Raw genomic sequence first — 53,246 nt, forward strand, 5'->3', positions numbered from 1 at the left:
TTTTCCGGGCGCCGCTGCAGCCAGCGCGCTTGCGCCACCGCACTGGCCAGCAGCTGTGGCGCAGGCGGTTCGGCATTGCGCAGCAGCCACCGGCACCAGCTGACCAGTCGCAGGCTGAGCGCATAGGGTTCCCAGCCGGGCGATGAGCCCGGCGGGTTGCTGTGTATCCAGTGCGCAATCAGATCCCGCTGTACGCGGGGTTCCAGGTCACCGCCGTCCAGATATTGGAAGTAGTGGAGGTTGTAGCCCCAGAGCCTGGGCACACCGGGCGGACGCCAATCGAGCTCACCGGCCGCGAAGGACACGTCACGGTTCAGGAAACGGAACGACACCGGGTGGGCAAACGGCTGCGCCTCGGCCGGCTGCGCAGCCCAGCGATCCAAGCGCTCCTGCACCGCGCGGCGCAACACCCATACCGCGAGCTGACTGGGCCGCAGGTGACGCAGCGTGGAAAACAGCAATCGGGCGCGGGCGAGCACGCTCAGCGTCCGATCTCCTCGGCGGCGCGGATGCATACCTCGGCCACCTCGAAGAGTTCGGTGGGCGGTATCAACCCGGTCGCATCGCCGCTGGTGATGGCCTGCACGAAGGCCGCGGCGCAGGCGCGCTGTCCCTTGTCCTGCCTCCACGCCCGGCTGGAGGCCAACCCCGGCCAACCCACGCTTTCGAGCCTGCGGAAGTTGTCGATGCGCGCGATACCTCCCTCGCAAAAGACCTCGAGCCGCTCCTTGGGAAAACGCCGGTTGCCGTTCGCAAAGTAGTGCACCGTGCCCACACTGCCGTTGGCGAACCCGAGTTGCAGCGACCAGGTGTCGCGCGGTCCCTGCCCCGCCATCGCCACAACAGCGTGTCGCGAAATGGGCGAGCCCGCCAGGTAGCGCAACAAGTCCACGAAGTGGCAGCCCTCACCGATGAGCCGCCCACCGCCCACCTGCGGGTCTTGCGTCCAGTGCGAAGCGGGGATGGCGCCCGAATTGACCGTCATGACCATCGATACCGATGCCTGCCGCCCGGACAGCGCACGCTTGAGCGCCTGCACCTGCGGCGCGTAGCGGCGGTTGAAGCCCACCATCAGGATTGGTGCTTCCTTGCCCAGCCCCGCGTGGCAACTGCGCACCTGATCGAGTTGTTCCAGTGTAATGGCCAGGGGCTTCTCGACGAACACGTGCTTGCCACTGCCCAAGGCGTCCACCACCCACCGCGCGTGGCTGTCATGGCGAGTAGTAACCACCACGGCGTGGACCGAGTCGTCGGTTAGCAGCGCGGCCGCGTCGGTGGTGGCCTGCTCCACCCCGTGCTTGCGCCCGACGTGGACCGCACTGAGCCCGGTAGCAGACGCAATGGCGCGCAGTCGTGCCGGTGTGCGCGCAAACGCCGGCACCAGCACGGCCGACGCGTAGTTGCCGGCGCCCACGAACGCCAACGACACGCTGCCCGTGCCCGGTCGGTTGGGCGGCGGCAGGTCCACGGTGCGCTGCATCAATGCCACCGGGTCACCGCCGGGGTATTTCAGCAGCACACCCAGCGGGTTGCCTGTGGCAATGAGGTCATAGGCCTGGGGCGCATCCTCGAACGCAAAGCGGTGGCTGATGAGCGGCCGCACATCCAGGCGCCCGTCGGCCATCATGTCCAGCACCGCCTCGAAATTACGCTGCTCCGTCCAGCGCACGTAGCCGATGGGGTAGTCGTGACCCTTTTCCTCGTATTCCGGGTCATAGCGGCCCGGACCATAGGAACACGAGACCTGGAAGCTGAGTTCCTTCTCGTAGAAGTCGGCGCGCGACATCTCCATGCCCACCACGCCCACCAGCACGATGCGCCCGCGCTTGCGGCACATGGTGGCGGCTTGGTGGATGGGCTCGTTGCTCTTGGTGGATGCAGTGATCAGCACCGCGTCCACGCCGCGCCCCCGGGAGAAGCGCTGCGCCGCCGCCAGCGGATCCTGCCCGCGTGACAGGCGTACCACCTCTGCGCCGAACCGCTCGGCCAGATCGAGCTTCGCCTCATCGAAATCCAGGCCCAGCACGCGGCAGCCGTGCGCGCGCAGCAATTGCACGGCAATGAGGCCTATCAGCCCCAGGCCAGTGACCACGACAGATTCACCCAGCGTGGGCTGTATGAGGCGTATGCCCTGCAGCGCGATGGAGGCGATCACGCCAAAGGCGGCGCATTCGTCATCCACCGCGTCGGGGACCCTGGCGCAGAGGTTCTTGGGGACGCAAACGATCTCGGCGTGCTTGCCGTTGGACAGGACACGATCGCCGACCGAAAAGCCCTGCACGCCCTGCCCAACGGACTCGACCACACCAACATTGCAGTAGCCCAGCGCCAATGGTGTATCGAGTTTGTTCCGGACGGACTCGAGCGTCTGGATGAGGCCGTCGCTTCTTACCTTATCGAGGACTTGGCGGACTTTGTCGGGTTGTTGGAGGGCCTTTTGGATAAGGTTTCCGCGACCAAAATCCACAAGCATTCTTTCGGTACCAATGGACACCAAGGTAACCGACGCACGCACCCACACCGCCCCATGCTCAACGGACAGGGACGGCAACTCCGTTAGGACTATCGCTCCCTTATTGAGATCCTGAGTAAGTTGCCGCATCCAGAAACCCACCTTTCGCGCAGCGTCAAAATTGCGCCTGAACCAGCAACTGCAACGACATGCAGCTTACCGGAGACGCCTACTTTTCAAATTTAATCTCGAACCTTAATTAACCTTGCCGGCACACCGCCCACGACCGAATAAGGAGCCACGTCCCGCGTGACCACTGCGCCACCAGCAATAACCGCCCCTTCGCCAATTGTCACCCCCGCCATAATTAAACAATTTGCCCCTACCCAAACGTCGTCACCAATGGTGATCGGCTTTCTTTCATGGCCCCCACCGTGAATCCGAGCGCGACCGGCCGGGATATTGTGATTTGACGAATTAATCTGGGTCCGATAGCCAATTAGAACTCTCGACCCTATCCGAACACCACCACTGCAAACGACGATGACATCCAGAGCAAAATCAACATCATCACCGACAATCAGACCACGCGGCGGCGCAATCCACACACCAGGATAATAAATTGTGCGCCTCCCAACTTGGGCCCCTAAAAGCCGAAGAAAGCCGCTTTTAAGCGCATTGAGAACGGCAAACCGGGGCAACAAAAATAGAATACGCTGAACCATTTCGTAGGTGACGACGAGAAAGCTCCTCACGCCCCCTCCCGCCTTACCAAGTTGAGTATTCCAACAAACTTCTCTTCCAGAAGCGGAAGCGCTCGCAACCGCGCAGCCCCTTCAATGATCATCGACTCCTGCAGGGCCCTATCTCGGATCACTCTTATCATCGCGCTAGCCGACGCCACTGGATCATGCGGCTCAACATATACTGCCGAGGCACCACAGATATGCACAGCAAAATCACGCCTACTACATATCAACGGCAGACCGGCCTTCCAAGCCTCTATATAATTGTTGGAGAAACTTTCCAAGTCGCTGATGTTCACCAGAAAATCGGAATCATCATAGACCTCTTGAATTCTATCCGGTGGAATCGAACCGACGAACCTGAATCGACGATCAAGAACTGCAGCAGAATCACGAACAGCAGGGTACGCAGTCTCAAAGGTTCCCCGATCCACAGAAACGACAAACGTGAAAGCGTCAAAACCCAACGCCTCCATTTCCAACGCCATACTAGGCAGTCGCCACAAGTTCTTGTGCGGATCAAGGCCGCTTAAGACGAGCAGTCGAACCCCTTGGTCACCAGTACCACGAGTTCGCTCTACAGGCCGCACGAACGCAGACGGTACCGGTGGCGATACGACCACATTGTCGCGTGCGATTTTCAAAACCGACGCAAGCCTATTCGCCATAACATCTGTTTCGGCGACAACAACACTTGCCCTGCGTATGCGCCGAATGCGCAAATAGTTTACTACGCGAGTACGAAGCCTTCGCCGCCTCGGAATGAATCCCCAGTACGAACTGTCCGCGTAGCAAATTATTGGATAAGCAACACAAACCACCGAAAACACGTTCTTACCCACCGGCAAGCCCGCGCCAAAGAACGTAAAGACCGCCCGAATGTCATGCTTTCTTATAAAGCAGCGCAAGAAAAACAACTCAAACCACTTTCGCCCAAAATATCCGTCTGGGCACTCAATTACAGCTTCGTCACATTCAAAGTTACCACGCGACGCAAGAATCCCTCCTTTCGGCACCAAGAAGAATACTTTACCTATGTGAGACGGGTATTTCCTGAAGAAATTAATGAAATTAAGAGCGAGTTGCACCCCACCACCGACCTTAATTGCACCGCAGTCCACCAGCAACGAGATCTTCTCCCTACCAACTGAGCCATCGTCTGAGCTTATATCCATGGGAAAGGTAGCCTCATCAACCAACACGTCCAAACACCTTCAAAATGCGCACCGCCACAACAGCGTTACCTAAAAACTGCCGTTTGACTGCCATGGCTGGATACCGCCGCCATTAGTTTTTCTACATATGCCGTCGGCGTCGAAATCCCTAATTGACAGTAACACCGGCAGGCGGAGCTGGCCCATTCAACACCCTCAGCAATTTCACGGTAGCGAGCGGATACCACCCGTCGCAAGTCTTACCTTCAATCGCTATAGGTAACTTTCTGTCATTCGCACCACTTAGAAGTAACCCCACCTCCAGCGAATAAGTCTCGCCCTCCATCAATTCCGGCACACTGGGAATCACGAAGGAAACCCTCATCGACTTCGCACCGGGCAGGAGCCCCTTAACGCTGCTAGTCGTCTCTACCGCGTACGCCGTCACATCGGAACGCCGCAGCCTGAATCCGACGCGATAATCTCGGTAAGGTGGAGCAACCCCCACATTCTCCCAATCCAAGCTCACGAGATTCGCGGACCCAATTCGGAGCCGCGCAGGGAAGTAGGCCCTTCTCAGAATCAATCTGAATCCAAGCTTCAGGAGCGCCGCCTCAAATGCTTCGCGCTGTGCCACTGGGATAGTCCATGCCTGCGTGTGATACACGGACGCATGCCACGACAGGGCATCCGCCAGAACAGCGGACGCCGGCTCCTTCCACGTAGATGGATCCAAGCAGGCTTCCAATGCCACTGGGGCCCTAGTCCACGCATCCCGAAGCGCCAAATTATTCGCAGAAGGCGTATAGCTGTAGTCGTGGTGGTTGTACTGGTCAGCTGGATCTGAATCGCCCCAGCAATCACCTCTCCAAGCGGTCCTACCGAGGTTTGCGGCATAGATCGCAAATGGCTTTTCGCGACCACCAACCAACATCACCAATGGTGTCTTCTTGAAGCTCGAATAATACAGGTCGATAACCTGCTTCTGGATGTCCCACGAAGGAAAGTGCGCAGGATCGGGATCATTGTATTGATGCCATTCTCCCCACGCACCAATCGAGCGAATGTCTATTGAACTTATATCAGGATGACCGTCATATCGTGCGGCGAAGTCGAGAATGAAATCCCGGTGGTTGGCCAGAAGGTCTGCTGAAGCCCAGTCAATGCCGCCGCTTGGCCAGACTACTAAGCCTTTGTCCCTCATCCACTGTGGCGTCCACCTGGCATCCCGATCATCATTGAGCATGATCGGACCAATATCCATTGTCCGCCCTTGCATCCGTACTTCCGCGAGAGACTTATCGATCAACGCCCAATTGTATTCACCTTTGCGCGGCTCGAGTTGAGCCCAGGTATATCTGAAATACGCAGCCCCACTCGGATACCCTTCCGCAGCGGCCAAACTGGTCGTGTTGAAGGTCTGCCGTCCTACACCCGGCGTCTGTATGAGCCCCTGGAGTTCCACCGGCCTAACCTCGACGAATTCAGCTGGAAGCACCGGCCAACTCATTGAGATCAAGAGAAGACAGGCTATAGAAGTTCGAATGGGACAATAAAGACACGGCCGCGAGCCAGCTACTTGGCCCGCACCACCCCAACTCGGACGACTTGCGCTCATCGTCCACCTCCAGCCTTAGCAGCCAATGCAGCCTCGTAGAGCGATACATACCGCTGAGCAACCCTGACAATATCGAATTGGTTCCGATAGGAAGATGCCGCGGTTGCAGCCGCGCGCCGGACTGCCGAACTATTTAATACGTATTTTTTAAGACAATCCGACAAGGCCGCGGGGCTCTCAGCTTGAAAGAACATCGTGCCGGGACCACCAAACTGTCGGAATGCGGGGATGTCTGGAAGGATCAGGGGAATACCTGCACACGCCGCCTCAATGCACGCAATGGAAAGGCCCTCGAACCTTGACGCCATAACCAGCGCTTCACAGCCCGTCAGAAACGGCGCGACGTTTTCTACGTGACCCTTGAACTCGACTTGCCCATGAATTCCAAGTCCCTCAGACCGCCCAACAATCCGATCCAACTCGCTTCCGGCCCCGAGGAATCGGACATGCACCCGCGGATCACGTAGAAGAGCAATGGCGTCCACTAGGATGTCCTGACCCTTTTGGAGAACGCCGTTTCTAAGGGCAAATGCGCCAACAGAAATTAAATCGAACCGCCCTGGTTGACGCGACTCGCATTGCGTGTCACGACTGGCTTGCAAGGCAGCATCCAGTGCGACGATATCAACACCATTGTCAATGCGGCATATCCTTGAACCACCATACGGATAGGCATCCTGCACTACACCGCCACACGCGACGGAGCAGTCTATCCGCTCCGCAAGCCATTTATGGGCCGGCAAAGGGATTCGGGATGATGCGTAAACGTTGTGCAGGGTCCTTACGTGGACGGGAATCGAAGAGCGCCCCAAAAGTGCCAGCGCGACAAACAAATCCGACTGCTCGAGATGTGAATGAACCACATCCGGCCGAATTCCATCCAGCTTTGCGCGCAGCCAAATGGGAACCGACCACTTCAGCAGGTTTCTTCTTAGATCCAGCGTAATTACATTGATACTGGATTTCCCAAGGCTTCGCCGAAGAGCATTCCCCTTCCCATCCAGAACACCTGCGTAACAAAGCAGCGTGACATCGTGACCCGCTAACTTTTGCGCGCACGAAAGAGACGCAACGAACTGCTCCGCCCCACCTGCGGATAGAGAATTTACGGCGTGCACAATTTTCATACACGACGCCCAGACTGGCTCCGCGACCCAGCCACGAACTTGCGCGCGGCAGCCTGGCGCGGATTGAGAGGCTCCTGCCTAACCCACGCGGTGAGCACCATCCCGAAAAGAAGCGCAGCGAGTGATAGATATGCAGCGTACGACAGAGGAACAGATGCGATCGCCGTCGCGCCACGGACAACCATATAGGAATGCCAGATGTAGAACGGAAAAGTCAGCGCAGCAAGCAGTCGATTCGCCCGCAATGCGAGCGCCCAACCTGCAAAGACAACCGCCCAGAACGCCCCCATGAAGACGCCAGCAAAACCCCATGCTATGTAAGCATCGCTCCAGACAAGTGTCGGATAGTGGAAGTACACGGGCCACCCGCGAGGCACGCCATCGAGTAATTGAGCAATTCTAACTGGCGGATCGACTATTCCAGGCTTTGCCACACCAGTAAGCTTGAGAAGCGGACTGACATAGTTGTATCCATATAAAAATAGCGCGTCGGCGCCAAGCCGAACCCGCTCCCTATCGACCATCGCCATTGCCTGCACTACGCCATAGGGCATTCCCGCATCCGGAAGGCTTATCCGCCCACTAACCGTGTACTTAACAAGCGAACTTGTCGCCATTAACAATAGCCCGGCAGCCACCGCGACAAGCGCGACACGCATGCGGCCAATGACCTGACGCGCCCGCAACGCGCTCCTCATCACAACGACAAATGCAAAAGGGACTAGTGACAATAATGCAAATGACCGCACCTGAAACTGGAAGGCAAATAGCAGGAAGGGCAGCACGCAAGCACCGGCGAGGATGTACCTGCCCGCTATTGACAGAAACACTATCAATGGTGCGGAAGCCCAGAGAAACACGAGCGGCCAGTTAGACTGCCCTTCCACATAGTCGCGGTAGCCTAGCCCCCTTGAGGACTGGTAATACATGACCACACCGAACACCCAGTAGACGGCCAGAATAATTAACGTTACTTGTGGTACCCGGCCATGCGACGGCAAGACCCAGTCCACCTCCGAGCGCTTCGCAACCAACCTAGACAGGAGAATATCGATCACACCGAAGAGCACATTGAATCCAGCAGCGAATAGCAACGTATTCAAGATGTCGCCATAACCGGCCCGGTAGCGCACACCAGTAAAGCCTTGCACCCACGAAACTTCACCGTTGTATGCAGGGAGAACAAATAGCCAACTGAAGTAGCTCATCAACAGCAGCGGTATCGCTACCAGACGCCTAGCACTAATCGCCATGACCAGGAACACGGTCGTCAGCGCGGCATTTGAAAGCGCAATCGTGAGAAGCACCTAGAGGCACTCCGGAATTAGCCCCAGGGATCTATATACCTGCAGATGTAGCCGGGATACCGCGCTCCACGAGTAGCGCTCCATCAGAATTTCGCGAGATCTCCTACCCATCTCCGCAGCGGTCGCGCCATGAACACAGACGTCCAGAATTGCTTCCGCAAGAGACGCCGGATCGCCCGGAGGCACGATGCGACCGGTGATTCGATCGGAAACAAACTCCGAAATAGCACCGACATTCGTGACAACTGCCGGTACGCCGAATGCCGCGGCTAGTGGAACCACACCCGTTTGTGTGGCCGTGGTGTACGGCAGGACGACGCAAGTGGCGAGGGAGAACAACGCGCTGATTTCTGAATCGCGGATGAATCTGTTAACGAGTATCACGCGCCCTTGACTGATTTCATCGATTTCCGGCACTGACCCAGCACCAGCGACCACCAAAACGGCGTTCGGAAACTCCTGCGCAACCCGACCAAATGCCGAGAAGAGAAGCGCTAGCCCTTTGTATGGCTCAATCCGTCCAAAGAACAGAACCACCTTGGTGCCGGGGGTGAGTTGGCTCAATTCGGGCGGCACCAACTTCCCGCGCAGAACCTCTGGTGTCGCACCAACCCCATGCTGAACAACATAGATCTTCTTGCGCTGAAGATGCCTGTAACGGCGCAACAATAGTTCTGCGTGGGCTTCGCTATGTACATGTACCGCATCGCAGAGCGCAAGCGCGCACGGTGTGAGAACAGCATATTCAATGGATGTCATGGCGCGCCCCCACGAGGTTAGAGTTTCGTCGTGGGGCATGGGATCGTGCACCGTTACTACCGTTCGAATGCCACTTCTTCTTAGCCGCGAAGTGAAGGGCAACAGCCCAATTGACCTTGAACATACGTGCACCACATGCGGGCGCATTTCTCGAATTACTTCGTCGGCGATCTGGAAGTAGTAGAAGGGATTGTATTTTTTTCGCAGGGCGCCCAGCCGTACCTTTAAATTAGGAAATAACCCTGATCGATTTGACTCGGAAATCTCGCTTGGGCGCCAAACGCAAGCACTGGTATGCATGCGAGTCGCAGACGCCAAGCTCTCTGCATAGTGATGCATGCCGCCTGAGCCGACGAAGTCGATATAGACGACTCCCTTACGCGGCAATTGGCTAGACCTCATACACCGATCGCTTTCTCAGATTGAATGCATGGGCAATTGCAATGGAACAGATACCTAGCGCGACAATATTTACAGAACCAACCTCGGACACGATTGCAATAATGAGAGGGAAACTGAGCAAGATCGCCCCGCCGGCTTCGCCTACTGTTCGCCGAAGGAGAATCTTTAAGTCACAGCCGGATATCTTGATCAGCCAGGTAATTTTTAGCGCGAAATAACAGCTGCCAACGCAGGAAAGCGTTGCAACCGTGAGACGAGCGTCATGCTCCAAGCCTGCAGCAAGGGCGGCAAGAACTGCCGCCACAAGATATACAAGCTGTAGGACAAGCTCGTTCTTCTGCTCGCCCAGCACAGAAACGATCATTGAAACCGGCATTGAAACAAATGCCGTAGCCACCCATGGCATGAAGTATTGAGCGTAAACACCTGCCTCACGCCATTCTTTTCCGAAGGCCAGCGAGAAGAGTTCTGGCGCGATGAGTCCCAACGGTATGAATGTGTACAGTGCGAGAGAGCTTGTCGCCAGAAGGAGCCTTTCGGCTGCCGCAGGGAGTCGATTGGCACTGCGCTCTTGCGCCGCAGTGGAGTAGAAAACCTGTGCAATCGACTGGCCGACCAACCGCGCCGGCAATTGCAGCACGCGGTAACCCATTCCAAATAACCCGGCCACGTGTGCGTCGAACTGAGCGGCGAGCATTAACACTGGCATGTTCGCGCCAAATGCGTTGACTGCGCTTGATGGCGCTGAATAGATCAGAAAGTTCTTGTTCTCGATTGCCGACTTAATGACATTTCCCCATTGGCCATTAGAAGTCTTGAGGCGTGGAAGCGCTGGGCAGTTCCGGGCCAGAGTCAGCATCCCCAGGAGTTGCCCAGTCAACTGCCCCAACAGCAGTCCTGGCGCACCCAGCCCCGCAAGGCCCGCCCCAATCTGCACTGAGGATTGCGTAGTCGCGGCCGTCAGTTTTGATCCCGCATTCGCGACATGGCGCTCGTGGCGAATCGCCCACATCAATATCGCGCCCGATAATCCTGTAAACAGAATTGATACTGGAACATATAGAAGGAGATTTGTCACGCCCTCCGTATCTGGACCCTCAAGCAAATGCCATGACCCGAGATAGACTACGAGCGCCGCGATCGATGCGACGAGCAAAGTCGATATGCAAGCGAGTCGAAATGCGTCTTCGGCTTGCTGGGCGCCTTTAGCTATTGGAACAGCTAGCTCGAAATGAAGAGCACTTATGGGTGAAACCAGGGCAGCCATTGCCGTCAGCGTCGCAAGCACTCCAAGTTCCGCTGGCGTGTAGATTCTGGTAAGCACGGGAGCCGATACCAGCAGAACAGCTTGCGAAGCTAACGCGCCCATCGAGACGACAATGGCTGACAGGGTGGAGGAACGCTTCATGAACTTTCCGCTGCACTCCGCAGGCCAGCGCCGACCGCTGATCCAATGTTTCTTTGTTTGGCAACATCGGCTCGTCTTGAGCCGGATTCCCTCGTGGGCTCAATCGCTAGGATTTTTCGCCGGATAATATTCAAGTTCGGCAACGCCAATCTCATAAATGTTGAATAATCGGAAGCCAGTTCTTCTACCACGGATCCACCGCAATGCAGTGCCCGCCAACGCCCGGCCCCGGATTCAGGGTGTTCACGCGCGGATGCCGGTTCGCCAGGGAAATCACCTCCCAGGTATTCACCCCCTCCGCATCCGCGATCATCGAGATCTCGTTGGCGAACGCGATGTTCACGTCCCGGTAGGAGTTCTCGGTGAGTTTCACCAGTTCCGCGGTCTTCGCGGTGGTCGAGAGCACCTCGCCGCGCACGAAGCTTTCGTAGAACGCCACCGCCTTCTGCGTCGATGCCTCGTTGATGCCGCCCACCACGCGATCGTTCTCGATCAGTTCGATCAATATGCGGCCTGGTAGCACGCGTTCGGGGCAGTGCGCCACGAAGATGTCTTCGGTGGTGTTGTGGCCTGCGGCGCCGAGTTCGGCGGCCACGATCTCTTCGGTGGTGCCGGGCGGGTTGGTCGACTCCAGGATCACCAGATCGCCCTTTTTCACGTGCGGGGCGATGGCTCGGGTGGCGGCGGCCACGTAGGAAAGATCCGGCTTCTTGCCTTCCTTGAACGGCGTGGGCACGGCAATGATGAACACATCGGCTGGTACCGGGCTGAGGCTCGCCGTCAGGTTGCCGGAGTTCACGGCGGACTTGACCAGGATGTCCAGGTCCGGCTCCACGATGTGGATGCGGCCCTCGTTGATGGTGTCCACCACCTTCGGCGAGACGTCCACGCCGGTGACTTTGTAGCCCTTGGTCGCGAGGATCGAGGCGGTCGGGAGGCCGATGTAGCCCAGCCCCATCACGCAGATGTGTTCGATCTTGTCAGACATTTACGGCTTCCTGCGGCACGGGGTGGGAGACGAATTCATCCACGTGGGTGTCACCGAAGAAGTGCTGCTCGAGCGCATGCACGATGCGCTGCGACGCCTGGCCGTCGCCGTACGGATTGATCGCGCGGGCCATCGCATCGTAGGCGCAACGGTCGGTGATCAGCACCAGCTTGCGCTTCGGTTCGCTCACGCGCGCGTGCAGCGCCGGACCCAGCAGGTCCCGCCAGCGCACGCCATCGGCGGCGTTGACCCGTTCGCGGACCCACAGCAGCGCATCGATCACCGTGTTGCCGGTCACCACGATTGAGGCGCGTGCCCGATGCTCCTCCAGCAGGTTGCTGCCCGTGGGGGCGAAGCTCAGCGCGCACAGCGGGGCCACTTCGATGGCCTCGGGGCGGTGCCAAACACCGCCAGAATCCTCTTTTCAGTTCGTCCGTGGTACTCATGCATCCTGTCTTGACATACCCGCCCTAAAACCCCACCACTTCCCGAATATCCACCCCCGTCACCTGCTTCAGCAGATGGCGGGCCTTCTCGAGTTCCTCGACGTTCTCGCGTTCGCGATCCAGTCCACCGATGCGCCGGCCCTTGATCACCTCGAGCGCCAGGTCCACCTCGATGCGCTCCACCTCTGCCGCGTAGCCATGCACCAGCGCCTGGTCGCAGAGCGTATTCACCAGGCGCGGGATGCCGCCGGTGTAGTAGAAGATCGCGACGATCGCGAAGGTGTCGAACAGGAACTCGTTGCCACCGGCCACGCGCAGGCGGTGGCGCACGTACTCGATGGTGTCACTGCAGTTCATCGCATCCAGGTGGTACTCGGCACTCACACGCTGCGCGAACTGGCGCAGTGACGGGCGCCTGAGCACCTCCAGCAGTTCGGGCTGGCCCACCAGCAGAATCTGCAGCAGATGGTCCTTGTCGGTGTTGATGTTCGAGAGCAGCCGCAGGTCTTCCAGTGCCTTCGCGTCGATGTTCTGCGCTTCGTCCAGGATCAGCGCCACGCGCTTGCCGGCTGCGTAGCGGCTGATCACGAAGTGCATGAAGTCATTGATCATGCGCACGCGGCTGCGCCCTTCGAACGGCAGCCCGAACGAGGCGGTGATCCACTGCAGCATGTCTTCGAAGGAACCGTGCGCGGAGGTGACCACGCCCACGGTGAACTCGTCGTAGTCGATGCGCCGCAACAGGTGGCGGATCAGCGTGGTCTTGCCCGAGCCCACGGCGCCGGTCACCACGGTAATGCCGCTCTGCTCGCACAGGCCGTATTCGAGCATCGCGAAGGCGGCCTTGTGCCGCTTCGAGAAGAAGAGGTAGGCGGGGTCGGGCAGCAGGCTGAACGGCTTCTCGCTCAGTCCGAAATGCTTCCGGTACATCAGAAAGCCCTAGCTGCGCGCCTTGTTGAGGATGGTGCCGATCAGGTTGCTCCCTTCCAGCAGTTGCAGCGAGCGCTGCACGTCGTCTTCGGTGGTGACGCCGTCTTCCACCACCATCAGCGTGGCGTCCACGGTGGGGGTGAACATCAGTGCGTCGTCGTTGCGCAGCAGCGGCGGCAGGTCGAACACGATGATGCGGTCTGCGTAGCGCCCGCGCATGTCCTGCACCAGGCTCTGCATCTGCGGCGATGAGAGCATCTCCGATGAGTACTTGCCGAGCGCGCGCCCCGGCAGCAGCACCAGGCGCGGGAAACCGGGGTTCAGCAACACCTGTTCGAGCGTGGCGTCGGCGTTGAGGTAGTCGACGAGGCCCTTTTCCACCTGCACGTCGAACATCTGGTGCAGCGACGGGCGGCGCAGGTCCAGGTCCACCAGCATCACGGTATGGTTCGCCTCGCGCGAGAGCGCGATCGCGAGGTTGGCGGCCGTGAGGCTCTTGCCGGCGTTCTCGCCGGGGCTGGTGATCGCAAGCGTGTTCCAGCCCTTGTCCTTCAGGATCTTCAGCACCTGGGTGCGCAGTTGGCGGTACGCCTCCACGCGCTCGTCGTAGTCCAGCCCCGCGATGACGCGGTTTTCCTTCAGCCTGGATTCGTCCACGTCCACGTGGCGTGTGTGCGTGTAGCGGATGGCGCTGGGCGGCGGCGCGGGTGGCGCCTCGGTGCCGGTATCGGCGAAATAGGCGTGGATCAGGCTGTCCGCACGGGCATCCGGGTTGATGCGCGCCTCGGTGGCCGCACGCTCGGTGCTCACCGGTACGGGTGCGAGCCCGGAAGCTGCAGGCGCAGGCGTTCGCACGGGTTCCGGTGCCGCGATTTCCTCGGGGTCCGGCGCGTCGCCGGGGTGCGAGGGAAGCTTCCCGATCCTGCCCGTGCGCTGCTGGCGCGCGCGCGCGATCGCTTCCTGGAGACGGTCCATCAGCCTGCTCCCAACTTGCCCAGGATCACGAACCAGAGCACATCCAGTGGCTTGAAGAAGAAGTGCACGTACAGCACCAGCACCACGGTGGTGACCACGGCTCCTACCAGCAGACGCCGGCGCAGCAGTTCGCGGCGGCGGATATCGCTGCTGTTGTTGAGGTACGGAATCACCACGAACGGCGGCGTGCCGGTAACCCGCGCGAGCGCCTTGGCGCCGCGGATGCTCTTGTCCATGCCCTCGGCGAGCACCGCGTTGCCCAGTCCGGCGGCGCCGGCCAGCACGAAGCCGATCACGATCAGCGCCAGGCGGTTCGGGCTCACCGGTATGAGCGGCAGATCGGGTGGTTCGATCAGCGTGAAGCGCTGGCCCTTGCGCTCCTGCTCCAGGTTCTTCGAGACGTCTGCCTCGCGCTGCTTGGCGCGCAGCTCCTGGTACTTCGCGTTCGCGGTGGCGTACTCGCGCTGCAGCCCCTGGTAGTCCGCTTCCACGGCCGGCGCCTTCTTCAGCAGTGCCTCGTACTCGGCCAGCTTGTTGCGCGCCACGGTGCGCTGCTCGGCCAGGCTGCGCAGTTCGGCGTCGGCGGCGGAAATCTGCGTCTGCAGCAGCACGTAGGCGGGGTTGTCTGCGTGCAGACGTTCGGCCGCGTTGCTGCGCCCGGCGCCTTTCAGTGACTGTTCGAGCGATGCCACCTCGCGTTCGGCGGCCGTCACCTGCGGGTGATCGGCGGTGTAGCGTTCGCGCAACTGCGCGAGCCGATCACGCGCGGTGGCCAGTTGCTGGCGCAGCAGTTCGGGGTCATCGCCCACGCCGAGCGTGGCCTGCAGCGCTTCGATCTCGCGCTTCAGGCGGAGCACATCGGGGTGTGAGTCGTGATAGACGGCGGCCTTCTTGCGGTATTCGGACTGCAGCGCCTTCAGGCGGTCCACGTCGGAGAGCACGGTCTCGCCGGTGGGCAGCACCACGGGGGCCGAGGGGCTGAGCTGCGTCATTTGCGCGGCGAGCTGGATCTTGCGTTTCTCCAGCTCCTGCATACGGATCGCGATGTCGGAAATCTCGCGTTCGGTACGCTCCACCACCGAGAGGTTGAACTGGTGGAACTCGGGCAGCGCGCCCTTGTTCTCTTCCTTGAACGCGGCGAGCTTCGCTTCGAGCGTCTTCAGTTCGCTGTCCAGCGTTTCGGCCTCGGCGGCCAGGAACTCCGAGGCGCCGGCAGCCTTCACAGTGCGCGAGCGCAGGTTCTCGTTCAGGTACAGCGTGACCAGCTCATTGGTGACCTTCTGCGCGGTGGCGCCGCTCGCGTCGTCGTAGGCGAGCGTGAACGCGATGGTCGCCTGCATCGCGCGGCCACTGCGCGGGTCCAGCACGTCGGCGCTGACCAGGTCGAGCTTCACCTTGTTGCGGAACTCCTCGGCAACGGTGGTGCGCGGCAGCTTCGACTCGGCGCTCTTCTGGCCGTAGAGGTCGAACTTGTCGACGATCTGCAGGATGTTCTCCACCGTCATCACGCGCTGGGTGATCACCTGCACCTGCTCGGCCGCGTAGCTCGAGATGGTGGAGCGCACCAGATCCTGCGGAATTTCCTGCTCCTCGATCAGGATGGTGGCGGTGGAGCGGTACGTGGCCGGCAGCCCGAGCGCGAGCAGCACCGCGAGCAGGGCCACCACGGCCGCCGGCACCGCGATGTGCCAGCGCCGGCGCTTCAGCACCGCGAGGTAATCCCCGATCGAGAGTTCGTTTTCGATGGGCTCGAACTCGCCCGTCGTGCGCATGTCCATTGCGTTCACCTCGACCAGCGCTTCGGCACGGGTTCGTAGCGGATGCCGAAGAAGACCGCGTTGCCGGAGGCATCACCCGGCGCATTGTCGTAGTCCTGGAAGCGGTAGCGGTAGCGCGCGTTCAGGTACAGGCTCTGCGTGATGCGCCAGTCGATGCCGGCGTCGGCGTCGGCGTAGTCACGGTCGATGCGAAAGCGCCTCTCCACGGATTCGTTCTGGCCGTACAGCGCGCCCAGGCGCAGCGTCAGCAGTTCGCTCAGGCGGTAGCTCCACGCGGCCCGCGCGAAGCGGCGCTGCTGGATGAGTCCGTCTGCGCTGGGGTAGGTCTGGCTTGCCACGTTGAACGACAGCGACCAGCGCGGCTGCGTGTAGTCGAGCCTGGCGTCGACGACGGTGACGTTCTCGTTGCTGCGGCGGGAAAACGGCACGCTGGGCGGCAGGTCGCGGCGCGTCTCGACCTTTGCCGCTCCCGCGAGCGCGGAAAGCTTCAGGTTCTCGGTCAGCGCGAAGTCGGCACCGGCCATCACGCCCGCGGTATCCGAGCGCGTGTCGAGCGCGTCACCCACGTCGAAGCGGTTCAGGTAACCCTGCAGCTTCAGCGTGGTGCGCGGCGAGAGGATGTGCAGCCAGGTGAGGTCGACGCCGGCGGTGGTGTAGTCGGTGTAGGTGCGGCTGCCGTACGACACATCGTGGAACGAGGCACCGAAGCGCAGTGCGTTGCGCTCACTGAGGTAGGTGAGCCACGACGGTGCGAGCCAGTAGTCCTCGCGGCGCACCGCCCGGCGGCTGACGCGGCCGGTGTCTTCGAGTTCGCTGGTGCGGGTGGAGTCGCGCACGCCGCCCGCCTGCAGCCCGAGTTCGTTGCGCGGCGTCTGCTTCGCCACATCGAGGATCATGCGCTGGTCGCTGCTGTCGTAGTCGCGCTCGTCGAAGCGCGCGAAGTTCAGTTGCGTATCCAGCGAAACCGTGAGGTCCGGCGTCCGGTACCCGAGCCGCAGCGCCGGCGCCAGCGAAACGCCCGAGATCGCGTTCTCGCCGCGTTCGACCAGCGCGACGTTGTCGTCGTGTTCGCCGTTGATGCCGATGCGCCCGGCCGCGGTGTACTCCGCCGCGTGCAGCGGCGACGCCGCAACGGCGGTGGCGATGAGCCAGCGTGCGGCGCGCGACATCAGGGCACCACCACGGTGTCACCGCCGTGCAGCACGATGTTGCTGTCCAGGCTCTGGCCCTGCTTCACCGCGGCGTAACGAAACGGGATGGATTGCTGCGCGCCGCCGTCGCGGCGCAGCACCACGATGCTGTTCTCGGCCGCGAAGCTGTTCAGGCCGCCGGCGAGCGCGAGCGCCTGTACCACGTCGATGCGCCGGTTCACGATGTACTCGCCCGGGCGCTGCACGTTGCCGAGCACGTAGATCTTGTTGCCGTCGATGCGCAGCAGCGACACGGTCACGACCGGCGGATCCTTGAGATATTTCCCAAGCCCCTCGACGATGCGCTGCTCGACCTCATCCGCCGTGCTGCCACCGGCCTTCACGCGCCCGACCATCGGGAAGCGCAGGTCACCGTCGGGCTGCACCAGCACCTCGCGCGAGAGGCCTTCCTCGTTCCACACGAAAACCTGCAGCACATCGCCCGGGTTGATGCGGTACGGCTCGTCGGCGGCGGCCCAAACGGGGCAAAGCGCGAGCAGTGCGATGAACAGCAATCGGTACATCGTTCGGTTTCCTGGCGTGCTCGCGGTCAACGCGAAAGAAAGGTTCTCATATAGCCGCGAAGCCGGCCCAATGCAACACGGCCGCGGTCCTGACGGGCCGCGGCCGTGGTATCCGATGCACGCTGTGCGTACGACAACACTATCCCGGCGTTTTCCTCATGCTGGCAGCGCGCGCGTGGGTTCGCGCCACCGCTCATGCCACCTGCGCACCATCGGCACGCCGACGACGCCCCACGACCGCCAGCCCGAACAGCGCACCGCCGAACAGGATTGCAGCGGGCGGAAGCGGAACGGCGGTGAGGGAGACGTTGTCGAGACCCATGCCGAACCGGTCGCTCGTGCCTACGGCAGCGAAGCGCAGCGGGACCTTTGCTCCGGTACCCGTCACAGTGAACGAGTATTCATCCCACACATTGCCTGTGTTGCCGACACCCGTTTTTTTCAGGGTGTCAAGCAGAGCGCCATTCCAGAACACTTTCAGCTGGTTGCTCGCTGGTGCCACGCCCTCGCGAGGCGAAGCGTAGAACGTCAACTCGTACTCCTGATCCTTGATTGTGTTGACCCTCTGGCTTATCCACGCGTTCCGGGTTGTATCGAGCTCGATGAAGTTGTTCCCGTCGTGCGCTTCGCCCACCACGTCGTTCCGCACTTCGACTCCGTAGCTACCAAAGGTCCACCCCGCGATGGAACCTACACGCCGATTGTTATCTGCGGCGCTGTAACCGAGGGCACCTATGCCGTTGTAAACGGTAATCCACTCTCCAGATGCCGGCGCTATATCAGTAAGGCCATTCTTCACGTCCTCGAAGGAACCGTTCACGATCAGGTTCGCTGACGCACCCGCACTTCCCAGCATCGCTGCCAGAGCCAGCGCGCCTGCTGCAACGGCCGGATTCATCGTCTTTGCGCTCATGGCTTATGTACTCCCATCAGGCCGTAGCGGCGGCCGCTCTGCGTTTGCGTGCAACCAATGCCAGACTGCCCAGCACGCTGCCGAACAGGATCGCGGCGGGCGGAAGCGGAACGGCGGTGAGGGAGACGTTGTCCAGGCCGCCACCGTACGAGTCAGAAGTGCCGACTGCCGCGAACTTGAGTGCCGTGGTCGATCCAGCCGCTCCCGATACCGTGAACGTATGCGTCGCCCAGACATTGCCGGTATTGCCGGCTCCCGAGCCTGTCAGTGTTCCCAGCGAGGTGTCATTCCAGAACACCTCGATGCCGTTGGTATCGGCAGCCACGTTCTCCCGCGGCGAATACCAGAATGTGAGCTGGTACAGGCTGTTTTCGATCGTGTCGACCGTTTGCGAAATCCAACTGTTGCCGTACGCGTCCAGTTCGATGAAATTGCTGCCGTCCTGAGCCTCGCCAACCGTGTTGTTACGCACTTCGACGCCGCCCCGATCCGCGTCTGCGTCTGGCTTAACTGTCCAGCCACTCATGGAAGTGTGGAAACCCCAAGAGCCAGAGCTCTGAGTCGGCTCCTCGAAGGAGCCGTTCACGATCAGGTTCGGAGGAGCGTACACCGCTGACGCACCCGCGCTTCCCAGCATCGCTGCCAGAGCCAGCGCGCCTGCGGCGACGATCGAACGCATTTTTGTATTCTTGGGTGTTTGCATGACCCATGCTCCTTTTCTGAACGGCGAAATGATCGTCCATCCCGTGCCCGCTTGTCAGCAGCCTGTGCCTCGGCGCTGCGGACACGGATGGACAGTTGGGCACATGATCTACGACGTCAAGCGTGCGTGTCATGACCCAAATGGATCACAAAGCCGAAATTCCCGAAATTTTCCCTGCTTGTTTTTGCAGCCGAACTGACAAAAAACGACAGCTTTTGTCGCAACGTCTACCCTGAATGCGCCGTGGCGGCTCGTGGCCGGATATACCCCCATGCGCTGGTCCACACCCTGCTGCGGGCAAACAGCGCCTCGGCAGCGTCTATATATAGCTGTGTCTGCATCCATATGGGTCATGACAGGCCGTGCGCAATGGATCTACGATCGCTCACTCAAAGGAATGTCACCGGCTCGTCATGCCATCTGACCGGACGGGAGAAGAACAGCGATGAACAGCGCTCATCTCGAGCAGGGACTGCACATCACCCGACTGCTGCTCGAGGCGGTCGATGATCCGGAACGCCTGCGCACGGCGCTGCACGCGATGACCCTGCTCGCCGATGCCGACGCGGGCCTGCTGGCGAGCGCCCGGCGCGGCGAGAACGCCGTGCACGGCTTCGTGGTGACCACGGCGCGCGACGACTGGAGCGGCGCTCGCGAGCAGGTGGCGTTCCCGGATCTGGCGCTGTACCGGCGCCTCGAGGCGCACGCGGTACCCGAGCGTCTGCACGACGTACGCTCACTCGCCGACGAGCACGGCAGCACCCCTGCGCTGCCGGAAGGCACCGAGTGCCTGATCGCACACCTCGAGGCGGACGGTGGCATGGTCACGTATGTGGGTTTCGTACGCCGCGCGCCCGCTGGCTCCCGCATCGAGGCGACACGCCGGGCGCTGCTGGAAGGGCTGCTGTCGCACCTGGGGCGCACGCTCGCGATCACGCGCCGGCTGGAGCCGGTGCGTGCGATCGGCGTGGCGGCGATGCACCGATTCGACCGCTACGCGATCGGCGTGGCGATCGTCGACGAACACGGCGTGCTGCAGTACAGCAACGACGCGGCACGTGCGCTGTTCGCTGCGGCCGACGCGCTGCACATCGACGGCGAGGGGCGTATCGGCGCGCACGACGAAGACAGCGGCACGGCGCTGCTGCACGCGATCCGCACGCATATCTCGAGCGATCTGTCGGACGGTGACGTGGCGCGCGAGCTGCTGCACATCGGGCGCGGCGCGGGCCGCGAGCCGCTGGCGGTGGCAATCAGCCCGTATCGCAGCAGCGTCGGCACTTCGCTGCACGGGCCGCTCGCGGGGCTGGCCGTGGTGTTCATCCACAACGCGGAGCAACCGCTGGCGCGCGTCACGGACGTGATCGGCAAGGTGTACGGCCTGAGCGACCAGGAAGCGGAACTGGTGGAGGCGATCGCTGCAGGCGACTCCCCCGAGGACATCGCGCGCGCTGCGGGCCGCTCGATCATCGCGGTGCGCTCACAACTGAAGCGCGTGTTCCGCAAGACCGGCACCACGAAGCAGGCCGAGCTGATGAAGCTGGTACTGAGCGGGCCGATCGCCATGGTGCGCTGAGGCGTGGATGCGGAGCAGGCGTCGGGATCGCTGCCGCAAGTGCAGGACGTTTGCGCGCTGCTCCACGATCTGTACGCGAGCGCGGCAGACGACATCGGGTTCGGGCGCTTCCTTGCACGTACCTGCTCGATGCTCGACGCCAGCCTGGCGTCGATTTCGTTGTCGGACCGGGAAACCGGTGGCTGGCACCAGGTGGACCAGTTCCCCGCGGATGCGGAAATGGTGGCCTACGAGACGTATTATTCCAACGACGATCCGATCAAGGCCGAGCTGCTGCGCCGTGCACCACACCGCTTTTACACGGTGCTGGATCTGGCGACGGTGCTGGCGCCCGATGCCCGTGCACGCTGGCACCGCTGGTTCAGCGGCATCGGCTATTGCGATGGAGCTACGGCACATTTCCCCATCGACGAACACTACAGCTGCGTGTTCGCGGTGGTGCGCGGGAGCACGGCGCCGGCGTTCACGCAGGCAGACACGGCGCTGCTCGATCTGCTGCTGCCGCACATCGCACAAACCCTGTCGATCCATGCCGACATCGGGCGCCTGCGCATCATGGCGGATATTGCGCAGGAACAGTTCGCCCAACTGGTTGCCGGCTGCATCACGCTGAACGAAGACCGACGCATTAACTTCATCAATTCGGTAGCGCGCGAGGTGCTGCGCGCAGCAAACGGTCTGCTCCTGCACGACGGCACGCTCCGCCTGAGCAATGCCGATGCCGACGTGCGTTTCCAGCAGTTGCTGAAGACGTGCATCACCACCTCGCGCCTGCCGACCGTGATGAGCGGCAACGTACTGGCAGCACCACGCCCCGGAAGCTTGCCGCTGAACCTCGTCGTGGTGCCGTATCGAAGCAACACCCGCTCGCACACCGCGATCATGCAGCCAAGCCATGTGATCGTGGTGATCTTCGATCCGGAGCGCCCACGCGTGACGCCAACCTCGGTGCTGCGTGAGCTCTACGCATTGAGTGAGTCCGAAGCGACGGTGTGCTGGCGGATCGCCAATGGCGAATCGATCGACGAGATCGCCGCGGCCGAGCAGCTCAGCAAGGAAACCGTGCGTTCGCAGCTCAAGCGGGTCTTTGCGAAGACCGGCACCAAGCGCCAGGCGGAGTTGATGCGGCTGGTGCTGATCGGGCCGGCTGCCATCGGTGGCGTGCCGGCGGATCACTCATCTGCACCGCAGGCGCTGGCCCATGTTTTGACCCGATTGGGTCAATTGTAAGGAAAACGTTTTCCAACCCATCGTGCATGCCACACCGCCCCACATAAGCTTCGCCACGGGGCGCCATCAAACGGGACGGTTGACGGGGTACGCAAGGTGTTGCGGTTGGACGAGGACGAAGCGCGCTTGGGCATGGGCGACTCCGGAACACTGGACTCGCTGATCGAAGATATCTATTGCGCCGCGCTCGACATCAGTGACCCGCCCGCGACGTTCGAGCACGCCGCTCGTTGCCTGGGCTACTCCGCCGTGGCCGTGGTGGTCACACGCAGCAGGTACTCCGAGCCCGAATGCGTGAGCGGCTGGAATGTGGACATTGCGCGCTGGACGCGCGCCGAGCGCGAATTCGCCATCCTGGAGAATCTGGGCCGCGACCTTGGGCGTCCAATGCAGGCGGGCGAATTTGCCTTTCGCGATGAGCTGATGCCCACCGAACGCCTGCGTGAGCAGCCGTGGTTCGCATTGGGGCAGGACCAGCCCGGAATACACGACGGCTTGCAGTTTTGCGTGGAAAGCTCTGCGGAACGCCACGTCTTCCTCGTGTTCCGCCAGCCGATCCCATGGCCCGAAGCACCCGAGGACCGTGCACTGCGCCGGCGGCTCGCCGCACGTACGGCACCACACTGGGTGCGCGCCAACCAGATCCGCTTCCAGACGAACGCGCTCGAGATGCTGCGCCACGCCTACGCCGAAACCGCCAATATGCTGCCGTTCGCGATGGTGGTGTTCGATAATGCCGGGCGAGTACTCCTGAGCAACGGCAAGGCGCAGCGCCTGATCACCGGCGACGGGCTGAGCCTGCATCCGCGCCAGCTGCAGGCGCTGGACGCAACCGAACACCAGCGTTTGCAGGAGTCGATCACGAAGGCGCTCGAGGCCTCACTGCAAAAGCGCCCGCTGAGCGGGCTCCGGTACACGACCGTTTCGCGGCCATCGGGCAAACGACCGTACCAGATAACCGTGAAGCCACTGTCTCCGGGGCTTGGGCACTACGCGCGCCGACCGGCCGCGGCGGCAGTGATCATCGACCCCGACGAGGAGTTCCCCGTGACGCTGGAGCGGTGTCAGGGGGTTTTCGGCTTCACACGGGCCGAAGCGCAGGTCGCCGTGGGCATCATGCAGGGCCGATCGGTGGAACAGATCGCCACGGCGCAAGGCAATTCGATCACGACCGTGCGCAACCTCCTGAAGCGTGCGTTCCAGAAGGCCGGGGTGACGCGCCAGAACGAGCTGACCCGCCTGCTGATCAATTCACCGCTGTTGTTCGACCTCGACAGCATGCCGCCGCCGTAGGTCGGATTTCAATCCGACATCGTCGGCATGAATGCCGACCTACGACGCCGACCTACGTAATTCGTCGGCATGAATGCCGACCTACGACGCCGACCTGCATCACTCGTCGGCATGAATGCCGACCTACGTAGGTCGGATTTCAATCCGACATCGTCGGCATGAATGCCGACCTACAGGCCGAGGACGTCGTGCATGGAGTAGAGGCCGGGGGCCCGGCCCGGGAGCCACGCGCTGGCGCGTACCGCGCCGCGCGCGAACGACATGCGACTGGACGCCTTGTGCGTGATCTCGATGCGCTCGCCGTCCGCTGCGAACAGCACGGTGTGATCACCAACGACATCGCCAGCGCGCACGGTCGCAAAACCGATCGTCTCGCGCGCACGCGCCCCGGTATGCCCTTCGCGCCCGTAGACCGCCACCTGCTCCAGGTCGCGCCCGAGCGCCTTCGCCACCACCTGCCCCATGCTGAGCGCGGTACCCGAGGGCGCATCGACCTTGTGGCGGTGGTGCGCTTCGATGATCTCGATGTCGACCGTATCGCCCAGCGCCCGCGCGGCGATGTCGAGCAGGCGCAAACAGAGATTCACGCCGGTGCTGAAATTCGACGACATGCACAGCGGCACCGCACGTGCTGCCGCGTGTACCGCCTCGAGCTGCGTTGCGTCGAACCCCGTGGTGCCGACGACCAGCGCGCGCCCGCTGGCTGCACACAGGCGCGCGTTGAGCACGCTCGCTGCCGGGGCGCTGAAGTCGATCAGCACGTCGAAGGCGTCGATCACTTCGTCGAGCGACGCGACCACGCGCACACCGTTACGCCCCAAACCGGCCAGCTCACCGGAGTCAGCGCCGAGCAGCGTGCTGTCGGGGCGCTCGATCGCGGCGGTGAGCGTGGTGTCGGGGTTCTGCGCGACGGCCTCGATCAGGGTCTTGCCCATGCGCCCTGCGGCACCGTTCACGGCGATTCGCGTCATCGGGGGTCTCCGTCGAAGCCGGTGCGTCAGGGTTTCATTTCGTCGAAGAACGCCTTCACGCCTTCGAACCAGGAACTGCGCCGCGGCGAGTGCTTGTGACTCGATTCGCTGAGGGACACCTGCAGCTCGTGCAGCAATTCTTTCTGCCGCTTGTTCAGGTTGACCGGGGTCTCCACGGCAACGCGGCACATCAGGTCACCGACGGTACCGCCGCGCACCGGTTTCACACCCTTGCCGCGCAGGCGGAACATCTTGCCGGTCTGTGTTTCGGCCGGAATGCGCAGCTTGACGCGCCCCTCCAGAGTCGGTACCTCGATCTCGCCGCCCAGCGCGGCGTCGGCGAAGCTGATCGGGACCTCGCAGTACAGGTTCTTGCCGTCGCGTTCGAAGATCGAGTGCGAGCGCACCGAAACCTGTACGTAGAGATCGCCGGGTGGGCCGCCCTCGGGGCCTGCCTCGCCTTCGCCTGCAAGACGAATGCGGTCTCCGGTATCCACGCCGGCAGGGATCTTGACCGACAGCGTCTTCTGGCGTTCGACGCGTCCACGACCATGGCAGCCCGGGCAGGGATCCTTGATCGACTTGCCCTTGCCGCGACACTGCGGGCAGGTCTGCTGCACCGAAAAGAAGCCCTGCTGCATGCGGATCTGGCCAGCGCCGCCGCAGGTCGTGCAGGTCGTGGGTGAGCTGCCGCGACGGGCACCACTGCCCTTGCACTCGTCGCAGTTCTCGAGCGCGGGCACGCGGATCTTGATCGTGGCGCCCTGGACGGCGTCTTCGAGGTCGATTTCGAGGTTGTAGCGCAGGTCGGCGCCGCGCTGGGGGCCGCTGCGTGCACGTCCACCGCCGCTGCCACCGAAAATATCACCGAACACGTCGCCAAAGATGTCGGCAAAGCTGGCGCCACCACCCGCGCCGAAGCCGCCGAAACCACCGGGGCCACCCTGGCCGTCGACCGCTGCGTGCCCGAACTGGTCGTACGCGGTCTTCTTCTCCGGATCGGACAGCACCGAGTAGGCTTCGTTGGCTTCCTTGAATTTCTCTTCGGCAGCCTTGTCATCCGGATTGCGGTCCGGGTGATGTTTCATCGCGATGCGTCGGTAGGCCTTCTTGATTTCGGCCTCGTCGGCACCGCGATCGACGCCCAGCACCTCGTAGTAGTCTCGTTTCGCCATCGTCGGGTTCCAGAAGAAAATGTCGGCATGAATGCCGACCTACATTGCACCATCGGCAGGCACCGATTGTCGGCATGAATGCCGACCTACATTGCACCATCGGCATGCACCGATTGTCGGCATGAATGCCGACCTACAACGACACATCGTCGGCATGAATGCCGACCTACGGCGGATGTAGGTCGGGTTTCAACCCGACGAATGCGGGTCGGGATTCAACCCGACGGGTGCCGATCCAAATCCCCGCCGGCAGGAATGCCGACCTACGTGGGTCGGATTTCAATCCGACATTCCTGTCGGCATGAATGCCGACCTACTTGTCCTTGACCTCCTCGAACTCGGCGTCGACGACGTCGTCACGCTTGGGCTGCTCGGCCTGCTCCGCGCCTGCGGACTGGGCACCGCCGCCAGCGGCGCTCTGCGCCTGCTCGGAATACAGCCGCTCGGCGAGCGCCGCGGAGGCGTCGGTGAGCGCCTCGCACTTCTTCTCGATCAGCTCGACGTCGTCTGACTTCAGCGCCTCCTCGACTTCCTTGATCGCTGCCTCGATGCGCGACTTCTCGTCCGCCTGCACCTTGTCGGCGGCGTCCTTCAGCGTCTTGTTGACCGCATGCACCATACCGTCGGCCTTGTTGCGCGCTGCAACCAGCTCCTCGAACTTCTTGTCCTCGGCCGCGTGTGCTTCGGCGTCACGCACCATCTTGTCGATCTCGGACTCGGACAGGCCACTGGAGGCCTTGATCACGATCGACTGCTCCTTGCCGGTCGCCTTGTCCTTCGCCGAGACGTGCAGGATGCCGTTGGCGTCGATGTCGAACGTGACCTCGATCTGCGGCACGCCGCGCGGCGACGGCGGGATATCGGCAAGGTCGAAGCGACCCAGCGACTTGTTGTCGCTCGCCTTCTTGCGCTCGCCCTGCACCACGTGGATGGTCACCGCAGTCTGGCCGTCGTCCGCGGTCGAGAACACCTGCGACTTGCGGGTCGGGATGGTGGTGTTCTTCTCGATCAGCGGGGTAGCCACGCCACCCAGCGTTTCGATGCCGAGCGTGAGCGGGGTCACGTCGAGCAGCAGCACGTCCTTCACGCCGCCCGAAAGCACGGCGCCCTGGATCGCGGCACCGACGGCGACCGCCTCGTCCGGGTTCACGTCCTTGCGCGGCTCCTTGCCGAAGAAGGCCTTGACCTTCTCCTGCACCAGCGGCATGCGCGTCTGGCCACCGACGAGGATCACGTCCTGGATCTGCGCGGCACTCTTGCCGGCGTCCTTCAGTGCGATGCGCACCGGTTCAAGCGTGCGCTCGACGAGGTCCTCGACCAGCGATTCGAGCTTGGCACGCGAGAGCTTCACGACGAGGTGCTTCGGCCCGGTGGCGTCCGCCGTGATGTACGGCAGGTTGACTTCGGTCTGCTGGCTCGACGACAGCTCGATCTTCGCCTTCTCGGCCGCCTCCTTCAGGCGCTGCATCGCCAGCGGATCGCCTTTCAGCGAGATGCCGTTCTCCTTGCGGAACTCCTCCGCGAGGTACTCGATCAGGCGCATGTCGAAGTCTTCGCCGCCGAGGAAGGTGTCACCGTTCGTGGACAGCACCTCGAACTGCTTCTCGCCGTCGACGTCGGCGATCTCGATGATCGAGATATCGAACGTTCCGCCACCCAGGTCGTAGACCGCAATCAGGTGATCACCCGGGCCCCTGTCCATGCCGAAGGCGAGCGCCGCCGCGGTCGGCTCGTTGATGATGCGCTTGACCTCGAGGCCCGCGATGCGCCCGGCGTCCTTGGTGGCCTGGCGCTGCGAGTCGTTGAAGTAGGCAGGCACCGTGATGACCGCCTCGGTCACCGGCTCGCCGAGGTAGTCCTCGGCCGTCTTCTTCATCTTCTTCAGCACCTGCGCCGAAATCTGCGGCGGCGCCATCTTCTGGCCCTTCGCCTCGAGCCAGGCGTCACCGTTGTCGGCCTTCACGATCGCATAAGGCACCATCTTGATGTCTTTCTGCACGACGTCGTCGCTGAAGCGACGCCCTACCAGGCGCTTGATCGCATACAGCGTGTTCTTCGGGTTGGTGACCGCCTGGCGCTTCGCGGACTGTCCGACCAGCACCTCACCGTCATCCGTGTACGCGACGACCGACGGCGTGGTGCGCGTCCCTTCGGCGTTCTCGATGACCTTCGGCTTGCCGCCCTCCATGATCGCTACGCAGGAGTTCGTGGTGCCGAGGTCGATTCCGATAATTTTGCCCATCTTGGTTCTCCGTTTGCCCGTCGCGCGGGGCGGCTACAGTAGCCGAACCGCCCGAATTAATCTAACAGCCGACTCTTAATATTGGCGCGCCCGGCGCCGTTTCAAGCCCTCAGGCGGTGGTATCCACATGCGCCGTGGGCGGCCGGGCGACCACGACCATCGCCGCGCGCACCAGGCGGCCGTTCAGCGTGTAGCCCTTCTGCATCACCGCCACCACGCTGTTCGGCGCGGCACCCGGTGATTCGATCATCGACATCGCCTCGTGCAGCTCGGGGTTGAACGGCTGCCCGACGGGGTCGACCACCGCAACGTCGAACTTCTGCAGCACGTCGAGAAACGAGCGGTGCGTGAGCTCCACGCCATCGAACAGCGAACGCGTCGCCTCGTCGGCACCGTTCATCGCAGCCAGCGCACGCTCGAGGTTGTCGATCACCGGCAACAGGGCGCCGGTGAAACGTTCGAGCGCGAACTTGCGTGCGTTCTCCACGTCGCGCTCGGCACGGCGGATCATGTTCTGCGCCTCGGCCTGCACGCGCAGCATGCGGTCCTCGGTGGCCAGCAACTGTTCGCGCATGCCGGCCAGTTCGGCGTCCGTATCCGGTGCGTCCGTCGCTTGCGCTGCCTGCGGGTTCTCCCCGCCCGTCACCCCCGCTTGTGGCGTTTCGTTCTGCGCCGCGCCATTGCCGGCGTTCTGCCTGTTTTCCTCTGCCGTCACGATGCCCCCCGTCCGTCATTTGAAAGCTGCTCCTGCCACATGGGGGTGACATGCAGCCATTTCAAGCGCAGCGGTCGGGATGCGCAGCCATCGCGCTGGAATCGATCGTGACTTTTCACTGCTTCCTCATCCGCGCGGATGATGCGCCCTCATCCGCACGGATACATCCTTGGCCGTATGCGAATCCCGGCAGAGGCACGACACGCTGCGCTCCGGGGGGATTTGCCCTTACCATACGGACTCACCAGACCAACAACAGGAGAAGCGTCATGCGGTTCGGATTCCACATGTTCATGGTTCCCCCGTCGGAGCATCAGGAGATCGCCCGCACCGCCGACGCCTGGGGCTGGGACAGCGTCCAGGTGGCCGACGCGCCCTTCTTCCCGGAAAAGGTGTCCGTTCCCTACCCCTATACGCCGGATGGTTCGCGCTTCTGGCCGCTCGACGTCGAGGTGCTCGATCCGTGGATCGCGATCACCAACATGGCGGCCGTCACGCGCCGCATCCGCTTCCTGCCTTCGGTGCTCAGGCTGGCGATCCGCCAGCCGTTGCTCGAAGCGAAGAACCTGTTCTCGGTAGCTGCCGTCGCCAATGACCGGCTTGCCGTGGGAGTGGGCCTGGCGTGGATGCCGGAAGAGTTCAAATGGCTCGGCCAGGACATGAAGACCCGCGGCGCCCGCCAGGACGAAGCGATCCAGATCATCCGCCTGCTGATGCAAGGCGGTTTCCAGGAATTCCACGGCGAGCACTACGATTTCGACCGCCTGATCATGGCCCCGGTCCCGAAGAAGCCGATCCCGATCTACGTGGGCGGCACGACCCCGCCGGCGCTGAAGCGCGCCGCGCGCCTTGGCGACGGCTGGGTCAGCGTGATCCACAACAAGGAGGACGTGCCGGGTGTGCTGGCTGAACTGAACGGTTACCGGCGCGAATACGGGCGCGAGAACCTGCCCTTCGACATCATGATGCACTGTCCGAATGCCGATTCCCTCGACGATATCCGCCGCCTGGAAGACATGGGAGTCACCGATCTGCAGGCGACCCCGTGGAGCATGCCCGGCATTCTGGCCGAGATGGGCGTTGGCACGATCATGCAGCAGCAGCCGTCGCTCGAGGTGAAGCTGGACGCCATCAAACACTACGCGGACCGGGTCATCGCGAAGCTGTAGCCGGGAGCGCTGCGGCTCAGGAGGAGCGCAGCGCGGCCGTCAGCATGCGGGCGGTGACGTCGACGACCGGGATCACGCGGTCGTAGGCCATGCGCGTGGGGCCGATCACGCCGATCACGCCGACCGTGCGCCCGCCTTCCTGGTACGGTGCGGTCACCAGGCTGAAGTCGACCAGCGGTTCATAGTCCGCCTCTTCGCCGATGAAGATCTGCACGCCGTCGGCACGAGCGCTGCGCTCCATCAGGTGCAGGATGTCCTTCTGCTGCTGGAACGCCTCGAACAGTTCGCGCAGCCGCGCCATGTTGGCAGCAGATGCCGCATCCAGCAGGTGTGACTGCCCGGCAACCACATAACCGGCATCCTTCTTGTTTTCATCGGTTGCCAGCGCCCGGCTGGCGAGGTCCATCGCCGCCTCGAGCAGGCTGTCGATCGTCTCACGCGTGTTGCGCAGCGTATTCAGCAGCGCGTCGCGGATCGACGCCAGGCCGTGCCCGGAGAAATGCGCATTGACGAAATTCGCGGCGACACGCAGTTCGTGCTCTTCGTATTCGCGTTCGGTGTGGATGATGCGGTTCTGCACCTCCTTCTCGTTCAGCACCAGGATCACCAGCACGCGCGATCCCGCGAGCGGCAGGAATTCGACGTGGCGCAACGTGACCTCGTCCTGCCGTGGCACCGTGACCAGCCCTGCCTGATGGGTGATGACCGACAGCAGGTTCGAGGTGGCGGCCAGCAGCTCGGCCGTGGTCTTGTCAGAGCCGAGCTGGGCCTTCAGCGCCTGGATCTCCTCGTGCAGCATCGGCTGCATCGTGACCAGACCGTCGATGAAGAAGCGGTAGCCCTTTGCGGTGGGAATGCGTCCGGCCGAGGTGTGCGGCGTGGCAACGTAACCGCGGTTCTCGAGATCGGCCATCAGCGCACGCACGGTGGCCGGACTCACCGCCACGCCGCTGTGCTGCACCAGCGTGCGCGAACCGACGGGCTGACCCGCACGGATATAAAGCCCCACGAGGGTGCGCAGCAACACCTGCTGGCGTTCGGAAATCGGCACACCGCTCATCGCCACAGGCACCTCTGTACACAGCCACCCCGGAGATCGTCATGGATTCTAGCATCGCACCCGCGTGATTCGGGTGCATCACGACGCACGCCACGATGCACGCCCTGTCACCGTGCCCTGTCACCGTGCACCGTTCGCGGTTATGTTTCGCGGCGGCTCCGCGCTACCATTCACCAAGTCACCCTGCCCCCGAGGCCAACCCAGCGGCGCAACCGATGCTGCATCACCTCTCGATCCGCAACTACACCCTGATCCCGGCGCTCGATCTCGATCTGGACGAGGGACTGACGGTCGTCACCGGAGAAACCGGAGCCGGCAAGTCGATCGTGCTCGACGCCCTCGGACTCGCACTCGGCAACCGTGCCGATTCACGCGCGATCCGCGCCGGTGCCGAACGACTGGAAGTCAGTGCGAGCTTCGACCTCCGCGACACCCCTGCGGCAGCCGCGTGGCTCGCCGAGCGCGAACTCGACGATGCCGGCGAATGCCAGTTGCGCCGCGTCGTGACCCGCGACGGACGCAGCCGCGCGTGGATCAACGGTCGCCCGGCCACGCTGCAGGACATCAAGGAACTCGGCGACCTGCTGGTCGACATCCACGGGCAGCACGAGCATCACTCGCTGCTGGCACGCGCGTCCCAGCAGCGGCTCATGGACGAATACGGCGAACACCTGCCGCTGTTGCGCCATGTATCGGCGGCGTGCGGTGCTTGGCGCGCGAGCCACGACGAACTCGCCTCACTGCGCACCAGCAGTCGCGAGCGCGAGGACCGGGCACGGTTGCTGGCGTATCAGCTCGGGGAGCTGGACGAACTCGCGCTGGCGCCGAACGAATGCGAGGCGCTGGAGCAGGAACAACGCCTGCTGGCCAACGCGGGTGAAATCACGCACACGATCGCTGCAGTGCTCGCGCTGTGCGAAGGCGACGGCGACGGTGGCCTGCTGTCGGGGTTGCGGCGTGCCTGTACCACGATGCACGGGCTCGGCGAACTCGGCGAGCAAGCCGACAGTGCACGCCAGTTGCTCGAGTCTGCGCATATCCAGGTCGACGAGGCGCGCCGCGAACTGCAGTCGCTGGCGGAGCGTCTCGAAGCCGACCCGCAGCGACTGGCCGAGGTGGAAGCACGGCTGTCGGCAATTTATACCGCCGCGCGCAAGCATCGCGTTGCAGCGACGGCATTGCCGGCATTGCGCGACGAGATGCACCGCGAGGTGCAGGGGCTGCAAGGATCGGACGAGCGCATCGCAGAACTCGAGACGCAGGAACACGCGCGGCGCACCGCGTGGAAAGCACTGGCAGACGAGCTGAGTGCAGCGCGCGCGGTGACCGCCGGGCGCATCGCGCTGCAGGTCGGCGAACAACTGGCGTTCCTCGGCATGGAGAACTGCCGCTTCAGCGTGGCGATCCGGCCGCTGGCAGACCCGGATCCGACGCCGGCGGGTGCCGAGCAGATCGAGTTCCTGGTGGCGACGAATCCCGGTGCAGCGCCCGATGCGCTCGCGCGCGTGGCGTCGGGTGGGGAGCTCTCGCGCATCAGCCTCGCGATCCAGGTCATCATCGCCAGTCGCGCGACGACGCCGACGGTGATCTTCGACGAAGTCGACGTGGGCATCGGCGGCGCAACGGCCGATGCAGTGGGCAAATTGCTGCAGACGCTGGCCGCGCGCATCCAGGTGATCTGCGTGACGCACCTGCCGCAGGTGGCGGCACGCGGCACGCAGCACCTGCGCGCGATGAAACGCAGCGACGGCGAATCGACCGCTGCCGAGCTGCAGCACCTCGATGACGAGGAACGCGTGGAAGAGCTCGCGCGCATGCTCGGTGCCAGCACGATCACGCGCAAGACCACGGCGCACGCGCGCGAGATGCTCGAGGCCGCACGCTAGATCGGTACCGCCAACCCGGATCGCGGAGGATCCGCGTCGGCGCGTGGCTGGGTCAGGAAGGATTCTCGCGCACGTACAGCACCAGGCTGTGACCCACCAGTTCGAAACCATGTTCGGCAACGATCGCGCGCTGCCGTGCTTCGATCTCGTCGTCGTGGAACTCGACGACGCGGCCGGTATCGACGCACACGATGTGATCGTGGTGTCCACCGCGCGCCAGCTCGAACACCGAATGACCACCTTCGAAATTGTGACGCTCGACCAGCCCGGCCGATTCGAATTGCGTGAGCACGCGATAGACGGTCGCGAGACCGACGTCTTCCCCTGCTTCGAGCAACGCGCGGTAGACGTCCTCCGCACTCATGTGCTGGCTGGCCGGCGGGCGCGACATAAGCATCTGCAGAATCTTCAGGCGCGGAGCCGTCACCTTGAGCCCGGCCTTCTTGAGTCGACTGCTTTCCATCACTGCTTTCCTGTCGATCGGCCCCTGACGGGACCCGGGGATGCAAAGCACCCGATTGCTATGGGAGAATGCGCCCGCGAGGATGCGCTTCACGATACTGGAACAGTTTTTTCAATGCAAAGACTTACGGTTGTTGCCCTGCTCTGCATGACGCTGGCCGGTTGCGGCGGTGTTCGCCTCGGCTTTCCGGGTGTTTACCGCATCGATGTCGCACAGGGCAACATCGTCACGCAGGACATGATCGACAAGCTCAAGCCCGGCATGACGAAGCGCCAGGTGCGATTCGTGATGGGCACGCCGCTGGTGATCGACACCTTCGCACCCGATCGCTGGGACTATGTCTACCGCTACGCACGGGCCGGTGAACCGGAAACGGAAGAACGCGCCAGCCTGTTCTTCGAGAACGACGTGCTCACGCGCATCAGCGGCACGCTCGCTCCATCCGCAACCGGCGACACGCAAGCCGGGCAGGAAACGGACGAACCCTGAAGACTGCTCAATCCCTGGTTGAAGCTGCCTTGCGCGCTCGCGCCTTGCGCGCGTCCTTCGGATCGGCACGCAACGGCCTGTAGATCTCCACGCGCTCGCCGTTTTCGAGCACCTGCGTGCGCGGGTTCGCCACTGCTTTGCCGAAGATGCCCAGCTTAGCAGTCGCCAGGTCGATGCCGTCGAACATCGAGGCGATTCCCGAACGCTCGGCCGCATCGAACACCGTCGTTCCAGGCGGAACCTCGAGCACGACGATGCGCTGGCGTTCAGGAAGCGCGTAGGCGACCTCGACGCGAATGCACCCTTCCATTTCAGCGCTCACCATAGACCTGCCTTGCACGTCGGCACAGCGCATCGACCAGGGTGTTGGCCATCGAATCGAACAGTTTGCGAGCAGCGCGTCCGGCGAGCACGTTGCGCATGCGAAACGCCAGATACAGGCTGACCTTGCAGGCGTCGTCACGCAGCGCCTCGAAACCCCACAAACCCTCGAAGCTGTCGAAAGGCCCTTCGACGAGTTCAAGTCGGATATGCCCGGGCTCGATGAGGTTGCGCGTCGTGAAGCTCTGGCGGATACCGGCCTTCGCCAGATGCAGACGTGCCTCGACCGCGGTATCGGTGCGTACGAGCACCTCGACGCCGACGCAACCGTCCATGAAGCTGGGATACGACTCGATGTCGTTCACCAGATCGAACATCGCCGGCGCGGGGTAGAGCAGCAGGGCGCTGCGTTCGATGCGGGTAGTCATTCTCCTGGGTCGGCTGCTGGCGTGGACGGCCGGCACTATAAAGCCTGTGCAGCGGGTGGCACAAACCGGGGCGGCGGGCGTGCGTGCTAGAATCCGCGCCCCTTCACGCGTGCCTGGGCAAACGATGAGCAGGAAGAAGGCGGGAACGGGCAGCACCACGATTGCCCTCAACCGCAAGGCCGGATTCGACTACTTCATCGAGGAGCGCTTCGAGGCCGGAATCGTGCTCGAAGGCTGGGAAGTGAAGAGCCTGCGTGCCGGCCGCGCACAACTGGTAGACAGCTACGTGCTGCTGAAGGACGGCGAGGCATGGCTGCTCGGCGCGCGTATCGAACCGCTGCCGAGTGCGAGCACCCACTTCGTTACCAGCCCCGATCGCACCAGGAAACTGCTGCTGAACCAGCGCGAACTTTCGAAGCTGTTCGCGGGAGTGCAACGTGAGGGATACACCGCGGTGTGCACGGCGCTGTACTGGAAACGCCACCTCGTGAAGTGCGAGATTGCGCTCGCCAAAGGCAAGAAGCAGCACGACAAGCGCGCAACCGAAAAAGACCGCGACTGGGCGCTACAGAAGCAGCGCCTGTCCCGGCATGCCAAATAGACACGCGAACTTTCATCGCAACGGGTGTCCAACTCAGCCGACGCGACGTGCTAAGCTGCCCGCGTTCGACGACACACGAGTTTACGGGGGCGTTTTGGATTCGACGCCGGTTACGAAACCCGATGTGCATGCCGAGACGGCAACTGGTCTCGTAAATCCTTAGTTGCAAACCATAGTTGCCAACGACGACAACTACGCACTCGCTGCTTAATACCCAGTAGGGTGCCGTCTGACCGGAGCCGCGCCTGCGCGTCCGGGCTCTTCGGAGCACTCAGGCGTCATATCTCGCAGGATCGCGCTGAAGCTCGCCCGGGGCCGATGCGTTAAAACCCACCGGGATCGCCACTTCGATTGCCCTGTCGGCCGGGCAGCGAAGGGTTAAAGAAAATAGACCTGACTAAGCATGTAGAGCAGAAGGCAGAGGACTGACGGACGCGGGTTCAACTCCCGCCGCCTCCACCATAATGTGAAATCCCAACCCTTATCCGGTTGGGATTTTTTTTGCCCGTTCCCCCTGTGTTGGCGCGGTTTCCGGCCGTGTCCTCTTGAGCATGGCCCTCCGGAAGTCGCCGTTCCCGGCGGACTTTTCGCCCTTTTCCTCTCTCTGTTCTCTGCTGCCCTCTTGAGCATTCAAGGCTCGAAGTCGTGTGTTGGCGCGGGTTTGCGGGCCATCGGTTTGCTTCTTCGCTTGCTCTAGCGGGCGCGACCGAGACAGCGAATGGCGCAAAAAAACCGCCTTGCGGCGGCGGGTCGGCGCGGCACGGGTATCAGCGCCAGCCTGCCACCAGCGCCTCACGTTGGGCCAGCCAGGACGCCGACAACTTGCCGCGCAGCAACTGGCTGACACCCACCTCGAGGCGTCCCAAGGCGATGGCATCGATCAGGTCGGGGGCCAGTTGCGCCAGTCGGCTCATCTTGCTCGCTTGGCCGAGGTCGATGCCTTCGGCCGCCGCGATCTCGGTCATCGAGCTGAACCGTCCTTCGTCCAGCAGGCGCTGCCAGTGGTGCGCGAGGCCGAGCGCCCGCATAAAGGGGGTGTCCTGCGCCATCTCGCGCACCTGCCGCTCACGGAGGGCCTCGTCCAGGAATTCTTGCGGCGCGTCCAGCGGCGTGATGACCTGCTTTTTCAGGCCCCGGCGCACCAGTGTCCAGGGCAGGAAAGTTTCCATCTGCACGCCGCCAGCAGGCAGCGGCGTCTGGTAAGTCACTGGGTCGCCCTTGGCGTGGCCGCGATGCTTCTTGCTCACACATTTTCCTCAAAACTGGCCATGAGCTGGCGCTGGGCGTGCCAGTCGACCATCAGGCGGTTTCGCTGAAACCACATCAGCGTCAACCGCCGTGGCTGCTTGCCCGCCATGAACTGCTCGATGATGTCGGGGGCCAGCAGGGTCAGTCGCAGCAGTTCGTTGACCACCGAGTGGTGCAGCTTCTCGGCGCGGGCGATGGCCGACCCGCTCTGCATCGCGCCGGTGTCCAGCAGGTGCTGCCAGTAGAAGGCCCGTGCCACACCGTCGAGCAGTGTCACGTCGTGGATGTGCCGGTCGTCGGCAGCCACGCGTTGGACGCCCCGCCGCCCGAGGCTGCTGGCGAGCCAGAACACCATCTTCGCCGTGGATGGGCTTCCACAAACGCATACAGTCCACGGCCGCGCCCTCGCCTCGACGACCAACGAGGCCATCACCGAGGTCGACGGCAAGAAGCACCGGGTCCGTCGACGCTGTCGAACGTGCGCGCAGCTCATACCGAGCAGAACAAGGTCAGCGCCATGACCGCGCGACCAGTTTCGAGGAGCGACAGGATGATGCAGAGGGCGGACTACCTTGATTCCGGTGAAGGGACGGTGACGCGCAGTGATGGCATCACCGCATTGACGGATTTCATTGAGCGCTCAGGAACTTAAAACCACGACGCTGGCTGAATCGGTTCTCCGCAGCGATTTTCGCCATCAGTAGCATCACAACCGTTAGAATCTGATACGGCAGGAGACGGTTGATGCCTGACCGATCACTGACAAGAGCTTCGACAAAAGCTCGGCGGCTGCCCGCAATGACGATTTGAGGCTCCGGCGGAAGGCAAGCTTCGAAACCGAGGAGCTGGGAAGCCGCAACGTAACGCCCGAAAAGGAGGCGGACGGTAAAGGGTGAAACTTGTCGGTTTGTAGTCAGCTCCGCCTGTGAGACTGAGGATTTGAACCTTCTGGTGTTTTCTTTGTATTGCAATAAGTTACAAAGCGCACAGTGTCCAGATCGCGCTCACCCGAACGCCTTTTCTCCTGATTCAAGCCTATTCTAAGCCGTTCTCGCCGCTCATACCAACGTTGTGCCGATCGGCGTGAGATCGGTGCTGCTTGACGCCGGCTCCGCGAGGTGGCCTTGACGGATGGGCCTGAGGTGCGGATAAACAATTCCGGTCGCGCGTTTAGACAGTTAGTCCCGGAACTTCTTCAGGAGACGGTAAATTGCCTGCGCAGCGACGTGGAAAAGAAAGCGACCGTTCTCAAATTTCTGCGAAGCACGTCTCGACGATTGCGGTGAAATCCGTGCGAAGCGACTGTTGGCTATGAGCTTGTGGAGCGCCAGTAGCGCTGGCCGTGCACGCTCTGGCTTTCCGTCCGTTACCCGCAGGCAATCGTGATGACGATACAACCGTGTTCAAAGAGAAAGATGACCTGAGCGCCGCGAGATCGCCGTCCAGACCGAGCGTATCTTACGTAGTGACGCAAGATCCCTTCATGGCCGTGCGTTCGTCGAAGGGATGATGGCGTGCTTCGCGAAAGCAGAAACCATAAAACATGAACGCCAGCCGTTAACGAACGGGCCAGCGTCGGCTCATCGAAGAAGATCGCGATGCTGCTCGACCGGAACAGCCAGACAGAGCGTTCCGTCCGGATTGCGGTGGTCATAGTTGGTGCCGATACGGCCACCCGTCTCCCCAACGCGCGGCAGCGTGTCGGGAAGTGCTCGGGATCGTCGCTCTATATCGAAGCAGTCCTGATCGTCTCGAGTCCATCGGCAGACGCCTTGAAAGGTAACGCGCCGGATAGCACAGTTTCATTTTCACGATCGGTGACGTCGCGAGCCCCTTGTGGACGGCGACAAGCTCAGCAACTTGTTTTGCACATCCCTCTGTCAATCCGCTTCCGGTTATGGCGGACTGGTGATGTGAATGCGGGGCGGTGTGTCGACCACGGGCTCCGGCGGCAGCAGAGTATCCAAGTGTATGCTACCGCTGCTGCCCCCAGAGAGCGCAGCCAAGTTGTTTTTGAGCAGGCGGGGATTTGTCTCACCGAGGATGTGACAAGGTCCTTATGGAGGGCATCCACCAGCAAAGAACGCATGCACGTGCGGGTTATCATGCCAGCGGTCGGCGAAGTTCATCCGCTGACAGGGTTTCCGATATACCACGTGCCGTCTGCGCGACGCTGGATGAGCCCATCGCCGCCACCGTCGGTTCAACGGCCCCGCTCTCGACGAGTGCTGCATGCGGAGCTTGGCGATGAATCCCCGACAGAGCTGAGTAGTCGTCCGGCTGTTGCCGGAAAAGATGCGCTGCGAGCGTGGTGACGATAATCGAGATCGGCGCGTAGTCGATGCGGTCATGATCATTGAGCGCAGGTCACGATGCCGCTTCATGAGCTGAATTGAACGTTGGAGCGGTGCGGACTAACTGGTCCGGAACCTCGTCGATACTGGCATAGACCAGCGATTCCCGGCGCTGGATGGTTTTGCTGCTGAAGGCAACGCGTTGGAAGGCGGTTGCGTTCTTGCGGTCAACCAGTTCCCAGCCACGGGATTGCTGGCGACCAAGCGTAGGTGTTGGCTGTCTTATCGGTGATCGCGATCGCGGTGTCCAGAAGCCCCCGTATCAGGGACAGCAGGCAGAACATCCAGATGGAAGCCCACGCCATCCTGCTCGGCGTATTCCAGTGTCCGCCAGCACCGGCCTCGAATCAGAAGCTTCCGGTACGTCCGTGCTCCCGGAGACGGTCGACCATCGCCTGACGGCCCTCGGTGTAGTCGGCCCTTTGGGTCGCCAACTCACAGACGAGGTCAATATCGTAGCTCGCCTCGATCCCGTCACGGATGGGGCGCGTGACGGTTCCAGCCGAAACGATCCTTGCACGCATATACTGGGCCTGCCGTGGTAATCGGATACTCCCGTCTTCGAGCCAGCGCCCCACGGCCTGATTCTCCACGGCGTCCTGATACTTGCTGGGCGGGATGTCAATCTCGCGCGCGATCGTTCGGAGAAACGCAGAATACTTCCGACATCGATAGTCATATGGGCACCCCCTGTTGATGCCTTCTCCGGCTCCTGATCCAGCACATAAACCGACGAATGCCCCTGCCGGCTGCTGAATATGAAGAACACGGGATCGAGAACCGGTTGCCGATCGCGTGCGAAGGAACAGCCCAACCCCTTGAGGTCCTGAAATACACGCGTGCCATCCATCTTGTAGGCGCTAGTGGGGACTGTGTGGTTGATGCGATGTATGGCCGCCCGTTCATGCTCGTGGCCGGTGAGCAGCTATGATTCCTCGGGCTGTGCGACTGCCCGTCCATAAACAGCTTGATGACTTTGGAACCGAGTGTTCCGATGCGGCCCCTTCCGGATTGTGTAAGTCTCTTCCGAGCAGCCGAGACTAAGGACGGGAGGGATTCGCCCGCCAGCCCAGCATCGTGATCGCCTCGACAACAGCCAAGGCTGTGGGTTATTCGCCACGTGCCGCCGTCCGTCAGCCCAACAGCGTGTTGCGTGACGTGCTGCCGAAAAGTAAGTCGGCGCCGCTGCTGTCCAACGCCGCATCGACAGCGAAGATCTGTGTCGTTGTGAAGGCGCGATGATGTGCGGTCTTGTAGATGTAGACAGACCGCGCCACTGGATTCCATGCAGGGATAAGGAGGCTGTGGCCGCATCGCCGATCCGCTTGTCGCCGAGTGTTTCTCCGTGGCGGTGCGCAGTGGCCCGGAATCGTGGGGTTTGTTCATGACGAGCTGACGACCGGCCGCAACTGTCCATAATGAAATCTGTGACCCGTCCGCGCCCCGGTCGAAAACTCCGACCCCGCTTTTCGTAGAGATCGAAGGTCCGAGGCGCGCAGCCCCATTGCTAGGCCAATGGCGATGATGCTGCCCGTGGAAGTGCTGCCCTATCAGGTCGGTACGACCCACCTGGCTGGCTACTTGCGGTGCTGTTCGCGACCAGCCAGAAAGGCGGTTGGAAACGTACCGAGGATTCCGCCCTGTCTATGCACAGGATGCAGCGTTCGGGCAGCGCTGTTTCTGTCCTCATCAGTCATACTTCGGCAGCCTTTCAGCCTCCTGCCTGACACTCAGAGCCCGCCTACGACGGCAGATTCCGAATTGCGTTTTTAAAGAGCGCCGGTCATCGCGGTGTATGCCTGCGCAGACGACGGGACACTAAATGGCGGTAGGACACTGAATTCGCTATATTCCTCGATATATACTGTCTGTTGTCCAGTTCAGACAACACGGTATAGGCAGTTTGAAACCCCGTCAAGAGGACACTGATGTCATTCGGTATGCCTTGGAAGAGATTCCGGAAGAGCGCGATCTGATACCTGCGGAGCTGGGCAAGCTCTGTCAGATCGCACACGCCTATTCACCGTCTGGAAAAGGACGAAAAGACGGCTCCGTCCGACCAGGTCATTGATTCGTTTGTCCGGAACTTGAAGCTCACACCCCGGCGCGCACGCCTTCTCAGGCTGCTTGTCGGCAAATCGATGAACGAACAACTCATTGATGTCTTCATTGAAGACGAGGAGCGTCCGCTCGACCTTCTTGAGCCGTCTTATCAGATGAGTTTTCGGGGAAAGCGTCCGGAGTCGAAGACGACTGGCGCAGACACATCGACCGTCTAGCCGCGCTCTTCGACGACGAAGAGGTCTGAATGAGCGATTTTCAACGCCTGGAATTCCAGGCCATCATGAAAGCCCGGAAGCTCATTCGGGACATTGGCGTTTCATCCGTACCAATCGATCTCGAGCCCTTCGCCATTGCTGCGAACGCCAGGATCAAGACCGTCCATGATCTGAACGATGATGAATCTGGCCAAGCAACTCAGCTCAAAGGCAAACATGTCATCATCGTCAACGGTAATCACCGGGAGGAACGCCAGCGGTTCACCGCCTCCATGAAATCGCGCATATCGTTCTCGAACTGCCCTCACGACATCATGGATCAAAGCTGCGGACAGACACCCTGCTGCGTTACGGTCGCCGTCCTCCGGAGGAAATGTTGTGCGACGTGTTCGCAGCGGAGTGTCTACTGCCGTACGAGCTTTTCAGCAAAGATATCAGCGACATAGATATTTCCATGGCTGCCGTGAAGAATTTGGCGGAAAAATACAAGGCGTCACTGACGACGACAGGGTCGCGCTTCGCTGTCAACGCGAACGAACCTTGCGCGTTCGTGTTGAGTGAGGCCGGACAAGTCCGCTACGTTTCCCGTTCAAAGTATCTGAACGAGATAAAGGGCTGGATCGACTTCAATATTCCGCTTCCGAAGGGAAGCGTCGCGCATCGGCTCACTCAGAACCCATCCAAGACCGAGGACTATGACGAACTTGCATCGGATGTGTGGTTCAACGGCGGAATCCGCAATCGTCCAATTGTGGCCGAAGAAGCGATCCTCTTACGGGAGTGGGACCAGTGCCTCTCGCTCATCTGGTTCGATCAAAGCCTCGAACCGCCGCATCAGCTTCACCATGATGACGAAGACGAACCTCTCTTGGAAGAACTGGATGGCAATCTGCCATGGCCCTCCAAAAGGCGTCGAAAATAGAAATGCCGCTCTATGGTGCGACTCGCGCACATCTGCGGATGTGACCGTATTGCTCATATCGTAGAGGCCTGACTTTTAGACCAACCTCCGCGAGTTCCGGAGCAGCTCACCATGCGAACGGTGAGAGAGTCTGGCGAAAGTGTCACGCTCAATACTGTAGAAGTGCACTCAGGCTGCGCGCCCGACCAGGTCCATCAACTTGCCGTAGTCCGTCACCACATCGTACTTCACACGATCCTTGGCGATTCGCTTGCTTATCTCATCGAAGAACTTTCGGGCGCATTCAATCTTCGTCTTCTCGATCTCACGCAGCTTCATAGAGGACATCGTGCCCTTGGTCTCGGCGACGAAGTAGATGTGCCGCACGCTGCCGGCTTTGAAGGAGATTGCCCAATCGGGGTTGTAGTCTCCAACCGGAGTTGGGATCAGGAAGCCCCGCGGAAGCTTGGCGTAGACAACCACCTCGCTACTTGTATCCAGCTCCTTCACGAAGTCTCTTTCGATATCGGAATCCGTGATCGCGTAGTCATAGACGTGATTCTTGAGCTTCGCCGTGGCTCGAGAGAAATCCTGTCCAGTCTGGTTCGCGGTGAAGATATCAACGTCATACCGCTCATCGACTTCGTCATACGCAAGACGTTCGATCACCATGACAGCTTTCTGTTCGGCGATGATGCGCGATGCTTCTGATATGAAGTGTTCGGGATTTTTCGTGAACTGCTCAAAAACCGCGGCGGCGACCTGGCTCAAGATGGTCGCCGCCGTGTCTCGGGTCAGTTGCGCGTTCTCGGCCACCTTACCAACGAGGTCGTACTTAACCAGGGAGTGGATCGAGTCCCCGTGCTCTGTCGTCGTTTCTTGGATCATAAATCCATCGCCTCTGCGAAGCTGGTCATCAGTCAAGCCGGTGTTTTGCACGCCAACCTGAACTGTGTACTGCAGCGGCGTGACACGCAGCCCCTTGTCCAGCGCACTGACACACTTGCGGATCAGTTCCGCTGAGTCGAACTCCACCCGATAGACCGCCTTGCGATTGATCCGCCCCCAGAGCTCCTGGAATTCCTTCTTCGCGAAGTTGGCATTGAGGGGATTGGTCTTAGGCTTGCGCCCGTCGTCGACCTTGGGCAGTTGCGCGTCGCTGAAGACACTGTCGATAAGCTGGAACACCTGCTCCGCGTGAGGCTTCAAGTCTTCGGGCAAGTCGGCCAGTTTCCCCTTGGCCTTGGCCTCGTGGTAGACGTCCGCGATCTGATCCGCATCGTCGGTGTAATCATTCTTCACCAGGTAGCGGTAGATTTGCTTGGCCATGGCGGCAGTCACCTCCACTGGGCCCTGGTCGGTCGTGAGTGTCTTGCCCGTGAAATACTCTTCGGTTGCCTGCCGAGGACGCGACGAGAGGGTCTCCGCGATCTCCTTCTGCAGCCCGGCCACGAAGTCCTTGTAGCTCTCGCTCGCCACTACGGTCAGGACGTTGATGTCGTGCACCACCGCCGGGTGGTCCATCCTGTCCCCGTGCTGGTCGACGCTCAGCCGCAGGCCGCGACCCACTTCCTGGCGTCGGGAAATGGTGTTATCGCTGTGCTTCAACATGCACATGACGAAGACGTTCGGGTTGTCCCACCCCTCGCGCAGGGCCGAATGGGAGAAGATGAAACGGGTGGGTTCGGCGAAGGAAAGGAGGCGTTCCTTATCCTTGAGGATCAGATCGTAGGCATCTACGTCGTCGGAATCGACCGAGCGGGCGCCAACGGCCGGATCCTTGAGGCGGTTCGTCTTCTTGTCGATCGAGAAATAGCCGTTGTGTGTCTTGGCCGGGTCGATCTCCGCGAGATACTTCCGGTACGCTTCATTATCAATCGCGAGCTCCGAGAGGTATTCGGCCTTTAGCATTTCGTACTCTTCCTCGAAGACACGAGCGTACTCGCCTTTCTCGTCGGCTTGATCGTAGTCCCGGTACTTCACCACCTCGTCGATGAAGAAGAGCGACAGGACCTTGATGCCCTGTGCGAACAGCTGCTTTTCCTTGTCCAGATGCGCCTTGATTGTCTCGCGGATCTGGATGCGGCGAATATCGCGCTCAGAAACATCGCCAGTCGCCTCGCCAGCTTTAAGCACTTCGCCATTCGTGAACTCGACCGTGTCATTCACGGCGTCGATCTGGCTAATCGTGAAGCCACGGTACTGGTCAAGATCGCCCGACTCCACGAAGAGGTCGTCACGGAACTCAAGCCGCCGAAGTTGTCGCTTGATCTCGCCCGACTTCAGCTTCACCTCCATCTCGATCCGGGCCACGGGAGCCCTCTTTGAGATGTCGATGCCTTCGAGGTAGAGATAGGCATTGGTGCCGGCCAGCCCGCGGGTCTGGATGCCCCGTACGGAGATCTTCTTGACCAACTTCTGGTTGTAGGCGTCCAGTGCGTCCAACCGATGAACGCGGTTGTGCTGAGTCCGGTGCGTCGCCGAGTAGCGCAGAATGAACAGGGGCTTGAACTTGGGTAGCGCCTCCATGGTCGCCGCGCCTTCCATCTTCTGCGGCTCGTCCAGGATGAGGATTGGCCGGTTCGAGGCGATCACGTCGATGGGCTTACGCGACTGAAAGTCGTCCAGCTCCTCGTAGATGCGTCGGTTGTCGGCCCCGCGCGCGTTGAACGCCTGGATGTTGATCACCATCACGTTTATACCGGCGTCCGAGGAGAAGCTCTCCAGCTCGTGCAGGCGCTTGGAGTTGTAGATGAAGAACCGGGCCTTCTTGCCGTAGCTTTCGGTGAAGTGGTCTGCTGTGATCTGAAGCGACTTGTAGACACCTTCACGGATCGCGATCGACGGCACCATAATGATGAACTTCGACCAGCCATACCGCTTGTTCATCTCGAAGATGGTCTTGATGTAGCAGTAGGTTTTTCCGGTGCCGGTCTCCATCTCCACGTCAAGGTGAACGCGGGTCGCAGCAAGTGCGTCGCGCGTGTAGGTCGCAGTGACAGGCACGCGTTCACCACGGTTATTGAAGGTCGTGAAGTCCATCAGCGACTGCGAGCTAGGCAGGTTCTGCCGCAGTTGGACCTTCTGGACGTTCTCCAGGATCTGTACGTCGGTCAGCGCGAGGTCGGAGTTCTTGAAGCCTTCCTCAAATGCGCTCGCCTGCGCTTTGCGGCCTGGATCGATACGGTAGGTTAGGCCAGAGGTCATAGGCTGGCCGGCAAAGCAGTCCACAACGTCGTTAACGGCATTGGTCTGATAGGGCTGGACCTTGAACTTAAGCTTCATGGCCGGCCTCAGATCGACTTAACGTCGGTGCTGGGTGAAAGCTGGCGGAAGATCTGTTCAACATTGATCTTGACCGCGTCCGAGACGAAGCCGTTGTCGCGAAAGACGGCGCGCAGGGGCTCGCGACCCGCCAGATCCTTCTGGCTAAGATCCTCGGTGATGCCGCTGCGTCGAAGCAGGCGACAAGGGCGTTGTCGTCGACGAAGAAGACGGTCTTGCCCTGCACCGTCTCGCGGCAGATGGGCAGCGTCAGGTCCACCCCCCAGTCGACCAGCACCTGGAACAGCAAGTCCTCGGCCGTGCGGCCTCCTTACGTTGTCGACCATGTCGAGCAGATCGACCGTCAGCTGTCCGGCGGTAGTAGACGTCCTTCATGTTCGAGGTGTCCACCTTGAGCACCCGAACTGACATCGGTTCCAACCCGGATCGCGTAAGTTTCAGCAATGACGGCGGCCCAGCCGCTCCTCTACCGTTCTTTGCGACCTCGGAAAGAACCAACGGCCGCCCGTTTTCCTTCATGAGCTTGATCGCTGCCTGCACCGTCTTCTTTTGCAGTTCCTGCCGTCGAAGCCTCCGCCTCCCAAACTCGGGAGTTGGACCATGACAAAATGGTGATTGTCAAATAGGTGGTATCTTGCGCGGAAGACAGCCGGCAGTACTGGCTGACCCAAAGAAGTCCATCACGAGGGCGGAACGGTCATTCGGAAATACATACTGGATGAGCTTCGCCAGCTCATCATGGTCCTTCGGGTCGTGAAGACCTTCGCCCCCATTAGTCGCGCAGATACTTCACGGAAACCTGAGACTGCTTAGAAGTACGGATCTCGACCTGCGTCCGAAATCCGTTTCATTATCACCGTCGTCGTCGATGTCGTTTGAGTCAGACCTGATTGCTATCGGCTTCCTCGGGGATCGGCTGAATATGGGCCCTGAACGGCGGTTGCATGGTCCTCGCGGAATTCGACCAGACCAAGTTGATCTGCCTCTGCATTCTTGGGTTTGAACATATCAACCCGCCCCGGGAACCGCAGGAAGACCGGTATCAGGATGGATCATCGTATCGCGGCCGTCGCCGCCGGGCCAAGAAATGTCGCGGTCTCGCCATGGGCCATTCTGGTCGACGCGCTTCATCGCGCCCACTTCTTTGGGACGTTCTTCGGCAAGTCGGAATACCATTGAAAGGTCGGCTCGATGGCCTTGAAATCATCGCCATGGATCCCCCTCAACCTGACGAATTCTGCCCAGATATCGCGTGCACCAGGCTTCTCCTCCCGCCAGATTTCCTGCTTTTCCCGCAACCGCGTGAGGTTTTTCGCAAAGACCAGCATGTATTCATGACCTACCGAAAAGAATTTCGTCGTTCTTTCGGCTTTCTCCCAAACCAGTTGCGCAATGAAATTCGTTTCACCGAACACCTGATCCATGAGCTTGCGGAGCGCAGCCTGTCATAGTCGTCGATGCTGACAAGGATGACCCCTTCATCCTTCAATAGCCGCTTGGCGACGGTCAGCCGCGCATACATCATCGACATCCAGTCTGGAGTGGTATCGCCTGCGTGTCCGGGTTGTTACCAGACGACCGCCTCGCGGATCTTTCGCCGGATTCAATTTCGTACTGCTCTTTTCTACAGTAAAGTTGTCTCGGTATAAGTCCTTCCCAGTATTGGTACGGAGGGTCGATATAAATCACCCGGACTTGCCCGGAGATAGGTTTCGTGCAACTTCAGCGTTTCAGTTTGTCGCCTTCAATGAACAGGTTCTTGGTGGAACCGAAGTCTACGCTCTCTCTCGTGCGGGCGCATGTGCTCGATATCGGTGCGGTCGCCAACGCTCGCGCTTGCCCGGCCAGTCGAGCCGATACCGCTCCTGTGGCCCTTCTACGGTGTGGTCACTCAACCCTGACGCAGCTGGTCGAAGTCCACCGCCAGACGCACTGCCCTGTCGCCTCATCCCGTGCTCTCCGTCACGCAGCCGGGGAAAACTTCGCGGATCTTCGATGTTGTCCGTGCTCAGGTCGGCGTGATCTTCAGTTTGTCCATGCTCTTCCTCAATAATCTGTATCGGCGGCGCGGGGCTTCCTGACGTCAGCCGCCCATTTCGCTTGGCTGCACGTAGTTCCGGCATTGATCGCCACGCGCTTATTGAACTGCTTCGCGCCCCAGCCGCGCCTTGATGCGCTCGACCTCCGTGCCTGCAGCCTGATTGCCTCGGCTGCGCGATGCGCTCTTCCAGCGAGACGGACGCTCCACTTGGCCTGGTGACTTCAGGCTGCGCCGTCGTTCACCCTGGGATCAGCCGGGCCGTCTGCCCTACGACCAGCGGCTCGAGCAGCCCTCGTACAGGGCCCCTATGTTCAGCGCCACAGGAAGCGGAGGCGGTGCTTCCTCGGGTTGCTAGTCCCCGAAATAGTCGCCTACCACCCAGCGGGCGCTGTCGGCCCTGCTCGGCCGCTTCAGGCCGCAGCCAGTCTCGCGCGCCCCCATGGGCAACCTCCGATCAACGGGAAGGGAATGGCCTTTGTCGATAGCCGGCAGCACTTGCGCACCAGCGTCCGGGTGCGCGCGCTGATCCGGAATACCTGTATTTCCGCGACCTGCTTCGTTGCTGCCAGATTGACCGTCTCGGGGGCCAACTTGTGGGACCAGACGATCTGATCAACCTCGCGCACGAAAAGGTCCTTCAACGCCGTGTTCGCGCCGGCGTGTTCGTAGATCTTATTCTGGATCACACGCCCGGAAGGCGGTGGCGGGGCCAGCCATGAGGGTCATGGACGCCCCCTTCGATGACCAGGAAGGCGATCAACTCGAAGTCGTCCAGCCCCTTAATGGTGTGCGTCAGCGCCGTGGTCCGCCCGCCGCTGAACAGACTGTCGATGTCTTTCTCTTCCTTCACCTCGATCATGGAGCGGATCGCGCTGGAGAGCAGGTCGGAATAGCGGCCCATCTTGCGCCCGTCCTCGGTGCGCTCGTTAAAGATGCGGCAGACGTCACGGATCGGCTCGATCCGCCCCTTGCAGCTGGATCGGATCAGGTCGAGCAGGCGCTTGACCTCGGTGTGGTCGGCGACGATCTGGCCGTCGTCGTCGATGTAGACCAGGTAGAAGGGGTGCAGCCGGTTCTGCTGGTTGACGTTCACGCTGTCGTGGATGTTCTTCAGCGCGAAGATGACGCCGGGCTGAAGCCCCAGCTCCGGCTGCGCGGGGACGACGGCGTGCATGCCGAAGGGCACGTTGTCGAGCTCGCCATGCTGCTTGACAAAGTTGAGCAGGTCCATCCGGAAGTCGTTCAACCCGAGATCGGTGATCGAGATGCCGGCTTTCACGTCCTCGAGCTCGATGACCTCGTCCTGGAGACGCTTGAGCTGTTCCTTGCGGTAGGCGATGTCGCTGGATTTGGCAGTGAGCACGTTGTCATCGCCGGTGGCGGCGACGTCCGCAATCACCATCCTATTTTCAACGCGCTCCTTGAGGTTGATGTATTCGTCGAGGGTGATGTCGGGCCAGTAGTTGACCAGCTGGATCTGGCCGTTGAGCGAACCGATCCGGTCGATCCGGCCGAACCGTTGGATGATGCGGACAGGGTTCCAGTGGATGTCGTAGTTAATCAGGAAGTCGCAGTCCTGGAGATTCTGGCCCTCGGAGATGCAGTCCGTGCCGATGAGGATGTCCAGCTCGCCGGGATCGTGCGGCAGGACGACGGCCTTCTCCTTTGACCGCGGGGAAAACAGGGTCAGGATGCTCTGGAAGTCGTAGGACTTCTTGAGCGTGGTCTTGGGCGCATCCGACCCGGTGACCTTGCCGACATGCAACCCGAGCTGCTGTGCGAATGGCGCCAGGTTGTCGAAGAGGTAGTTGGCGGTGTCCGCGAAGGCGGTGAAGACCAGTGCCTTGCGGTTTCCAGGATTCAGCGGTTCGTCGACTTTCTGCTTGATGAGGGTGAGCAAGTGCTGAAGCTTGGCGTCGTCGGCCGGCTTGACCTTTTCCATCGAGGCGATTAGGTCCTCGATCAGGACGAGGTCGGCAGCGAGGTCGTACTTCCAAGACGGCAGGTCCATGTCAGCGAGGCTGATCTGGATCTTCTTTCCGACTGTGAATTCGTCGAGGCCGGAGAGGTCATCGTCCTCCGGGTCAAAGTCGCTCGTTTCCGCCAGGTAGTCACTGACGCTCTCGCTGCGCCCGGTCTTCTCGAATTCGTTGATGGCACTGAGCGTTCGCGAGATGTTGGCACTGAGAGACCGAAGTGTGAGACGAAAAGCCGCGACCGAGCTTTCGAGACGCTTCAGCAGGTTGGTAGTCATCAGCGCCTGAAGGCTGCGCTCCCGATCGGCCTGCCTAAGCTTGCCGCGTCCGCCCTCGACCTGCGTGTCGTAAATCTCCTCATACTTTCGCAATCGGCTAGGAAGTATGTAGCTGATCGGGGCGTAGACCGCGAGCTTAAGGACCGAAAGCTGCGTGAAGATGTCGTTGAAGCCCATCACATCGGATCGCTCGGTGATCGGGCGATGGAACGAGAGCGGCTTACGCCGCTGGGGAACTCGCCGATGTCCTCGTATCGTAAAACGTCTCGATATGCCTTCGTGACCGGGCGATCGTCACCGCGTCGAGAAGCTCGAAGAAATCGAAGTCGAGCGCCTTCAGGATCGAGGCGGCTGTCCGCTCCTCCGCCGGCAAAGAGGTCCATTCATTGAACGCCTTTTGCGCCCGTCGGAAGATCTCTTCGATGCTTGCCTGCGCCTTCAGGTTCTTGCTGAGCGCCTCGGATTGCCCTTCGTACGCAAGCGCTAGCTGATTGCGAAGGTCGGTGAACCTATTGTTTACCGGGGTCGCAGAAAGCATCAGGACTTTGGTCTTCACGCCAGCGCGGATGACCTTGTTCATTAGCTTCTGGTAGCGGGTCTCCCGATCCTTGTAGACGTCGTTGTTTCGGAAGTTGTGAGACTCGTCGATAACGACCAGGTCGTAGTTGCCCCAGTTCACTCGATTGAGGGGAATGCCGAAGGAATCGCCGGAGGTTCGTGACAGGTCCGTGTGGCAGAGGACGTCGTAGTTGAACCGGTCTTTGGCAAAAATGTTGGTGGTTAGATTTGTGTTGTAGTTCCGCCAGTTGTCCGCGAGCTTCTTGGGGCAGAGGACGAGAACGGAACGGTTCCGCAGCTCATAGTATTTGATCACCGCCAAGGCGGTGAACGTCTTTCCGAGACCGACTGAGTCGGCGAGAATGCAGCCGTTGTACGTCTCGAGCTTGTTGATAATGCCGTTGGCAGCATCCCTCTGGAAATTGTAGAGCTTGTTCCAGACGGCGCTTTCGCGATACCCAGTGCGGTCGTTTGGTAGGACGTCTTCATCGACCTCATCGAGGAAGTCGTGGAAGATGTTGTAGAGCGTCATGAAGTAGATGCGCTCGGGCGAATTCTCCTGATAAACGGACTCGATATGCTCGCAAATCGCGGCCGTGACGTCCGTTGCTTTCTCCGGGTCCGACCAGATCTGATCGAACAGCTGGAGATACATATTCGCGTGCGCCGGATCATCGAAACGAGTTACAAAGTTGGAGACGGCATCGCCCTTCTGGTAGCCGAGATCGACTGCTGTGAATCCGCTAATCGGCATGTAGGCGATTTCGCTGTCCGCCCCGGCGACATGCATGAATTGCTGCATTGGCGCTTTGGTCGTGTTCGAACGAAACCTGGCCTTCTTCCGGATCCAGTCTGCGCACTCCCGTGCAACGGCGCGTTGAGTGAGCTGGTTGCGCAGCTGGATCTCGAACTCAGTACCGTAGAGGCCGCTTTCTCGTTTTGCCTTGGGTATGAAGAACTCTCTCCGCTCCTTGCGGAGGCGATCGGTCACCTCGTTTGGCACGAATGTTGGAGCCGTGAAGACGAACTGCAGGCTGTCGATCTTCGATAGCTCCGACTTGAGTGCCTCGAATGCGTAAATCGAGAAGCAGGACGCAGCGATCCGCAGACGTGTACCGCGGCCGATGGCGACCTTCAGATCATCCCCCAGTAGATGCGAGGTGTTATCGATTAGCTTCATCGATAACACCTCGGTTCAAATGGAAAAGTGGCTTCGCGTTCCGGATTCGTAGAGCATGAAACGCTAACGACGGCAGTCTCGAAGCAGATTCCGAATTCTAGCAGCCAGACGAATACCCGAAGCCCGAGACTCATCTGCGCCGACCCCTACCGTGTTCCGGTGGCTCGTCGCCTGAAGCTCCGCCGTCCCGCACCCAGTCATCGACCTCGGACAGCTTGAACTTCCACAGTCGTCCGATCTTGTGAGCCGGCAACCCCTTGTGGTCGATCCATCGATAGACGGAGTCCTTGGCTACGCCGAGGTGTCTGGCCAAGTCATCAACCGAGACCCAGGGTTCATTTGTCATCAAGCTTCCCTCGTGGCGGCATGCGCACTGAATCTCAGGATTCCGGCGATCCTCCGCAAACTAAGCGTACAGGTGCACCTCGAAACATAGCACTGTAGGCGAAACACAACAATATACGGCTATAATGACCAAAAGTCGGTTCAGGGTACGGCAGCACTGCGGCTACGAGAGACAACCGCCTGGACGAGATGTCCGCCTGGAACGCCTTTTGGTCGTGAGTCTCGTGATGACAGGCATCGGCCCGAGGAACATCCCGGGACCGATGGGGGACTAGAATTAAGAGTCTTAAACTAGACGTCTTGAGACGGAAGATTGGTGACCGGCAAGATCGAGACTGTGACCACGCTAGTACGAGATCTGGCGCGCGGCCTGCTCTCGGTCTTTAGTGCTGCTCTGGCAGGGGATCCTCGCGACGATGATCGCCAACTTCATGACACAGACGTGATCGGTGAGTACAACCACCGCACCGGACGCCTCGACGCCGGCAACGATCCGTACGGCTGGTACGACGAGGATTAGCCGAGCCGTTGCTAGCGACGGATGCCCTTGCTCACGGCAGCCTTCCCTATCGCGCCTCCCTGACGACCCGCGTCATCCGCGGGCCGCGCAAGCGGTGCCGTGGCGTTATTGATGGCGCGCCCCACATTGACTCCCGCCCAAGCCATCATCCCGCTCCAGAGCAGCGGCAGCCCGAGGTAGAGGCTGGTCGTGATCATGTTCAGCAGCATGCGCTTGGCGTCGTGCTCGCCGGGGTTCGCGAATATCTGCAGGAACACGTTCACGTCCGGATACATGGACAGGATCAGGTTCTGATCCACCCACATTGCCAGGTACCAGAGCACGCTCCAGAACTTGACCGTGAAGATCGCCATGGCGCCGACCACCATCATCGACAGCGAATAGCGGGACAGGACGACGATCATCGGTAGCAGCGCGTAGATGCCGAGCAGCATCAGCGCCTGGACCATCGGCAGCGCCTGCAGTACCGCGGTCATCGTCACGGAGAAAAGCCCTGAGGCGATGAGCACGCCACCCGTGGCGAGGCCGCCCTTGGCGATGTTCTCCGCCGTGGCGAGCCAGCCGGTGTTGGCCGTGTTGCCAGCGACGAGCTCATTGCTGGACCAGGACGGTGGCGCGTTGTTGAGCACAGTGCGAACGACGGCGTCTTCCTGCTGTTCGCTGGCCAGGATCGGTGCCACCGCGACGACCAGGCCCGAGAACCCCGCCGAGGTCGCGTCCGCCTCGTCGATCAGTTTCTCGCGCAGACCCTGGGCGCCGTTCTCCCACCACTCCTTGCACGTGGGCTTGCCCCAGGTCGGCGGCGATGCAGGGTCGTACTCGGTATCGCGCGCCGGGTTGTAGGCCCAACCCGGGATCTGTTTCGACGGACGCAGGATGTCGTAGTAGCCGGCGGTGTCCCGGTAGACGTGCGAGCCCATCCAATCTGGATCGTCTTCGCCATAGGTCGCCAGGATTCCGGCCACCGCGGCGGTCGCGGGCCGTTCCGCCTGGTACTTGGAGCGCGCGGCCACGTAGCACTCGCTGAAGAAGTCGCTCGTTTCCTGCCGCAGCCGGGGATCGGCAATGGTGGCGAGCCGCGCCTGTTGTTCATAGGTGCGCATATCACTCGCGGCGGGCAGGCCTTCGACCACGGCATGGTTGAATCCGGAGCTCATGGCCAACACGGCGTACCACCAGACCGGAATGTTCACGGTGGCGGGCGAGCCGTTGAAACCAGCCGCCCCGTAGGTACTCTGGGGT

At 61.3% G+C, this 53,246-nt stretch carries 42 protein-coding genes, 1 other RNA gene and 2 pseudogenes (1 of these 45 cut by a window edge); 11 read left to right on the top strand and 34 right to left on the bottom strand.

Going from position 1 to position 53,246, the window contains the following annotated elements; genetic code table 11:
• The 18 genes from H7A12_14680 to H7A12_14765 all read right to left on the bottom strand — a co-directional run.
• Positions 1 to 479, bottom strand: partial view of an alginate lyase family protein gene (locus H7A12_14680; protein MCP5322044.1) — the start only. It extends 1,168 nt beyond the left edge of the window; only the first 479 of its 1,647 coding nucleotides appear in the window; its start codon is at positions 477 to 479; its stop codon lies beyond the left edge, outside the window.
• 2 nt (positions 480 to 481) lie between these two features.
• On the bottom strand, positions 482 to 2,602 hold the full coding sequence (locus tag H7A12_14685; GenBank protein MCP5322045.1) for a bi-domain-containing oxidoreductase: 2,121 nt from the start codon (positions 2,600 to 2,602) through the stop codon (positions 482 to 484).
• A 92-nt stretch (positions 2,603 to 2,694) separates the two neighbouring features.
• Entirely contained in the window at positions 2,695 to 3,207 is a 513-nt protein-coding gene (locus tag H7A12_14690; protein ID MCP5322046.1) for an acyltransferase, read from the bottom strand.
• Positions 3,204 to 4,400, bottom strand: a complete 1,197-nt coding sequence (locus tag H7A12_14695) for a glycosyltransferase (protein MCP5322047.1) — start codon at positions 4,398 to 4,400, stop codon at positions 3,204 to 3,206. The genes H7A12_14690 and H7A12_14695 overlap by 4 nt, the downstream gene beginning before the upstream one ends.
• Before the next feature lie 121 nt (positions 4,401 to 4,521).
• Positions 4,522 to 5,817: a DUF4832 domain-containing protein gene (locus H7A12_14700; protein MCP5322048.1), complete on the bottom strand. Its 1,296-nt coding sequence runs from the start codon at positions 5,815 to 5,817 to the stop codon at positions 4,522 to 4,524.
• Between the two features lie 149 nt (positions 5,818 to 5,966).
• Entirely contained in the window at positions 5,967 to 7,097 is a 1,131-nt protein-coding gene (locus H7A12_14705) for a glycosyltransferase (GenBank protein MCP5322049.1), read from the bottom strand.
• Positions 7,094 to 8,404, bottom strand: a complete 1,311-nt coding sequence (locus tag H7A12_14710; protein MCP5322050.1) for a hypothetical protein — start codon at positions 8,402 to 8,404, stop codon at positions 7,094 to 7,096. Before H7A12_14710 ends, H7A12_14705 begins: the two co-directional genes overlap by 4 nt.
• Positions 8,405 to 9,550 carry a glycosyltransferase family 4 protein gene (locus H7A12_14715; protein MCP5322051.1) on the bottom strand — a complete coding sequence of 382 codons (1,146 nt, stop codon included), beginning with the start codon at positions 9,548 to 9,550 and terminating at the stop codon, positions 8,405 to 8,407.
• A 4-nt stretch (positions 9,551 to 9,554) separates the two neighbouring features.
• Entirely contained in the window at positions 9,555 to 10,973 is a 1,419-nt protein-coding gene (locus H7A12_14720; protein ID MCP5322052.1) for an oligosaccharide flippase family protein, read from the bottom strand.
• A 184-nt stretch (positions 10,974 to 11,157) separates the two neighbouring features.
• Positions 11,158 to 11,961, bottom strand: a complete 804-nt coding sequence (locus H7A12_14725) for a nucleotide sugar dehydrogenase (GenBank protein MCP5322053.1) — start codon at positions 11,959 to 11,961, stop codon at positions 11,158 to 11,160.
• Positions 11,954 to 12,340 carry a hypothetical protein gene (locus tag H7A12_14730; GenBank protein MCP5322054.1) on the bottom strand — a complete coding sequence of 129 codons (387 nt, stop codon included), beginning with the start codon at positions 12,338 to 12,340 and terminating at the stop codon, positions 11,954 to 11,956. The genes H7A12_14725 and H7A12_14730 overlap by 8 nt, the downstream gene beginning before the upstream one ends.
• Before the next feature lie 91 nt (positions 12,341 to 12,431).
• Positions 12,432 to 13,337, bottom strand: coding sequence for an AAA family ATPase (locus H7A12_14735; protein MCP5322055.1), 906 nt, complete (start codon positions 13,335 to 13,337; stop codon positions 12,432 to 12,434).
• A 9-nt stretch (positions 13,338 to 13,346) separates the two neighbouring features.
• A complete protein-coding gene (locus H7A12_14740; GenBank protein MCP5322056.1) occupies positions 13,347 to 14,312 on the bottom strand; it encodes a CpsD/CapB family tyrosine-protein kinase in 966 nt (321 codons plus the stop codon).
• Positions 14,312 to 16,090, bottom strand: a complete 1,779-nt coding sequence (locus H7A12_14745) for a lipopolysaccharide biosynthesis protein (protein ID MCP5322057.1) — start codon at positions 16,088 to 16,090, stop codon at positions 14,312 to 14,314. The genes H7A12_14740 and H7A12_14745 overlap by 1 nt, the downstream gene beginning before the upstream one ends.
• A 5-nt stretch (positions 16,091 to 16,095) precedes the next feature.
• A complete protein-coding gene (locus H7A12_14750; GenBank protein ID MCP5322058.1) occupies positions 16,096 to 17,259 on the bottom strand; it encodes a hypothetical protein in 1,164 nt (387 codons plus the stop codon).
• A complete protein-coding gene (locus H7A12_14755) occupies positions 17,259 to 17,804 on the bottom strand; it encodes a polysaccharide export protein (GenBank protein ID MCP5322059.1) in 546 nt (181 codons plus the stop codon). The genes H7A12_14750 and H7A12_14755 overlap by 1 nt, the downstream gene beginning before the upstream one ends.
• 193 nt (positions 17,805 to 17,997) lie before the next feature.
• Positions 17,998 to 18,717: a DUF642 domain-containing protein gene (locus H7A12_14760; GenBank protein ID MCP5322060.1), complete on the bottom strand. Its 720-nt coding sequence runs from the start codon at positions 18,715 to 18,717 to the stop codon at positions 17,998 to 18,000.
• A gap of 16 nt (positions 18,718 to 18,733) precedes the next feature.
• A complete protein-coding gene (locus H7A12_14765) occupies positions 18,734 to 19,354 on the bottom strand; it encodes a DUF642 domain-containing protein (GenBank protein ID MCP5322061.1) in 621 nt (206 codons plus the stop codon).
• 511 nt (positions 19,355 to 19,865) lie between these two features.
• On the opposite strand from H7A12_14765, the gene H7A12_14770 reads away from it, so the two are divergent.
• The 3 genes from H7A12_14770 (at position 19,866) to H7A12_14780 (ending at position 23,519) form a co-directional block, all read left to right on the top strand.
• Positions 19,866 to 20,996, top strand: a complete 1,131-nt coding sequence (locus tag H7A12_14770) for a hypothetical protein (protein MCP5322062.1) — start codon at positions 19,866 to 19,868, stop codon at positions 20,994 to 20,996.
• Between the two features lie 3 nt (positions 20,997 to 20,999).
• Entirely contained in the window at positions 21,000 to 22,226 is a 1,227-nt protein-coding gene (locus H7A12_14775; protein MCP5322063.1) for a helix-turn-helix transcriptional regulator, read from the top strand.
• Between the two features lie 96 nt (positions 22,227 to 22,322).
• Positions 22,323 to 23,519, top strand: coding sequence for a helix-turn-helix domain-containing protein (locus H7A12_14780; protein ID MCP5322064.1), 1,197 nt, complete (start codon positions 22,323 to 22,325; stop codon positions 23,517 to 23,519).
• A gap of 170 nt (positions 23,520 to 23,689) precedes the next feature.
• On the opposite strand, the gene dapB is transcribed toward H7A12_14780, so the two are convergent.
• The 4 genes from dapB to grpE form a co-directional block, all read right to left on the bottom strand.
• Complete coding sequence (gene dapB, locus H7A12_14785) at positions 23,690 to 24,490, bottom strand: 4-hydroxy-tetrahydrodipicolinate reductase (GenBank protein ID MCP5322065.1); 801 nt, start codon at positions 24,488 to 24,490, stop codon at positions 23,690 to 23,692.
• A 26-nt stretch (positions 24,491 to 24,516) separates the two neighbouring features.
• The gene (gene dnaJ / locus H7A12_14790) at positions 24,517 to 25,665 is read right to left on the bottom strand and encodes a molecular chaperone DnaJ (GenBank protein MCP5322066.1); all 1,149 of its coding nucleotides are present in this window, start codon (positions 25,663 to 25,665) and stop codon (positions 24,517 to 24,519) included.
• Between the two features lie 313 nt (positions 25,666 to 25,978).
• Positions 25,979 to 27,907, bottom strand: a complete 1,929-nt coding sequence (dnaK, locus tag H7A12_14795; protein ID MCP5322067.1) for a molecular chaperone DnaK — start codon at positions 27,905 to 27,907, stop codon at positions 25,979 to 25,981.
• Positions 27,908 to 28,016: 109 nt separating this feature from the next.
• Positions 28,017 to 28,625 (bottom strand): nucleotide exchange factor GrpE, encoded by a 609-nt coding sequence (gene grpE, locus H7A12_14800; protein ID MCP5322068.1) that lies wholly within the window; start codon positions 28,623 to 28,625, stop codon positions 28,017 to 28,019.
• 266 nt (positions 28,626 to 28,891) lie between these two features.
• On the opposite strand from grpE, the gene H7A12_14805 reads away from it, so the two are divergent.
• Positions 28,892 to 29,791: a TIGR03619 family F420-dependent LLM class oxidoreductase gene (locus H7A12_14805; protein ID MCP5322069.1), complete on the top strand. Its 900-nt coding sequence runs from the start codon at positions 28,892 to 28,894 to the stop codon at positions 29,789 to 29,791.
• 16 nt (positions 29,792 to 29,807) lie between these two features.
• On the opposite strand, the gene hrcA is transcribed toward H7A12_14805, so the two are convergent.
• The gene (gene hrcA / locus H7A12_14810; protein ID MCP5322070.1) at positions 29,808 to 30,851 is read right to left on the bottom strand and encodes a heat-inducible transcription repressor HrcA; all 1,044 of its coding nucleotides are present in this window, start codon (positions 30,849 to 30,851) and stop codon (positions 29,808 to 29,810) included.
• A 215-nt stretch (positions 30,852 to 31,066) separates the two neighbouring features.
• On the opposite strand from hrcA, the gene recN reads away from it, so the two are divergent.
• Entirely contained in the window at positions 31,067 to 32,737 is a 1,671-nt protein-coding gene (gene recN, locus H7A12_14815) for a DNA repair protein RecN (protein ID MCP5322071.1), read from the top strand.
• A 52-nt stretch (positions 32,738 to 32,789) separates the two neighbouring features.
• On the opposite strand, the gene fur is transcribed toward recN, so the two are convergent.
• Entirely contained in the window at positions 32,790 to 33,203 is a 414-nt protein-coding gene (fur, locus tag H7A12_14820; GenBank protein ID MCP5322072.1) for a ferric iron uptake transcriptional regulator, read from the bottom strand.
• A 111-nt stretch (positions 33,204 to 33,314) separates the two neighbouring features.
• Between fur and H7A12_14825 the strand changes: the two genes are divergently transcribed.
• Complete coding sequence (locus tag H7A12_14825) at positions 33,315 to 33,689, top strand: outer membrane protein assembly factor BamE (protein MCP5322073.1); 375 nt, start codon at positions 33,315 to 33,317, stop codon at positions 33,687 to 33,689.
• A gap of 7 nt (positions 33,690 to 33,696) precedes the next feature.
• Here H7A12_14825 and H7A12_14830 read toward each other — a convergent pair whose 3' ends face one another.
• Complete coding sequence (locus tag H7A12_14830; protein ID MCP5322074.1) at positions 33,697 to 33,999, bottom strand: RnfH family protein; 303 nt, start codon at positions 33,997 to 33,999, stop codon at positions 33,697 to 33,699.
• Position 34,000: 1 nt separating this feature from the next.
• Complete coding sequence (locus H7A12_14835; GenBank protein MCP5322075.1) at positions 34,001 to 34,438, bottom strand: type II toxin-antitoxin system RatA family toxin; 438 nt, start codon at positions 34,436 to 34,438, stop codon at positions 34,001 to 34,003.
• Between the two features lie 124 nt (positions 34,439 to 34,562).
• Between H7A12_14835 and smpB the strand changes: the two genes are divergently transcribed.
• Complete coding sequence (gene smpB, locus H7A12_14840) at positions 34,563 to 35,039, top strand: SsrA-binding protein SmpB (protein ID MCP5322076.1); 477 nt, start codon at positions 34,563 to 34,565, stop codon at positions 35,037 to 35,039.
• Positions 35,040 to 35,124: 85 nt separating this feature from the next.
• Positions 35,125 to 35,501, top strand: a transfer-messenger RNA (tmRNA) gene (gene ssrA, locus H7A12_14845).
• Positions 35,502 to 35,806: 305 nt separating this feature from the next.
• Here ssrA and H7A12_14850 read toward each other — a convergent pair.
• Both H7A12_14850 and H7A12_14855 read right to left on the bottom strand, forming a co-directional pair.
• Positions 35,807 to 36,286, bottom strand: a complete 480-nt coding sequence (locus H7A12_14850; protein MCP5322077.1) for a LacI family transcriptional regulator — start codon at positions 36,284 to 36,286, stop codon at positions 35,807 to 35,809.
• Positions 36,283 to 36,642, bottom strand: a complete 360-nt coding sequence (locus H7A12_14855; GenBank protein MCP5322078.1) for a site-specific recombinase resolvase — start codon at positions 36,640 to 36,642, stop codon at positions 36,283 to 36,285. Before H7A12_14855 ends, H7A12_14850 begins: the two co-directional genes overlap by 4 nt.
• A gap of 4,307 nt (positions 36,643 to 40,949) precedes the next feature.
• Here H7A12_14855 and H7A12_14860 point away from each other — a divergent pair.
• Positions 40,950 to 41,366, top strand: coding sequence for a hypothetical protein (locus H7A12_14860; GenBank protein ID MCP5322079.1), 417 nt, complete (start codon positions 40,950 to 40,952; stop codon positions 41,364 to 41,366).
• An 8-nt stretch (positions 41,367 to 41,374) separates the two neighbouring features.
• Positions 41,375 to 41,842: a hypothetical protein gene (locus H7A12_14865; GenBank protein ID MCP5322080.1), complete on the top strand. Its 468-nt coding sequence runs from the start codon at positions 41,375 to 41,377 to the stop codon at positions 41,840 to 41,842.
• Between the two features lie 168 nt (positions 41,843 to 42,010).
• Here H7A12_14865 and H7A12_14870 read toward each other — a convergent pair whose 3' ends face one another.
• From H7A12_14870 to H7A12_14890, 5 genes and pseudogenes are all read right to left on the bottom strand, one after another.
• A complete protein-coding gene (locus H7A12_14870; GenBank protein ID MCP5322081.1) occupies positions 42,011 to 45,106 on the bottom strand; it encodes a DEAD/DEAH box helicase family protein in 3,096 nt (1,031 codons plus the stop codon).
• 1,127 nt (positions 45,107 to 46,233) lie between these two features.
• Positions 46,234 to 46,530 carry a hypothetical protein gene (locus tag H7A12_14875; GenBank protein ID MCP5322082.1) on the bottom strand — a complete coding sequence of 99 codons (297 nt, stop codon included), beginning with the start codon at positions 46,528 to 46,530 and terminating at the stop codon, positions 46,234 to 46,236.
• 672 nt (positions 46,531 to 47,202) lie between these two features.
• A pseudogene (locus tag H7A12_14880) lies at positions 47,203 to 47,860 on the bottom strand (DUF4391 domain-containing protein).
• Positions 47,830 to 51,139: pseudogene (locus tag H7A12_14885) on the bottom strand (DEAD/DEAH box helicase family protein). The pseudogenes H7A12_14880 and H7A12_14885 overlap by 31 nt, the downstream one beginning before the upstream one ends.
• A 130-nt stretch (positions 51,140 to 51,269) precedes the next feature.
• Positions 51,270 to 51,485 carry a helix-turn-helix domain-containing protein gene (locus H7A12_14890; protein MCP5322083.1) on the bottom strand — a complete coding sequence of 72 codons (216 nt, stop codon included), beginning with the start codon at positions 51,483 to 51,485 and terminating at the stop codon, positions 51,270 to 51,272.
• A gap of 315 nt (positions 51,486 to 51,800) precedes the next feature.
• On the opposite strand from H7A12_14890, the gene H7A12_14895 reads away from it, so the two are divergent.
• The gene (locus tag H7A12_14895; protein ID MCP5322084.1) at positions 51,801 to 52,004 is read left to right on the top strand and encodes a hypothetical protein; all 204 of its coding nucleotides are present in this window, start codon (positions 51,801 to 51,803) and stop codon (positions 52,002 to 52,004) included.
• Positions 52,005 to 52,015: 11 nt separating this feature from the next.
• Here H7A12_14895 and H7A12_14900 read toward each other — a convergent pair.
• On the bottom strand, positions 52,016 to 53,246 hold a 1,231-nt coding region (locus H7A12_14900), incomplete at its 5' end, for a conjugal transfer protein TraG N-terminal domain-containing protein (GenBank protein ID MCP5322085.1).

It is taken from the genome of Pseudomonadales bacterium, assembly GCA_024234165.1.
Taxonomy (GTDB): Bacteria; Pseudomonadota; Gammaproteobacteria; order Pseudomonadales; family UBA5518; genus UBA5518.

What these genes read in the sequence shown, in the direction of transcription:
- H7A12_14685 (MCP5322045.1), bottom strand. Translation starts at nt 2,602, where the DNA reads ATGCGGCAACTTACTCAGGATCTCAATAAGGGAGCGATAGTCCTAACG.
- H7A12_14705 (MCP5322049.1), bottom strand. Translation starts at nt 7,097, where the DNA reads ATGAAAATTGTGCACGCCGTAAATTCTCTATCCGCAGGTGGGGCGGAG.
- H7A12_14720 (MCP5322052.1), bottom strand. Translation starts at nt 10,973, where the DNA reads ATGAAGCGTTCCTCCACCCTGTCAGCCATTGTCGTCTCGATGGGCGCG.
- H7A12_14725 (MCP5322053.1), bottom strand. Translation starts at nt 11,961, where the DNA reads ATGTCTGACAAGATCGAACACATCTGCGTGATGGGGCTGGGCTACATC.
- H7A12_14735 (MCP5322055.1), bottom strand. Translation starts at nt 13,337, where the DNA reads ATGTACCGGAAGCATTTCGGACTGAGCGAGAAGCCGTTCAGCCTGCTG.
- H7A12_14740 (MCP5322056.1), bottom strand. Translation starts at nt 14,312, where the DNA reads ATGGACCGTCTCCAGGAAGCGATCGCGCGCGCGCGCCAGCAGCGCACG.
- H7A12_14745 (MCP5322057.1), bottom strand. Translation starts at nt 16,090, where the DNA reads ATGGACATGCGCACGACGGGCGAGTTCGAGCCCATCGAAAACGAACTC.
- H7A12_14750 (MCP5322058.1), bottom strand. Translation starts at nt 17,259, where the DNA reads ATGTCGCGCGCCGCACGCTGGCTCATCGCCACCGCCGTTGCGGCGTCG.
- H7A12_14755 (MCP5322059.1), bottom strand. Translation starts at nt 17,804, where the DNA reads ATGTACCGATTGCTGTTCATCGCACTGCTCGCGCTTTGCCCCGTTTGG.
- H7A12_14760 (MCP5322060.1), bottom strand. Translation starts at nt 18,717, where the DNA reads ATGAGCGCAAAGACGATGAATCCGGCCGTTGCAGCAGGCGCGCTGGCT.
- H7A12_14765 (MCP5322061.1), bottom strand. Translation starts at nt 19,354, where the DNA reads ATGCTGGGAAGCGCGGGTGCGTCAGCGGTGTACGCTCCTCCGAACCTG.
- H7A12_14770 (MCP5322062.1), top strand. Translation starts at nt 19,866, where the DNA reads ATGAACAGCGCTCATCTCGAGCAGGGACTGCACATCACCCGACTGCTG.
- dapB (MCP5322065.1), bottom strand. Translation starts at nt 24,490, where the DNA reads ATGACGCGAATCGCCGTGAACGGTGCCGCAGGGCGCATGGGCAAGACC.
- dnaJ (MCP5322066.1), bottom strand. Translation starts at nt 25,665, where the DNA reads ATGGCGAAACGAGACTACTACGAGGTGCTGGGCGTCGATCGCGGTGCC.
- dnaK (MCP5322067.1), bottom strand. Translation starts at nt 27,907, where the DNA reads ATGGGCAAAATTATCGGAATCGACCTCGGCACCACGAACTCCTGCGTA.
- H7A12_14805 (MCP5322069.1), top strand. Translation starts at nt 28,892, where the DNA reads ATGCGGTTCGGATTCCACATGTTCATGGTTCCCCCGTCGGAGCATCAG.
- hrcA (MCP5322070.1), bottom strand. Translation starts at nt 30,851, where the DNA reads ATGAGCGGTGTGCCGATTTCCGAACGCCAGCAGGTGTTGCTGCGCACC.
- recN (MCP5322071.1), top strand. Translation starts at nt 31,067, where the DNA reads ATGCTGCATCACCTCTCGATCCGCAACTACACCCTGATCCCGGCGCTC.
- H7A12_14825 (MCP5322073.1), top strand. Translation starts at nt 33,315, where the DNA reads ATGCAAAGACTTACGGTTGTTGCCCTGCTCTGCATGACGCTGGCCGGT.
- H7A12_14830 (MCP5322074.1), bottom strand. Translation starts at nt 33,999, where the DNA reads ATGGAAGGGTGCATTCGCGTCGAGGTCGCCTACGCGCTTCCTGAACGC.
- H7A12_14835 (MCP5322075.1), bottom strand. Translation starts at nt 34,438, where the DNA reads ATGACTACCCGCATCGAACGCAGCGCCCTGCTGCTCTACCCCGCGCCG.
- smpB (MCP5322076.1), top strand. Translation starts at nt 34,563, where the DNA reads ATGAGCAGGAAGAAGGCGGGAACGGGCAGCACCACGATTGCCCTCAAC.
- H7A12_14855 (MCP5322078.1), bottom strand. Translation starts at nt 36,642, where the DNA reads ATGGTGTTCTGGCTCGCCAGCAGCCTCGGGCGGCGGGGCGTCCAACGC.
- H7A12_14860 (MCP5322079.1), top strand. Translation starts at nt 40,950, where the DNA reads ATGAGCGATTTTCAACGCCTGGAATTCCAGGCCATCATGAAAGCCCGG.
- H7A12_14865 (MCP5322080.1), top strand. Translation starts at nt 41,375, where the DNA reads ATGGCTGCCGTGAAGAATTTGGCGGAAAAATACAAGGCGTCACTGACG.
- H7A12_14870 (MCP5322081.1), bottom strand. Translation starts at nt 45,106, where the DNA reads ATGAAGCTTAAGTTCAAGGTCCAGCCCTATCAGACCAATGCCGTTAAC.
- H7A12_14875 (MCP5322082.1), bottom strand. Translation starts at nt 46,530, where the DNA reads ATGGATCAGGTGTTCGGTGAAACGAATTTCATTGCGCAACTGGTTTGG.
- H7A12_14890 (MCP5322083.1), bottom strand. Translation starts at nt 51,485, where the DNA reads ATGACAAATGAACCCTGGGTCTCGGTTGATGACTTGGCCAGACACCTC.